The sequence below is a fragment of the Olivibacter ginsenosidimutans genome, assembly GCF_039542865.1.
In the GTDB taxonomy this organism is placed as follows: Bacteria; Bacteroidota; Bacteroidia; order Sphingobacteriales; family Sphingobacteriaceae; genus Olivibacter; species Olivibacter ginsenosidimutans.
Genome location: NZ_BAABIQ010000003.1, coordinates 57672 through 115342, shown reverse-complemented (window position 1 = coordinate 115342; position 57671 = coordinate 57672). Strand labels below are relative to the sequence as shown.

At 41.8% G+C, this 57671-nt stretch carries 35 protein-coding genes and 2 pseudogenes (2 of these 37 cut by a window edge); 18 read left to right on the top strand and 19 right to left on the bottom strand.

From position 1 onward, the window contains the following. The 8 genes from ABD930_RS01870 to ABD930_RS01835 all read left to right on the top strand — a co-directional run. Nucleotides 1-465 carry the end of a glycosyltransferase family 4 protein gene (locus ABD930_RS01870; RefSeq protein WP_345229985.1) on the top strand. It extends 723 nt beyond the left edge of the window, so only the last 465 of its 1188 coding nucleotides appear in the window; its start codon lies off the left edge, out of view; it ends in the stop codon at nt 463-465. Next, on the top strand, nt 446-1660 hold the full coding sequence (locus ABD930_RS01865) for an O-antigen ligase family protein (RefSeq protein ID WP_345229984.1): 1215 nt from the start codon (nt 446-448) through the stop codon (nt 1658-1660). The genes ABD930_RS01870 and ABD930_RS01865 overlap by 20 nt, the downstream gene beginning before the upstream one ends. A gap of 1 nt (nt 1661) precedes the next feature. After that, the gene (locus ABD930_RS01860) at nt 1662-2645 is read left to right on the top strand and encodes a glycosyltransferase family 4 protein (protein WP_345229983.1); all 984 of its coding nucleotides are present in this window, start codon (nt 1662-1664) and stop codon (nt 2643-2645) included. Next, the gene (locus tag ABD930_RS01855; RefSeq protein WP_345229982.1) at nt 2638-4380 is read left to right on the top strand and encodes a right-handed parallel beta-helix repeat-containing protein; all 1743 of its coding nucleotides are present in this window, start codon (nt 2638-2640) and stop codon (nt 4378-4380) included. Before ABD930_RS01860 ends, ABD930_RS01855 begins: the two co-directional genes overlap by 8 nt. Before the next feature lie 92 nt (nt 4381-4472). Beyond that, nucleotides 4473-5393 carry a glycosyltransferase family 2 protein gene (locus ABD930_RS01850; protein ID WP_345229981.1) on the top strand — a complete coding sequence of 307 codons (921 nt, stop codon included), beginning with the start codon at nt 4473-4475 and terminating at the stop codon, nt 5391-5393. A 147-nt stretch (nt 5394-5540) separates the two neighbouring features. Beyond that, nucleotides 5541-6299, top strand: coding sequence for a sugar transferase (locus tag ABD930_RS01845; RefSeq protein ID WP_345229980.1), 759 nt, complete (start codon nt 5541-5543; stop codon nt 6297-6299). Nucleotides 6300-6397: 98 nt separating this feature from the next. Beyond that, nucleotides 6398-8233 carry a glutamine--fructose-6-phosphate transaminase (isomerizing) gene (glmS, locus tag ABD930_RS01840; RefSeq protein ID WP_345229979.1) on the top strand — a complete coding sequence of 612 codons (1836 nt, stop codon included), beginning with the start codon at nt 6398-6400 and terminating at the stop codon, nt 8231-8233. A 350-nt stretch (nt 8234-8583) separates the two neighbouring features. Beyond that, the gene (locus ABD930_RS01835; protein WP_345229978.1) at nt 8584-8838 is read left to right on the top strand and encodes a hypothetical protein; all 255 of its coding nucleotides are present in this window, start codon (nt 8584-8586) and stop codon (nt 8836-8838) included. A gap of 129 nt (nt 8839-8967) precedes the next feature. On the opposite strand, the gene ABD930_RS01830 is transcribed toward ABD930_RS01835, so the two are convergent. Further along, nucleotides 8968-11253, bottom strand: coding sequence for a GH92 family glycosyl hydrolase (locus ABD930_RS01830; RefSeq protein WP_345229977.1), 2286 nt, complete (start codon nt 11251-11253; stop codon nt 8968-8970). A gap of 94 nt (nt 11254-11347) precedes the next feature. Next, complete coding sequence (locus ABD930_RS01825; RefSeq protein WP_345229976.1) at nt 11348-12073, bottom strand: basic secretory protein-like protein; 726 nt, start codon at nt 12071-12073, stop codon at nt 11348-11350. Nucleotides 12074-12316: 243 nt separating this feature from the next. Between ABD930_RS01825 and ABD930_RS01820 the strand changes: the two genes are divergently transcribed. Together ABD930_RS01820 and ABD930_RS01815 are read left to right on the top strand one after the other, a co-directional pair. After that, entirely contained in the window at nt 12317-13753 is a 1437-nt protein-coding gene (locus ABD930_RS01820; protein ID WP_345229975.1) for a sensor histidine kinase, read from the top strand. A gap of 13 nt (nt 13754-13766) precedes the next feature. Further along, the gene (locus tag ABD930_RS01815) at nt 13767-14486 is read left to right on the top strand and encodes a response regulator transcription factor (RefSeq protein ID WP_345229974.1); all 720 of its coding nucleotides are present in this window, start codon (nt 13767-13769) and stop codon (nt 14484-14486) included. An 84-nt stretch (nt 14487-14570) separates the two neighbouring features. On the opposite strand, the gene ABD930_RS01810 is transcribed toward ABD930_RS01815, so the two are convergent. Continuing rightward, on the bottom strand, nt 14571-15689 hold the full coding sequence (locus tag ABD930_RS01810; RefSeq protein ID WP_345229973.1) for a Gfo/Idh/MocA family oxidoreductase: 1119 nt from the start codon (nt 15687-15689) through the stop codon (nt 14571-14573). Nucleotides 15690-15918: 229 nt separating this feature from the next. Here ABD930_RS01810 and ABD930_RS01805 point away from each other — a divergent pair, with 229 nt between their 5' ends. After that, entirely contained in the window at nt 15919-17655 is a 1737-nt protein-coding gene (locus ABD930_RS01805; protein ID WP_345229972.1) for a phospho-sugar mutase, read from the top strand. Nucleotides 17656-17762: 107 nt separating this feature from the next. Beyond that, nucleotides 17763-18005 (top strand): annotated as a pseudogene (locus ABD930_RS21815) (type II toxin-antitoxin system ParD family antitoxin); the annotation flags it as partial. A gap of 64 nt (nt 18006-18069) precedes the next feature. Here ABD930_RS21815 and porM read toward each other — a convergent pair. The 7 genes from porM to ABD930_RS01770 form a co-directional block, all read right to left on the bottom strand. After that, entirely contained in the window at nt 18070-19602 is a 1533-nt protein-coding gene (gene porM / locus ABD930_RS01800) for a type IX secretion system motor protein PorM/GldM (RefSeq protein ID WP_345229971.1), read from the bottom strand. Nucleotides 19603-19637: 35 nt separating this feature from the next. Beyond that, on the bottom strand, nt 19638-20441 hold the full coding sequence (gene porL / locus ABD930_RS01795; protein WP_345229970.1) for a type IX secretion system motor protein PorL/GldL: 804 nt from the start codon (nt 20439-20441) through the stop codon (nt 19638-19640). 18 nt (nt 20442-20459) lie between these two features. Next, nucleotides 20460-21116 carry a hypothetical protein gene (locus ABD930_RS01790; protein ID WP_345229969.1) on the bottom strand — a complete coding sequence of 219 codons (657 nt, stop codon included), beginning with the start codon at nt 21114-21116 and terminating at the stop codon, nt 20460-20462. A gap of 10 nt (nt 21117-21126) precedes the next feature. After that, a complete protein-coding gene (porN, locus tag ABD930_RS01785) occupies nt 21127-22281 on the bottom strand; it encodes a type IX secretion system ring subunit PorN/GldN (RefSeq protein ID WP_345229968.1) in 1155 nt (384 codons plus the stop codon). Nucleotides 22282-22296: 15 nt separating this feature from the next. Beyond that, nucleotides 22297-23649 (bottom strand): T9SS ring complex lipoprotein PorK/GldK, encoded by a 1353-nt coding sequence (gene porK, locus ABD930_RS01780; protein WP_486348634.1) that lies wholly within the window; start codon nt 23647-23649, stop codon nt 22297-22299. 247 nt (nt 23650-23896) lie between these two features. Then, nucleotides 23897-25672 (bottom strand): RagB/SusD family nutrient uptake outer membrane protein, encoded by a 1776-nt coding sequence (locus ABD930_RS01775; protein ID WP_345229966.1) that lies wholly within the window; start codon nt 25670-25672, stop codon nt 23897-23899. A gap of 15 nt (nt 25673-25687) precedes the next feature. After that, on the bottom strand, nt 25688-28987 hold the full coding sequence (locus ABD930_RS01770) for a SusC/RagA family TonB-linked outer membrane protein (RefSeq protein ID WP_345229965.1): 3300 nt from the start codon (nt 28985-28987) through the stop codon (nt 25688-25690). Nucleotides 28988-29797: 810 nt separating this feature from the next. Here ABD930_RS01770 and ABD930_RS01765 point away from each other — a divergent pair. Together ABD930_RS01765 and ABD930_RS01760 are read left to right on the top strand one after the other, a co-directional pair. Further along, a pseudogene (locus ABD930_RS01765) lies at nt 29798-30028 on the top strand (RagB/SusD family nutrient uptake outer membrane protein); the annotation flags it as partial. A gap of 17 nt (nt 30029-30045) precedes the next feature. Next, nucleotides 30046-31041, top strand: a complete 996-nt coding sequence (locus ABD930_RS01760; RefSeq protein WP_345229964.1) for a nucleoside hydrolase — start codon at nt 30046-30048, stop codon at nt 31039-31041. Between the two features lie 64 nt (nt 31042-31105). On the opposite strand, the gene ABD930_RS01755 is transcribed toward ABD930_RS01760, so the two are convergent. Together ABD930_RS01755 and rbsK are read right to left on the bottom strand one after the other, a co-directional pair. Then, a complete protein-coding gene (locus ABD930_RS01755; protein WP_345229963.1) occupies nt 31106-32110 on the bottom strand; it encodes a GRP family sugar transporter in 1005 nt (334 codons plus the stop codon). A 10-nt stretch (nt 32111-32120) separates the two neighbouring features. Further along, nucleotides 32121-33053, bottom strand: a complete 933-nt coding sequence (rbsK, locus tag ABD930_RS01750) for a ribokinase (RefSeq protein ID WP_345229962.1) — start codon at nt 33051-33053, stop codon at nt 32121-32123. A 184-nt stretch (nt 33054-33237) separates the two neighbouring features. On the opposite strand from rbsK, the gene ABD930_RS01745 reads away from it, so the two are divergent. Continuing rightward, nucleotides 33238-34737, top strand: a complete 1500-nt coding sequence (locus tag ABD930_RS01745; RefSeq protein ID WP_345229961.1) for a hypothetical protein — start codon at nt 33238-33240, stop codon at nt 34735-34737. A 47-nt stretch (nt 34738-34784) separates the two neighbouring features. Here ABD930_RS01745 and ABD930_RS01740 read toward each other — a convergent pair whose 3' ends face one another. The 7 genes from ABD930_RS01740 to ABD930_RS01710 form a co-directional block, all read right to left on the bottom strand. Continuing rightward, complete coding sequence (locus ABD930_RS01740; RefSeq protein WP_345229960.1) at nt 34785-36419, bottom strand: sodium:solute symporter family protein; 1635 nt, start codon at nt 36417-36419, stop codon at nt 34785-34787. Between the two features lie 12 nt (nt 36420-36431). Further along, complete coding sequence (locus ABD930_RS01735) at nt 36432-38720, bottom strand: FAD-dependent oxidoreductase (protein WP_345229959.1); 2289 nt, start codon at nt 38718-38720, stop codon at nt 36432-36434. Between the two features lie 121 nt (nt 38721-38841). Then, nucleotides 38842-40920, bottom strand: coding sequence for an SGNH/GDSL hydrolase family protein (locus tag ABD930_RS01730; RefSeq protein ID WP_345229958.1), 2079 nt, complete (start codon nt 40918-40920; stop codon nt 38842-38844). A 9-nt stretch (nt 40921-40929) separates the two neighbouring features. Then, nucleotides 40930-43221: an early set domain-containing protein gene (locus ABD930_RS01725; RefSeq protein WP_345229957.1), complete on the bottom strand. Its 2292-nt coding sequence runs from the start codon at nt 43219-43221 to the stop codon at nt 40930-40932. 52 nt (nt 43222-43273) lie between these two features. Next, a complete protein-coding gene (locus ABD930_RS01720; protein WP_345229956.1) occupies nt 43274-45862 on the bottom strand; it encodes a glycerophosphoryl diester phosphodiesterase in 2589 nt (862 codons plus the stop codon). 11 nt (nt 45863-45873) lie between these two features. After that, nucleotides 45874-47373, bottom strand: coding sequence for a RagB/SusD family nutrient uptake outer membrane protein (locus tag ABD930_RS01715; protein ID WP_345229955.1), 1500 nt, complete (start codon nt 47371-47373; stop codon nt 45874-45876). A 72-nt stretch (nt 47374-47445) separates the two neighbouring features. Further along, nucleotides 47446-50472 (bottom strand): SusC/RagA family TonB-linked outer membrane protein, encoded by a 3027-nt coding sequence (locus ABD930_RS01710; protein ID WP_345229954.1) that lies wholly within the window; start codon nt 50470-50472, stop codon nt 47446-47448. A 195-nt stretch (nt 50473-50667) separates the two neighbouring features. Between ABD930_RS01710 and ABD930_RS01705 the strand changes: the two genes are divergently transcribed. The 3 genes from ABD930_RS01705 to ABD930_RS01695 all read left to right on the top strand — a co-directional run. Continuing rightward, entirely contained in the window at nt 50668-51693 is a 1026-nt protein-coding gene (locus tag ABD930_RS01705) for a GntR family transcriptional regulator (protein WP_345229953.1), read from the top strand. A 413-nt stretch (nt 51694-52106) separates the two neighbouring features. Then, nucleotides 52107-53030 carry an endonuclease/exonuclease/phosphatase family protein gene (locus tag ABD930_RS01700; RefSeq protein ID WP_345229952.1) on the top strand — a complete coding sequence of 308 codons (924 nt, stop codon included), beginning with the start codon at nt 52107-52109 and terminating at the stop codon, nt 53028-53030. A 650-nt stretch (nt 53031-53680) separates the two neighbouring features. Next, nucleotides 53681-57671: the 5' portion of an amino acid adenylation domain-containing protein gene (locus ABD930_RS01695; RefSeq protein ID WP_345229950.1), read on the top strand. It continues 2627 nt past the right edge of the window; the window shows 3991 of its 6618 coding nt (coding positions 1-3991); the start codon lies at nt 53681-53683; the stop codon falls past the right edge of the window.

Here is a 57671-nt window from a genome sequence, read left to right as displayed (position 1 = left end):
ATTGAACAATTTTCACAAGTATCCATTAAGGCCTCATTGCATATTGCCGGTGGAGGGAAAAAATCGTATGAACATTTCTTACGCGGACTGGCTACTGACCAACGCATAACCTTTGTAGGTTATGTCGATCCAAATACATTTTACGACAATATTGATTTATTGGTCGTACCTTCGCTTTGGGAAGAACCCCTAGGTATGGTTGCCATAGAAGCCCTAGCCCATCATGTGCCCGTTATAGCCACCAATAAGGGTGGTTTACCGGAAACCGTTAAGCACGAAATTAACGGGCTAATTTGTGACCCATCTGAGAAAAATTCATTAGCTCATGCCATACAACGGCTTTATGAAGATCTTCCCCTATACCGCACATTGGTTCAGCAAGCCCGAAACTCGGTCAGTGAAATTTTGGATAAACAACGATTATTAAACGCTTATACAACTATTTATGGAAACCTTAAGCGATAAATCCAAGGCATCCACGGTAGAGCGCTTAGCAGAAATTCTCTTCTGCTTAAGCTTATTCAGTGTATTTCTGCCCTGGAAAATATACCCGATCGTATTTTTGTGCAGTGCCATAATTTACCTAACGGTAAGCTATAAGCAATCAGCCGCTACCTTAAAACAAGGGCTCAAAAATCCTTGGTTCCTATCTTTATTGGTCTTTACCTTATATGCCAGTATCAGTTATTTATTAACCTTTGATGGTCGGGCACAGATCACGACGAACTTTATCAAGTTACTGATTAATGTATTGTTTTTTTGTGCGGCCATCTTTTGGCTAAGTGCCCGCGACAACCGGCGCTTGTTAGGCAACATAGATAGGTGCCTTCACCTTATCTTTATTCTTTGCTTGCTACAACTGCTGCTTTACCACCAGCATTTCCATTTTAACCTGCTTTCGGGCGCTAGCTCTTCAGCCAAGGGCAGTATGCTCTATCAAGAAGAATTCTTTTTTTGGGGATTAGCAGATAAAAATATGTTTGGAGCCCGAATTGCCTTGTTGGGTTTTGCCTATATTCTGATCCCCCTCATTCAGAAAAACAGCATTCATTGCTGGCGTATCGTTTTTATCTTCTTACTGGCTTATTTATCCCTATCACGCACCCCGATCGTAGCCTTATTGATCGGTGTATTTTTACTTTTTTGGCTCTTTTCTAATCGAACAGTTAAAATTACATTAATTGGGCTTAGCTGTATCGTACTACCCGTGGTTATCCATAAGCTGATCCGAATCGATCAACTCACCTCTTCTAATGATGGAATGGGCGTAAGGATAACCTATTGGAAAGCTTTCTTTCAACATATTGATGCTATTTCCCCGCTAGGCAACGGCTTTCTTAAAGGTGGTGAATTCCTCCAACACTATGCGGCCTATTATCACGGAGAGCCACATATCCATAATACCTTTCTTTCGTGCTATCTGGAGTTCGGATGGGTGGGTTTTCTTTCCTATAGCCTATTTCTGGGATTCTTTTATCGTTATTGCATGAACAGAAATCAGGTTCATTCTTTTTGGTTGGCAGCATTTTTGCCTCTACTGGCCATTATGATGATTCTTTACTCTGGATACGATAATGATATCATATTGTATTTATTACTCATCTTTATTTTAGGCACAAACAGAAAAATAGCAATAGATACAGTAAAAATAAAAGGCTAAGATGAAGGTACTTATTGATAGCAGATGGCAAGGTAATACGGGTATAGGACGATTATACCAGGAGGTTATGGACCGCAAGCCTCCCGAAGTGCTGGATAAGCATATCGAAAGTAACGTAAGCTTAGGCAGCATCTTTAGTCCGTGGATGCTGGCCAAAAGTATTCGCGCTGCTGATGCGGACGTCTTTTATAGTCCTTCTTTCATGCCTCCCTTATACGCCAATATTCCATTTGTGATTACCATTCACGACCTGATGCATCTCTTTTATTATTCTACCTTTCATCGTCTTTATTACAAGCGGGTTATCGCCCCACTGGCTAAGCGTGCAAAAAAGATCATCACTGTTTCTCATTTTAGCAAACAGCAGTTAATTTCCTTATTAGGTATCGATGAACAACGTATTACCGTCATTTATAATGGCGTTGACGACAGCTTTCGCTTCAATAAAATGGCTTATTCCTTAAATCGGCCTTATGTGCTCTACGTAGGTAATCGAAGGAAAAATAAGAATGTCCCAGCTATGTTAACGGCTTTCGCACAGGCGAAAATACCGCAAGATGTTGTATTTGCCTTAACTGGACAACCAGACGAAGCGTTGGTACAGCAAGCCAAACAACTGGGTATTCAAGAACGAATTAAATTTCTCGGCTTTATTTCAGAAGAGGAGCTACCGAAATTATACAAAGGAGCATTAGCGACACTTTATGTATCTTTAATGGAAGGATTCGGATTGCCTATTCTCGAATCAATGGCTTCTGGAACTCCGGTACTGACCGCTAATACGAGTTCGCTACCAGAAATTGCCGGAACGGCAGCCCTTTGTGTGAATCCCTTAAGTGTACCAGATATTACTCAGGGAATAACGCGTCTGGTACTAGATCCTGAATTGCGACAACAATATATTGCGGCAGGAGAACGACGCGTTTTAGATTTTCAATGGGAACAAACGGCTATACAAACTTGGAAAACCATCATTCATGCGTAAAGAACGATTTTTTTGGCTGATCATATGCTGGTCGACAATACTGCTTTCGACAATAGCTTGTCGAAACACATCCCGCTCGGAAAATGAACGCAATGAACCCCATGTCTCGGCTCCGAAGGCGCGGGTATTGAATGTACAAGCATTCCACGCCGTTGGAAATGGCAAAGCCGATGACACCAAAGCGATACAAACAACGATTAATGCCGCGCAAAATGGCGACACTATTCTTATTCCTCCTGGTATCTACCGAGTAAAAACGTTGGTATTAAAATCAGCTATTCATATTCGAGGGGTAGGATTATTACGCCAAAGCTTAGCGCAGGATACGCAACGCTATACCCGTGTCATTCAGAATTCTTCCACCCCACTTTTTTTTGGACGGAATATCGAACAGGTTAGCTTGAGCTTTTTTGCAGAAACCCGTAATGAAGCCCTTTATATTTCGAACAGTAAACATATTAAAATCAATTTTACCAAAATACAAGGTGACCGTAAAAAGCTGTATTCCTTCCCTGGAATGCTCTTTTATGCCTGCGACAGTATTCAAATTAGTCACTCTTCTATAAGCAACTATGGTGCCCCCCGACAATCGGCATCAAGCTACCAAGCAGGTACGGGTATCCGTTTTTTATCTTGCCAGCAGATCCAAATAAACGACAACGAAATCATTCATAATGGTGAAAACGGAATTTTCATGCATGGTAGTGGTCGTGCGACCATACACCATAACCGTATTTCCGACAACGGTATGAGCGCTATACAGATTGGTTTTGGCAAAACAAAACGGGAACAACATTTTATAATCAGTAACAATTTTTTAGCACGTAACGCAGCCGACGCCATCGATATCAATAACCGCATTACCCCCACTCCTTTTCCGATTTATTGTACCATCCGCCACAACAATAGTTTAGAAAATGGCTTTGTCCAGGGACAATCCACAGTAGATGGCTCCGGACTAGCTACCTTGGTCAATGTTAGTGAAGTCCGTTTGTTTAAAAACCAATCACGAAAATCGAATCGACCAGCACTCTATCTCGAAAAGTGTGGAAAAATCTTAGCAGAAAAGAACGTATCGGATAATAAGGTAGAAATTGTACATTCATTTGATACCATCCTCCTACAGCAAAACAAATTCGATGCCTTAACCCTATTGGCACATACCCAAGGGAAACGATTACAATTAACAGATAATACATGCCGCACCTTGCTTTTTCCCAATGGCGTTGCGATAGATTCGTTGCTATTAATAAGCAACACCTTAGAAAATGCGAGTTTAAACATCAATATGCAAGGAAGCTTGACACTATATAAAAATACGATCCATAGTGAAGCCCCTAATGGGGCATTATTGCTGACCAATATTCAGGGTGCCCAAATTAAAGAAAATAGCATAAAAAGCACTGCTGGATATGCCGTTACCGTCAACCGTAGCGCGCAAGGCATCATCTTGGAAGATAATGAAATTCAATCGGTAGAAGCTTGCGTTTTTGACGGAGGGTCAGAAAACCTCACCTTACTGAATAATGAGTTACGATCCTTAGCAGGAGGCCGATTACAGCGTACCTTTATCAGCCAACATCCCAATAGTTTACGGTTGAAAGGCAATACACATCGTGGAGGCTCTTCGGATAATTCCATCCGACTCGAAGGCACCGGTACGGCCTTTATTAGTGATGAAACGATCAAGAGTGGTTATCCAGATTATGGCAAGGTTACGGTAAAAGAATTTTAGTGATGAAACCGAGACGTAAATAATTATTGACTCACAGGGCAATGATTATTTACGTCGAGCTCTCATCAACCATTTAAAAACAGAATAAACAGATGAAAACGGTTTTATATATTCCTACATTTAATGCTGGTAAACGTTGGTCGGAGGTCATCAAGGCTATCAACGAGCAATTGGTCGCACCTCATCAAAAAGTAATCATCGATTCTGGTTCCAACGATGGTACGCTGACACTTCCAGAACTTTCGACCTTCACCATTATGGCTATTGACCAAGCAGATTTCGATCATGGAGGAACCCGGCAATTAGCCGTAGAACGCTTTCCTGATGCTGATCTCTATATCTTCCTAACCCAAGATGCCATTCTTGCCGACAGGCGTGCACTCGCAAATCTAATAGCTGTTTTCGAAGAGCACCCAACGGTTGGCGTCGCTTATGGCCGACAGCTACCTCACAAAGGAGCAAAAGCGCTGGAGGCACATGCCCGATTATTTAATTATCCAGCGCATGCACAATTCAGAAATCTCAAAAATGCCCAACAGTATGGTATCAAGGCTATTTCTTGCTCCAATTCTTTTGCTGCATACCGACGGGAGGCCTTTGAAGAAGCAGGTGGATTCCCTAGTGGTACCATATTAGGAGAAGATGTCATTACGGCGGGTAAGATTGTTTTAAATGGTTGGCAACTTGCCTATGTAGCAGAAGCTAAAGTATACCACTCCCACTCCTATACCGTGAGCGATGAATTTAAACGTTACTTTGATATCGGCGTTTTTCATGCCATGAATCCATGGATTTTTGAAAACTTTGGACATGCTGAGTCCGAAGGATGGAAATATGTAAAGTCCGAACTTCGCTACGTAATCCGTCATCAACCCACAGCACTGCCAAAAGTCCTATTTTCGTTAGGAGCCAAATGGCTAGGTTATAAACTTGGGCTACATTACAAACGTATTCCCCTATCTTGGCGACGCTCTTTCTCGATGGTTAAAGGATTTTGGGCGAGAAAAGCGTAACCCCCATACCAACTTGTGGAAAAACCTCCCCATTTACCACACCCTAAATAGGGTATTCAAATAACGAAAAGGCCTTCCTTCTTCATTAGAGGCCATTTTCATCTGCTTGGCATATTTCTTGGATTTATGGAAATAAAATGCATTGTTATGTTAAGAGATTCGCAAATACGGGAAATACGACAAGTAACAACGCCTGAACCTACAAGTATTGTTATGCCAAATGTAATGCTCAATACCTCTTTTTCAAGCTTGGTCGAGCAAAACTTCTTGCATTATACTCATTTTCCTATTGTTTTAATTAACAAGGGAGAGGTACTAGACTTTAGCAGTAAAATCTTTAAAAGAAGCTTTGATATTCTCTTTTCATTAGTTGCATTAGTTATAGGGGCCCCTATTTATTTACTATTGGCACTTTTAGTAAAAGCCACCTCTAAGGGACCTGTCTTTTACAAACAAGAACGCGTTGGCCTGCATGAAAAACCTTTCTATATCTACAAGTTTAGAAGTATGTATACCAATGCGGAAAATCAAGGTCCGCAATTAGCATCGGATGATGATCCTCGTATTACACCTGTAGGTCGTTTTCTACGTAAAACAAGATTGGATGAAATTCCACAGTTTTGGAATGTATTGAAAGGCGATATGTCTATCGTCGGCCCTCGACCAGAACGTGCCCATTTTATCAAACAAATTGTAGCAAAAGCGCCTAGTTATAAACAATTATTAACCATTAAGCCGGGTATTACCTCAATTGGGCAGGTAAATTTCGGATACGCACAAACAGTAGATGAAATGTGTGAACGGATGCTTTTGGATTTACAGTATTTGCAAGTAATCAGTTTCTTCACCGATTTAGCTATCATTTTTAAGACCATTCAGGTGATGTTTTTAGGAAAAGGAAAATAAAAAACCAAATAGAACAACTATCCAGAAAACGGCTTACGCAATCGGTTGCGTAAGCCGTTTTTTTGTACTACATTAGCTCCTTTAAAAAATCAACAAATATGTGTGGAATTGTAGGCTATATAGGATATCGAAATGCTTGGGAAGTCATTATCAAAGGTTTAAAACGCTTGGAATATCGTGGTTATGATAGTGCCGGTATTGCCTTAATGAATGAGAAATTACATGTATATAAACGAGCAGGCAAAGTCAGCGATTTAGAAACCTACGCTGGCCAAGTGGCAACAAATAGCAGTTTAGGCATGGGGCATACTCGTTGGGCAACACATGGTGCTCCAAATGATCGGAATGCCCATCCTCATGCGTCCAGTGATCAGAAACTGGCTATTGTTCATAATGGCATTATTGAGAATTATGCATCTATTAAAGCGATGCTCATCCAAAAAGGGCAGTATTTTGTAAGCGACACCGATACGGAGGTATTGATTAAACTCATTGAGCAAATCCAATTAGAAGAAAATAGCAGCCTACAAGAAGCCGTACGATTAGCCTTAACACAAGTTTCTGGAGCTTTTGCACTCGTAATTGCTAGCCAGGACGATTCCGATTTACTTATTGCCGCCCGCAGAGGGAGTCCCATGGTAATCGGCATTGGTGAAGGTGAATATTTCATTGCATCAGATGCCTCGCCAATGATCGAATACACCAAGCACGTGTATTATCCAGAAGATAATGAATTGATTTTTCTCCATAGAAACGAAATAGAAATTAGGAATTTAACCAATGTTGTCTTAAGTCCTTATATACAGGAATTAGAATTGGAATTGGAGGCTCTGGAAAAGGGGGGATACGATCATTTTATGCTCAAAGAAATTTATGAGCAGCCCCATTCTATAGCCAATTGCATGCGGGGAAGGATTGACCACGAACGGAAAAAGATCAATTTAGGTGGCATAAGCGAGTATGCAGCTAAATTGTTAACGGCCAAACGGATTATTATTGTTTCTTGCGGCACCTCATGGCACGCCGGACTAGTGGGCGAATACCTGATTGAGGAATATGCGCGAATACCAGTAGAAGTAGAGTATGCATCCGAATTCAGGTATCGACATCCTATTATCAATCAAGACGATATTGTTATTGCTATTTCCCAATCAGGCGAAACAGCAGACACCATAGCTGCTATTGAACTCGCGAAACGTGCTGGCGCAACTATTCTTGGTATCTGTAATGTTGTTGGATCATCAATTCCTCGATTGTCACATACAGGAATGTATACGCATGCAGGCCCTGAAATTGGTGTTGCCTCTACTAAAGCCTTTACTGCGCAAGTAACGGCTTTATCTTTATTAGCACTTTACCTAGCTCAACAACAAGAGCGATTGCCTCTTTCAAAAATAACTTCGTTATTAACCGCACTCGAAACAGCGCCGGCACTCATTACGACTTGTTTTCAAAGTAATGCCCTAATTCAACATATTGCCGGTGAAATTAAAGATAGCACCAATTGTTTATTTTTAGGCAGAGGGATTAATTTTCCAGTAGCATTAGAAGGAGCGCTCAAACTGAAGGAGATTTCGTATATTCATGCAGAAGGTTATCCAGCAGCTGAGATGAAGCATGGGCCTATTGCATTAATAGATGAGCAAATGCCCGTCATCGTCATCGCAACAAAAGATTCTTCTTATGACAAGATTATCAGTAACATTCAGGAAGTAAAGGCGAGAAAAGGAAAAATAATTGCTATTATCACCGAAGGGGATACTGTAATCCGGGCTATTGCCGACTACATTATTGAGATTCCTCCCTGTGAAGAAGCATTGACACCTATCTTGGCGACTATACCCCTGCAATTATTGGCCTATCATATTGCGGTAATGAGAGGTTGCAACGTCGATCAACCACGGAATCTCGCCAAATCTGTCACGGTAGAATAACCTATTTTATAGGCTACTGTAACGATAAATTCCTTACGCTATGGCGTCCAGCACAAGTACCCGCAGAACCACCAACGGGTACTTTTTTGTGCTTAGACTATTCACACATGAAAAACGTCGATTTATATAAGTTTATATTTTTTGATAAAAATACAATTTATTTTTTATTTCAATACAAATAATTCAATTTATTTTTTCAATCTTTCTTTTATTCGCATCTAAAAGCATCTTTCAACACAATTTTATTATCTATAAAACGCTCTTAAACAGAAATAACACTTTTCCCAAACACCTAAATAGCTTTTTTGTTACACTACAATAGCGTACATTACGCGTAACATATACAAACGATGAACGAATCCATAACATTAGCTTTATTAAAAAAACTTCAAGCCGAAGGTTTTACGACCCTAATCGCAAGTGCACGGGCAGAAAATGATCTTGTTTACGTACCAAGCAAAGAACCCAGTCCAGGTGAATTGATGGATAATGCAGCAGTTACGGCACTTAGTAATCTAGAAATCCTCGGAATTGATGAGGTGATTAAAAATTTTGCATTTTATGCTAATGAAGGAATCGAATTGGAAATCGACGAAGGGGAATAATGGCTTTAAGGGGTAAGGAAAGGTGTAAGGGAGTTTACATTATAAATTTGTAATCACGTAAAGCTTGATTTAAGTTGTGCGTTACGAGTTGCGAGCGTTTCCCTTCTCTCGCAACCCGTAACGCACAACTCATAACTTTCTAGGACTCATATAAAACACCAGCTCTCCACCCTTAATCAAATCTTCATGTTTTAAGCGATTATTTTTTACAAGCTGTCCATTGAGCAAGACCCGTTTCACATATACATTTTTATCCGACTGATTTTCGGCTTTAATGACGAGTTGTTTTCCATTTTCCAAATTTAATACGGCATGGTTTACCGCAGGGCTTCCAAGCCAGTATTCATTAGATGCTGGTGATACGGGATAAAAACCTAGTGAACTAAAGATAAACCAAGCGCTCATCTGACCACAATCATCATTTCCCCCCAAGCCATCTGCACCATTATGGTATTGATTCTTTAAAATCATGCGTACCTTTTCCTGCGTTTTCCATGGTTCTCCTGTACTATTGTAAAGATAAGCAACATGATGTGCAGGTTCATTTCCATGTACATAATTACCAATAATACCGTCCCTGGTTATATCTTCGGTATGGGCAAAAAACTCATCGGGTAAATGCATCGTAAATAACGAGTCCAAATAGCGAGATAAGCGTTTTTTACCGCCCATATTTTCCATCATCCCTTCTGGATCGTGTGGTACATACAAGCTGAAATTCCAAGCATTTCCTTCGATAAAACCTTCGCCGTCTGTTTTAAGCACATCAAATTTCTTTCTAAACGATCCATCGGCCAAACGAGGACGCATAAACCCGATGCTTTTGTCGTACATATTTTTCCAATGGGTAGATCGCTGCAAGAATGTTTCATATACACCCGTTTTTCCTAATTTCTTTGCGAGCTGCGCAATACACCAATCGTCATAGGCGTATTCCAACGTATTGGAAACCGAAGTACCCGAAACCTCGTCTGGAATATATCCTTTATCTATATAAGCCCCTATACCCTCATAATCCCGGGTATTCGCGGTTTGCACACAGGCATTCAAAGCGGCCATCGCATCTCCCTTGTACACACCTTTTAAGATAGCTTCTGCAATTACTGATACGCTATGGTAGCCACTCATACACCAATTATCATTGGCATAATGCGACCAGATGGGTAACATATGCAATACATTTTGGTCATAGTGTTTCATCATAGAAGCCACCATGTCTGCATTTCTAGTTGGATTAATCAGATTTAAATAAGGATGGAACGCTCTAAAAGTATCCCAGAGCGAAAAAGAGGTATAATTGGTAAAGTCGGACGCTTGATGAACTTCCTGGTCTAGCCCTTTATATTCCCCATTAACATCCATATAAACCGTAGGCATTAACGCAGCGTGGTACATCGCTGTATAGAAGTTAATGTAATCTGCTTTACTTGGAAGATCCACGACAATTTTTCGCAGTTCTTTCTCCCACAATGCTTGGCCTTCCTGTTTTGTACGGTCAAAATCCCAATGCGGGATCTCCGCTTGCATATTCTCGAGGGCATTTTTCATACTAACCGGGCTCAGTGCAAATTTTACTTGGACCTGCTCATTTGCTTTGGTATCAAAATCGAAATGCATCCTAATCTTTTTTCCGGCTATATCTGGAAAATGATGGTCTTGGTCAAATTTACGCCAAAAGCCTTTATAAGCTTGTGTCTTATCGTTATGCTGCGTACCGTAGTTTTTAAATGGCTTAGAGAAGGTCATGGCAAAATAAACGGTACGTGTGCGTGCCCAACCATTGGTTTGCCGATAACCTGTCACCAAGGTATCGTTAATTACCTTAACCACTGTCCAAACATTTTTATCATCGTAGTTATAAATCCCGGCCATCAGATCAAAAATGATATGGGCATCGGTAGACGCTGGAAAAGTATACCGATGAAAACCAACACGTGTGCTAGCGGTCAGCTCAGCTAACACTTGGGGTTCATCTAGTTTAACACGGTAATAATTTGCCTCGGCAACTTCATTATCATGACTAAATCTAGAACGGTAGCCATTTTCGGGATGTTGGGCAGTACCCGGATTCATCTGCAATTTACCAACAGTAGGCATGATCAGAAAATCACCTAAGTCCGAATGTCCTGTACCACTAAAATGCGTATGGCTAAAACCAACAATTGTTGAATCAGCATATTGGTAACCCGCACAGTATTTATAAACATCACCATTATATTTACCGCCAACTTCATAGGGAATGGTATCCGTATCCGGACTCAACTGAACGGCACCAAACGGAACAGTGGCTCCGGGAAAAGTGTGTCCCATTTTCGCCGTCCCTATAATCGGTTTAACATAAGTAGTTAAAGAAGCCTCTTGCGCTGTCACACTTAATGGTAGCAGCAGCAATAATCCAAGTTTTTTTATGTTCATCAATTGTTAATCTCGTATCGTTATTGATAAATTATTAATAGATGGCAATTTACACAAACAGCTTATAAAAATCGCCTATTTTTTTACTTCATTATTAGCCAATATTAGGATTACGGGCGTAGGCGCTCCAAAGTTCATCAACGCTTTTCCCTGTATTTTTTTTCCAAAAATCATCCGTATAGGTTTTTGTACGCATGGCATTATCCAATTTTTTCAACAATCCCTTTTTCACATGCAATTCTATCCAGTAAAAAAAACGTGCAGTAACGCGATAGGCATTTTCATACGACTGTTTTTCATCAAAATCCGGCAGTTTCCAATGTGCACCTTCATTATCCACACCCAATGTAAAACGTACATAGTCGGCAATTCCTTCTGTAATCCATCCGGGCCCCGAATCATTCGGATAGGCTTGGACGAGGTGCATGACTTCATGGGTAACGACATCAATATCATTTGGATTCTTTTTAAACCACTCTGGATTAAAACGTATAATCCCGTGAGCAGCAGCAGCCACTCCTTGATAGGCTGGATCGATAACAAATGTCACCTCACGCCTTGTTTTTTTATTATACAGCTTGGCTTCTTTGGGATAATTGATAAAAAAAACATCAATTAGCCTGTTCTTGACACCATCGTCAAAACTGGCTGATTTATTAATGAATACTAATGTATATTTTCCCTTGCTGATGGTATCAACGGCAATGGCTTCCTGCTTATCTCGAGAAACATCACCCCAATGGTCCTGACCGTAACAAATGGTCGTAGAAAAAAATAAAGCACTCGAAAAGAAAATCGTCTGCAATAGTTTATTTGTCATATATAGTCATTTTTATGTTGTACACGTCTTATTATGTATGCACTTTCTTTTATATATCTACCTTAATTTGTTTTAATGCATCGCTTATTTTTTAAAGCATTTTATCTAAGTTTGTTTGTAGGTAACGCCAAGTAGGTATATCCTAAAGGAAAAATTAAAAATAGGCATCTGTTCGCACTTTTTTTGTCAATCAAATCCTAATATAATGTTAATAAAATGTAAATAAGCCAACGATCAACTTACATGAAAAAAATCCGCCTAACACCATTACTCCTTCATAAAGTTATCAGTCTCATTAGCCTTGCTATCTTAGTTTCCGTACAAGCTAACTTAATCTATAACACTTATGAACTTAAGAACAAGCAATATCGTTTAGATGAAAAAAGTCTAATCGATCATGCTTATCAGGCAGCTATACGCAATGAAAAGCTATATCCTGGCGGAAGGAAAATAATTGATAGCCTGGTACAACAGAACATGGGAATTTTTGAAGAGCTCTATTTCACTAACCCGAAACAATTTGAACGCTTTCAACATCAAATTTGTAGAGAGCTTTTTATAAAACTACGCAAATCCAGTACGATGGATACGTTGTTTAATTCCATTAAGCAACAAAACAATTTGCCGGATGACCTGACTTACCTCCTAACACTAAATGCATTATCCATAACCTTTGATGGGGTATCCTACATTTCACTCTATCAGCAAGAACAGGCTTATCATTTTCTTCCTACTGAAATAACGGAAATCAAAGAAGGAATCGTTATCGACGGTAAATTAAGCACTATTAATAAAGAAAATTTAACAACCAGCTTAAGCATCTCTACTCCCACCCCTAAAAGTTACCAAATTACATTTTCCTTATTTGTTGATCATAAATACAGGCAGGGACAAGTACTCAGACAAATGATCCCAACCCTATCCCTCTCGTTATCCTCGATCATTTTTGTTTTACTGATTTACTATTTCACGTATCGCAATTGGCTAAAGCAAAAGAAATTAGCGGAAATGAAATCAGATTTCCTCAATAGCATCACCCACGAATTTAACACCCCCTTGACGGCCATCTTGGTAGCGAATAAAAGCCTACAAAACAAAGAAATTGTAGCAAATGGCAAGAATATCCTTTCGCTAACCGCAGTTATTCAACGGCAAACCGATCGATTGCAAGCACTTATCAATCAAGCGCTGGACATTACCACCATGAGTATAGAAACGATAGAAAAGTCGGAATACGAACTAAACAAGCTATTAGAGGAAATCATAAACGACTATAAGCTTAAAACTACCGAAAAAGTTTATATCGAATTTCTGCACGCTCCACTTCCTTCCCCTGTTCCACTCAATCGTTTTTTGTTGACAACAATGTTATATAACATTTTCGATAATGCGATTAAATATAATGAAGCCGAAATAAAACGTATTAAAGTCATCACCGCATCTAATGACACTCATGTAACCATTACCGTTAAAGATAATGGCGTAGGGATGTCTAAAAAGATGACCACCGCTATTTTTGAAAAATTTTATCGGGGTAAAAATAATCAACGAACAGGCGGTTTAGGATTAGGTCTGTTTTACGTTAAACAATCGCTTGAAATACATGGGTGGTCCCTAAATGTATGGAGTAAAGAAGGAGAAGGCAGTGAATTTTGTATATTTATCCCCGTATCAACGTAATCAATTTAGCACTATGCCGTATAAATTACTCTTTGTAGAAGATGAAAAGGATCTAGGAAATGTAGTGAAGCAATATTTAGAGTTTATGGGATTTTCAGTTATCTGGCATACCCACGCAAAAAATGCGTATGATGATTACATTGCAGATCCCAATTTCCATTTATTACTCATCGACATTCAACTCCCGGATTACGATGGCTTTGAGCTGGCGGAAAAGATTTCCAAGGTTAATAACCAACAGGCTTTTCTGTTTCTTACAGCAAGAAATGAAAAAAAAGATCGCATCTATGGATTAAAAATTGGAGCAGATGATTATATCAACAAACCATTTGATATTGATGAGTTGGTTTTGCGCATAAAAAACATCATCCGGCGAAACAATGGCGTCAACAATTCGCTTGAACATCCCGCTGAAACAACACCTGTGCAAGTTATGGGCGACCTGTTGTTTTATAAAGAATTACTCAAGCTATCCTTTCCAAATCAAAAAGCGGTTTCACTAACACTTCGTGAAGCACAGTTATTGATGTACCTTTACGAAAACAGGAATCGTATATTAAAAAGAGAAGAGATCTTACTGCACCTATGGGGAGAAAATGATTATTTCTTGGGCAGAAGCTTGGATGTTTTTATTTCTCGGTTACGTAAGACCCTTCACTATTCGGCCGAAGTTCGCATCGAAAATGTTTATGGGGTCGGCTTTATTTTCCATGTCGCTCCAGTAGATAATTAAAAAATCAAAAGTAAAAAGAAGGGAAAAGGGAATAAGGCAATAGGCTGTATGCTGTAAGACAGAACCTTGTCTCACAATCAACAACTAACCCAATCGCACCACCTTACCTGTTTTCACCGATTCATCACAAGCCAAGGCAATTCTTAAACTGTTTACAGCGTCTAGGTTAGCCTTGGTTAAATTGATATTTTCCCGTATGGCCTGTAAAAAAAACTGCTGCTCCCGATCACATAAAGTTTGATGATCCGGTTCATCCGCCAAATTTATCCAACGATCTTTTTCTATAAACTGATACTGTTCATTTAACCGAGCGTCATGCACACGTAACGATTCCGTTTGGGTATGTGCTGCTACAGTGTCTGACTTTCCAGATTGGGTAGCTCCCGCTGCAACAATAGAAACAGCACCTTTAGGCCCAATAATATCTTTAACAAAAAAAGCAGTTTCGCTGACCATTGGCCCCCACGCCGCTTCATACCATCCCACTGATCCATCTTCAAATCGAATCTGCAGGTGACCATAATTATAATTATCCGCTGGAATAGCATCAGTTAACCGGGCCCCAATAGCGCTTACCTGTAACGGTTTTGCATCGGTAAGCTGGCACATGACATCGATATAATGAACACCGCAATCTACAATCGGACTCAAACTCTCCATCAGATGCTGATGCACCCGCCACATATGGCCATGGCTTTGTTGATTTAAATTCATACGCATTACTAATGGTGTGCCTAGCGTACGGCCAATTTCCACAAATTGTTTCCAAGAAGGGTGGAAACGCAAAATGTAACCGACAACCAGTTTCTTTGCTGCCTTTTCTGCAGCGGCTATTACGCGCTGTGCTCCCGCTACAGTAGTAGCCAATGGTTTTTCGATGAATACATGGCAACCAGCTTCAAAAGCTTTTATAGCAAAATCCTCATGGGTATCTGGATAGGTTGCGATACAAACCGCGTCCGGCTTTGTTTCATGCAATGCTTGTTCATAGGTATCAAATAAGGGGTATGTTGCTCCAAGCTCTTCATTGAGTGCAACCTTACTAGCTCCTCTAGAAACCAAACCGCAAATTTCAAAGTCGGCCATGCCATGATACGCCTTAGCATGTGAAACACCCATATTGCCACAACCAACAACCAATATGCGGATACGTTGCATTGTTTGTATATTCTGATTATCCATTTGTATATTCTGATTATCCATTGGACTTGTTTTTTACTGAGTGCACAACGAATTTCCGTTTCAATGTTTCTCGCAATGAAGCGTTTTTTTTCTAAAATGCTGTTTTGTCGTGCATCTATTTTTTACTGGCCTGCAAGTTAAGCTTTTCTTCTGTGTTCAAGGCATTGAAATTTCTAACAATTTTTGCCTATTTCGCTATTTTATAGTAGGTTTACTCTTCATTATATAATATACGTTTAATTGATTTAATATGGCAATAAACAATCAAGATTCTTCCTTCATGCAGCGCGTGAATCAATGGCTCACAGGCAATTATGATGAGCAGACAAAAAGCACTATCCAGAAATTAATCGATCAGCAAGCAACAGATGAACTTCAGGATGCTTTTTACAAGGATCTTGCCTTTGGCACTGGGGGCTTACGTGGTATTATGGGAGTGGGCACTAATCGGATGAACAAATATACCGTAGGAAAGGCAACTCAAGGTTTAGCAAATTATTTAAAAAAAAACTATCCAGGAGAAACCATAAAAGCAGCCGTTAGCTTTGATAGTAGAAATTCGTCGCAGGCGTTCGCGCAAACCGTTGCTGATGTTTTTTCGGCCAATGACATTCAGGTTTACCTCTTTGAGGAATTGAGACCCACACCAGAACTTTCGTTTGCGATACGTGAACTCGGTTGCCAAAGTGGTGTTATGCTAACGGCATCACACAATCCAAAAGAATATAATGGCTATAAGGCCTATTGGAATGACGGCGGACAACTCGTTGCACCTCACGACACCAATGTTATTGACGAGGTAAATGCACTTGACATCAGTCAAGTCAAATTCACACCTAAGGCAGCATTGATCAAAAAAATAAGCAACGAAATAGATGAAGCTTATTTTACCAAACTAGTCTCTCTTTCCCTACGACCAGAAGTGGTAAAAAAGCAAAAAGATCTTAAAATTGTCTATTCTCCCATCCATGGTACCGGTATCACAACGGTTCCACCCGTTTTAAAACAATGGGGCTTTGAACAGGTTCATGTCGTATTAGCACAAGCTACTCCTGACGGAAACTTCCCAACGGTCGTCTATCCAAACCCAGAGGAAGAAGAAGCAATGTCTATGGGTTTAAAAGAGGCAGAAAAGCTACAGGCAGATTTACTGCTAGCGACTGATCCCGATGCCGATCGCGTCGGTGTGGCTACTCGAAATCTTGACGGAAAATATCAGCTTTTAAATGGTAATCAAATCGGTTCTCTATTAGTAGATTATGTTCTGAGTACGAAGAAAGCTAAACAAGAATTAGCTCATCAAGATTTTACCTGTAAAACCATCGTTACTACTAACCTCATTAGTGAAATAGCTAAAGCTTACCACGTTCCTTGTTATGAAGTCTTAACCGGCTTTAAATACATTGGTGAATTGATGACGAAGCTGGAAGGCAAAGAGAAATTTTTGGTCGGTGGCGAAGAAAGTTATGGATTTCTTGTAGGCGATTTGGTTCGAGACAAGGACGCCGTAGTCTCTTGCGCGTTTATTGCTGAAATGACCGCCTATTATAAAGATCAGGGGAAAACATTATTCGAAGCTTTAACCGAAATATATTTGAAGTATGGCTTTTTTAAAGAAAAATTGATCTCGCTAACGAAAAAAGGCCAAAGTGGGGCCGCCGAGATAAAAGCCATGATGCAACGCTTACGAACAGCTACGCCAAAAACCTTAGGCGGAGTGAAAGTTACCCTGCTTAGGGATTACGAAAACGGCATTGCCATTGATCAAATCACTGGTGCACAGACTCCTTTAGATTTACCAAAATCCGATGTATTGCAATTTATTACGGAAGATGGGAGCATCGTTTCGGCCAGACCTTCCGGAACGGAACCCAAAATCAAATTCTATTGCAGCGCCAAGTTACCGCTAACTGCTTTAAGTGATTACCATCAGGTTGAAAAAGCTTTGGAAGAAAAAATCGAGCACATGATGCAGGATATTGTTTGACACTTGCAATCTGCACAGGTTACCAATAATTGGTAAATTACTCAAAATTAAAAACATATTCTTATGGGACGAAACACATCCGTGTCACTTGAAACTACTTTGAAGGTTTTGTTGAAGACAGAATTTCTGAGGGGCGCTATAAAAATGCGAGTGAAGTAATCCAGGCAGGACTTCGACTTCTTGAAGAAGAAGAAAGCAAAAGTCTAGCCAATACCCCGTCAATAGGGAAAAAATACGAAGACGTCTCCCAAAATATTTTAGGTGGTGTTGGTAAACACATAATCTTTTATAAAGAACTAAAATCCGAAGAAATCGAAATTGTTAGCATTCTTCCTGAAAGAATGGATTAAAAAATAGGCTTAAGGTATAGGGAGAGCTTCTTAATCAGCTCTCCCCTTTTTGTTTGCAAAGGCGTTAATTTGCCGACAAAGCCACTGCATTCAATTGTCTTGGCGATCCATCGGGGCCAACAGCAATAATATTATCAAAAATTACGCGAGTACCTGGGGTAATGCGACTTAAAGCCGCTTGCATCGCGCTACTAAGGGTATTTCCGCTGGTAGACAACACAATCGCATCGGCCCTCGGTTTAGCAATAATCATCGTAAATTTGGTCACTTTAAACTTGGCATCGAAATCAAAATTATCTAACGTAGCAAACACTGCTTTCTGTGCTTTTAATGCTACAGAAGGCATGGTGCCTCCGGTCTTCCCACCAAATTTAGCTACAGGATCTGGAATACGCTTCACCCGGAAATCGGTCGTGCTAAGCGTTTGTACCTTCCCTGGCGCCACCTCGGCCGCTACAGAAATTTTAGCCGTCCCAGGAGAGGAAACCCGGGCTACATATTTACCATTGCTGCCCTTAAGTGACCCACCGGTCATGCTGACTTTCATTTTATCTGCTGGTGTTCCTGGAGCCGATACCGATAGTGGGTTATCGACACCAATATAGAGCACATTCATTTTATCGGGCGAAACGACAGCGGAAGGCCGCGAAACCTGATAATGTTGCTCGGGTGTGCGGTATTCCTTTACCGTACCATCTGTTTGTTTCACTTTAATAACACCCGTCCAGGTAAAAGAACCTTCACTGCTGGTATTGATACTGTACACGCCCTTTCCATCGCTCACTTTGAGTGGTGTACCATTGACGGTAATAGTGGGATCCGACTTTGAATCATAAGCTGTTAAGAATACTTCAGCAGTATAGGGTTGTCCTTGCACTACGTAGGATGTTGGCGCAACGGCAACAGCAGAAAATTGATCTAAATTTACCACCGCCTGATCCATTTTACCCAAAATTCTTTTGACTACATCAGATTCTGCATTTTGAGCATCTGCCTGAATTTTTGTAAGAATGGTCATAGCAGCCGTTAATGGTGTACCATCACCAAAGTTAATGTTTTCCCAGTTCTTTTTACCATTAACCCTTTTCTCTGGATCTTTCGCTTCTAAAGAGAAGGTAACAGCCTGCCTATCTTTTTCATCCAACAAAGCCAGCAATTTCTCGCGGGTACTATTAATTTTCTCCTTTAATTCCTTTCCTTTTTTTCCATTAACCATCACGCCAGGAGCGATATCGACATTGTCTCGTTGAGCTAAATCGCCTGTATCTTCATCATAGCCGCCCCCCTTTTTCTCAAATTCCTTTTTCAATTGATCAATATATCCATTAAGATCGGCTACTATAGCTCTCGCTTGTTTGGCCTTCTCATAAATAGGTCGTGCACGTTCAGGTTCCTCTTTTAACTTCGTATTTTCAAAAGCGGTGAATAGTTGCTCAACGGAGTTATTCACATTATTACGCGAAGTTTCAAGGCTATTGTTTATATTCCGGAAGGCATCTAAAACGGTATCCGACACATTTAAGGCCAACATCGCAAGCAATACCAAATACATGATATTGATCATCCGCTGCCTTGGGGTTTCTCTTCCTAAAGCCATTTATACTACTGTTAAGGTTATCAATGTGTTGAATTCTAAATTCTAGGCTGATTCATTGCGCTCAGCATATTGCCATAAACAGCATTTAAGGCTGCTAAATTCTTGGCTAATTTACCCACCTCATCTTTAAATTGCTTCGAATCATCGAGTGACTCGTTGAAATTCTGCATGGTCGCACTTAAGTGGGTATAGAATGCATTCATTGATTGTAAATGAGCTTGCGAATCCCGTAATTCACGTTCATACATCGCATTTAAGGAACTTAGATTCTGGGTCAGTTGAGCCACTTGGGTGTGATAACCACGTGTATCCGAATCGGCAGACGACATAGCCACTAAATTAGCCGTTGCTTTTTCAAAGGCAGTACTCATCTGATCAAACTTGCCGGTTACCGTGCGTAGTTTATCGGTAAACTCACTAGCTGCAAAGGAGGCATCCGACATGTTGTTGATCGCTGTCACCTTGTCGTTTAATGAGCGAAGACCTCTGCCCAGATTTGCCAGGGTTTCAGGGCCAACCTGCGCATCGGCAAAAACTTTATCTAAAGCTGCAGTGGTGGAATTTGCAGGCGTCTGTACCATCCGTGAAGAAGAGGTAGGTAACTCGCCCGTATAATTTTCATCCAGCTCTGGATAAACTCGTTCCCATGCCGGTTCTTTAGGTGGAGGATTTAGCCCCATTAAAAAAAACAATATGGCTTCAACACCAAGGCCGGCGCCAATCATGTAATTAGCCATGGCACCACCTATATGTAAAATTTTAAAAAGTGCTCCTAAAATCACCACACTTGCTCCCCAAGATATGGCAACATGCAACCAATTTGAATCTTTCTTCTTCATTTTTTATGGTATTGAGGTCTATTTATGATAACTGTTCTTAAAAAAGATGTAGGATATTCCAACTTGCACGTTCAAGCTCTGTGCAATACTATATTTTAATGACTCGATTTTATTTTCCAAATCGGCCACTTCGGCTGATCCCATGTCGTAAGTTTTCAATTTATATGAAGACGTTGGAATATAATATCCAAGATTTACCGACAGGTTAAGTTGTCTGGAAATGGCTATTCCATTTAATCCGGTTCCTACATAAGGCCTGAATTTACTCCACTCCAACTCATAATCCTTTGGTTCGTTACTTACCTGTGTCTCGGGTTTATAACGAGTCAGTTTATTTTCAAAAAAATACCCTGCCCCAGCACTTACGATCCATTTTCGTGCGATCCAACTGTCTCTTCCATACAAGGGCTGCCAATCGCCAAATAAGGAGATATCAGAGCGGTTAAGTTTAAATTTCTGTTGTCGATATTTCATTTTCATGGATGGGAAAATGCTCCCTCCTAATCTTAGGTTAAACTGCTCATTTAACGGATAACTTCCTTCGATACCTATCCCCCTTGTTCCTAGTTGAACACCAACAGAGCGATAGAAACTGGAATATTCTTTCCAAATCTGTGCCTTTGCCGTCAAACTAAACAGGCCCGTTATAAAGAACAGTATGATTATTTTTTTCATGTTAACTCCTCTAATTTCCGTTATTTTCTGGTGTTTCGTTTTCTACAGGTGCCTCTTCTTGTATTGGCGCTGTTTCTTGTGCTGGCGCAACCTCTTGCTCTGGTGTTGTTTCCTGCTCTGGTGTGGTCGTTTCCTCTTTAATGTCTTGTTTGGCTGGTGCCGTTTTAGTTACGGAATCTTTTTTTGCCTTTTCTTCAGGGTTTGCTAAATCTTCAGCCTTAATCCCTTTTGGGTTTCTCCATAAGCGTTTTTTATAGGCATCAATCTTATCCGCAATTTCCTTTTCATTTGCTTGTTCCTGTTCTGCTCCTTCGGCTAACTGTGCAGATTGCCCAGGAGATGATTCGCGGATGATTTTACTAGCAAACTTTCGCTGTACAAATAAGTCGTCCATCGTCATATCGTAGAGTTCCCGGTCTGGGTCAGATACATCCACCTGCACCAAGGTATAGCGTAATTGTGGAAAATAAAGCCAAAAAGCGGGTGTTTCTCCAACTGTTTCTGCCAATTCGGAAGAAGTAGTCACTTTCATTAAAGGTGCAACGCCAATAATCCGCGTTTCCAGCTTTCCGCGTTGTTTATCAAAAAACATATCTTCCTTAATCCTGAATTTCGTCACTTTTGCCGGATCAAACTCATTGAGGGTCATCTTAGAGTCGATCTGATTTCCTTCGTCATCAAAAATCGGAACCAACACACTGTCTGTAAACCGTGCCTCTCCTTCTCTTGCCGTTAATTTGGTTTTAAAACCATCGTCTTCGGGGTTATAGGGTGTTAATTTTCCCTCCTGGATACCTTTCATAATGGCTTCCATTAAAGAAGCACCAGGTGTAGCAAAAATATAATTTTCTTTATCAGCCAGATCTATATCCCGCCATATTCTCTTATAAAAGCGGATATTCTTTGGATTTACTTTAGGATAGGCAAAAGGGATGGCATCCTTCAAGTCGTTCACCTGATAATAGCCATCAGTTTGGGGTATAGTGTCTGAAAGAATTTCTCCACGGGGTACGGTGTCTTCAAGGGCAGTATCCATCATAACTGGATCTTGCGTTTGTTGTAAGGTATCAACAGTAGTATCCGGCAACACTTGTGCATTAAGTTGGCCGATCGCACAGCAATACACAAAACCGGCAATTGCTATCATTCGCATGCGCTTCATCATGATCTATTTCGTTTTTTATTTATACCGACGTGTTTTAACTTGGGGCGTTGTCATTTCAAAGGCTGACATCACACATCGAAACCCAACATAAGAGTGTGGTTCATCCTGCTCTTCGTAACTCCGAGTATCACTATTAAGCATCGGACCATTATCTTTCCACGAACCCCCTCTTACCACTTTTCGTTTGAGCATGTAATTTGCATTATCGTCTGCATCATACAATAACACTGGGTTTAAATCATTTACAAACGCTATTGCCGATGGACTAAATGCATCCAAGGTCCATTCCGAAACATTACCTGCCATATTATACACACCAAAAGCATTAGGAGTATACGACTTAACCGGAACGGTAAATGTTGCTCCATCCCGTGAATAGGTACCCTCTCCTTGCTTAAAGTTAACCGCTAATTTCTTTTTATGCGACTTACGATCATTAATCGTAAGTCTTGTTTTCTGAATCGTATCGGCTGGGTCTAATTTTCCTTCTGCAGCATATTGCCATTGGGCTTCCGTTGGCAAGCTAAAGGTTAATTGATAACCTTTAAGATAACCATTTTTTTGCATCTGTGCCATCAGTTCTTTCCCTCGCCAATCGGCATAAGCTCTAGCTTGTTTCCATGTTACGCCCACAACAGGGTTGTAATCGAACGATTCGTGTTCAAAATAATTGGCATCCATAGAAGACATTTGCGCATTGGGAAAATCTTTCGACCAAATTCCCTCATCGGGTATCACCGCTACCGTATCGGTAACGTACTGGTCATTATTTTTTCCATCCATTTTGATATGAGAGAAATGATATTTGATAACCTCCCGATTGAGCGACCGACGGCCGCTTTCCATACTAATCATCGGTGCTAACTTTTCCCGGATAGCAGGGTCATCGCTCTTCCAAAGTGGAGAATTTGCTTTTACCCGCTTCCAATCGATTTGTCGCGTCTCCGTGGCAACTGCAGAATCGGCAGGGGAAGAACCCGTACGGCCAGTTCCTTGTTGGTTAAGGAAATACTGATCGTCTTGCAGATAATCGGTAACAGCAATAGAATCGGCAACCCAATTGACGAATTCACGGTATTGCTTATTCGACACTTCCGTTTCATCAATAAAAAAAGCACTCACACTCACATTTCTTCCTTCAGCGGCACTGTCTTGTGAAGCCGTATAATAGATAGTCCCTGAAGGGATATAAACCATGCCCGGAGGCGCTGGCAATCCATTTCCCCTAAAAGAACTAACCCGGGGAGCCTTATACATTTTATTTGAACTGCACGATGCAAATCCGATTGCGCCAATGATAAAAGCACAAAAAAAAGTACGTCTACAGCTGCTGCTTCGTAAACTTAAAATCCTAAATGTATGTTTCATTTCTTCTCGTAGGTGTTGTTCACTTATCTCTATTTCCCAAATCAAAAAATATTCACCCCTTTTTCGAGCAATAATGCTGCCATTTTTATTAAAAGCCGATCATTTTTTAATAAAGTCGGCTTTTTATCCCTTTACAGCGCAATATAGCTTAGCTTTAGTAGCTAGGCATAAAAAAAAGCACAGTCTGTTCAATTGATTTAGGTCAATCGAGCAAACTGTGCTTTTTTAAATACGGTAAATACCCTCTTTACCAACCTGGGTTCTGCTGCAGGTTTTTATTTTTGACAATAGCATTGGCCGGTATTGGATAATAATATTGCCGACCATCAGCATACCAGGTTCTGGGTTGTGATTTATACCATTCCAAGTGTTTATCGGCTGTCATCGTTTGATAATTAGTCTCTTTACCTCCAATAGGTACTTTTGCACATCCTGTTGGAACAGTAATGGACGGACCATCTTTACTTCCATCATAGAATACAACATCAGCGGTACCGTTATGGTCCAAATCCATTAGCTTATCTAATGCGGGTACATATATACCCGACCATTCCAAGTCGGCCATCAATTCTCCTCGTTTCCAGCGTTTCAGGTCGTTAAAACGAAAACCTTCCAACGCTAGTTCTACTTGACGCTCCCGGCGAACTTCCAAAATAATCGGATCGTTAATATCCGGGAAAAAGGTATTTTTCAAATAGGTATCCACTTGGGTAGGCAATGTTGATAGGCCACCCGTAACACCTGCTCTAGCGCGTAGTGCACCAACGGTATTTTGCCAATCGGTAGCGGTCATTTGCCCCAATTCAGCTCTAGCTTCGGCATAATTCAACAGAATTTCGGCGTAACGCATTAAAGGTAGTGCATTGGTATTTGTTGCCGCATTGTCGTAATACGGATCATCAAGGGTATATTTAATAGCCTGATATCCGGTATAAGAGAAACCGCTAAAATTGGGGGGAGAGGCCGCTCCATTCCGTTCGTAACCCGGTGTACGGATTAGCTGTGCTAAGCGGTAATCCCGGTTTTGGCATTCTTCATAGAACTCTTGTGTATTATAATTTGGTTTATCCGTATACGGTGTACCATCCAAGTTCAGTATAGTATTAATGAAAGGACGTACCAAGCTATAGCGCGGACCGTAAGTAGCGGAAGTCCACCACCAATTGGCATCCCCCATTACGGCTTGATCCTTACTTAAGGCTACGGCCAACATCACTTCTTGTGTAACAGGGGTCTCACTAATAAACAATTCCCGTTGCGATTTTTCTATACCTTGCCCCGTATATAAACTATAAGCTCCTGATTCCATCAGCGCCTTCCCCGCATCAACCACATATTGGTAAAAGGTATTGGCAGTATTCATTAAATTCAATTCCGTATGGTATTTGCGGAAAGAGGCTTCAAATAAAGCCGCGCGAGTCTTAAGGCCAAGGGCAGTCCACTTCGTAATAAGTGTGCCATCAGTTTCTGTTTCGGTTATATTATTATAAGCGAAATCCAAATCTTCCATCACATGATCCATTACTACCGTGCGCGAATCCCGCTCAGCGTAGAGAATATCATCTTCCTTATAGTCCAGCGCATGATCTACCCAAGGCACATCACCAAACCTGATCACCTTGTTCAAGTAAAAATAAGCCCGGAAAAAGCGGGCGATCCCGATATAATTATTCCGCACTGTTTCGCTTACCTCCGGATTCGTACAGTTATCAATAAAATGATTGATGTTTCGAAGGGCTTGCCAGTCCGCCATATCCCAACCTGAGCTAGTTTCTGGAGAGTAAGCCCCTTCTCGAATAAAATTATCGATATTGTTTACCGCACCATAATCCGCCATAGCGTCCAGCTTATACGCATCTGTTCCAGAAGGTAACATATTGTAAAAAGAGTAACTATAAGTTTTTAGACCGTTTTCGCTACCGAAAATATCATCGGCGGTAGCCGTTGCTTTTGGTGTTTCATCCAATTTGCAGGAAGACACTACGGCAAGTATCAACACTATAAAATATATATTTCTTTTCATCTTCATCTCGCGCATTTAAAAATTAACCAATAAATTTAAACTCACACTACGCATAGTGGGATAATTAAACCCATCACCAGAATTGCTATCGCTGATATCCGGATCCGATTTACCGATATTGGCTACATCGATGTCTTTGGTCCGTTTATACAAAGGCGACCAGGTAAATAAATTTTCTGCGGACACACCTACTTGCACCTGTTGCAATCGCCACTTAGAAACCAAACTTTTAGGCAAATTATAACCCAATTGCAAATTTTTCAATCGGAGGTAGGCTACATTTTGCAAGTAGCGGGTTTGCGGATTTACTTTAATCGACTCATTATAGCCAGCGTAACGCGGAAAATAACCATCCGGATTGTCTTCCGTCCAATAATTGTTCAAGTGCCAGGTAGGTAGGTTATTGTATGGCCGGTTGTACTGTCCCCAGAAAATGGATTCATTACTCGGATACCAATCTTGCTTACCCACTCCCTGGAAAAAGGCACCTAAAGAAAAATTGCTCCAGTTCAAATTCAGGTTAAAACTATACATATAACGGGGCTCCTTATTTCCGATAATGGTTTTATCGCCATGATCTCCAATAGTATTTGTTCCATAATCAATGACACCGTTACCATCCAGATCGGCAAAGCGTACATCCCCAGGATATACTTTTCCAGAATTGGAAGATTTAATCAAGGTTTGTTTTGGTGCGCTATCAATTTCTGCCTGCGATTGGAATAAACCTTGTGTTACATAACCCCATATTTCACCTACGCTTTGTCCAACGTAATAGTCGGTCAACACACCCGTGGTATTGTTATAGCGATCAATAGTGGATTTATAGTCAGCTAAGGTGGCTTTTACACCTAAGCGCAAGGGTTTATTGGCCAGCTCAAATTGATCGTTGTAGCTTACCGAAATTTCGTAGCCTTTAGTGGTCATATCTGCATAATTCCCTTTAGGTGGAGTAGCTCCAAAGATATCAGGCAAAGTAGGTCCTACCGTATACATATTGAGGGTTTTACGTGTATAGAGATCCCCAGTAAAGGTCAGTTTATTCTTGATGGCCGTAATGTCTAATCCAAAATTTGCTGTCCGCGCCGTTTCCCACGTTAGATTATCCGGGCGGGCATCAGGCACACTGGTGTAGGGATTCTTCTTACCATTCAGGATTCTTCCGCCGGTAGTGATCATATATTGATCCAAAAAATTATAGGGATCAATATTCCCATTTCCCAAAGAACCATAAGATGCTCTGAACTTCACATCCGAGATCACATCTGGATTAACATTCCAGAACGATTCCTGTGATATGCGCCATCCAAGAGAAGCGGAAGGGAAAAAAGCCCATTGTTCATCGGTTGGAAATTTGGAAGAACCATCGTATCGACCGTTAAACTCCAATAGATACCGTTCTTTATACACATAGTTCGCCCGGAAAAACACACCCGCAATGCGGTAACGGTTATATCCTCCAGTAGCGGTAACCGCATCCCCAAGTGCCAAATTAATATTCTCAGTATCTTCGGTAAGTAAACCATTCTTGGTTACATAAACGGCATCATAATTCCGTTGTTCATAGTTGTAACCAATCAAACCCTTGACGTAATGGTCACCAATCGTCTTTTCATAATCCGCGTACAAGTTTGTAAACAAGTAGCGGTATTTCTGATCATAGCGATAAATATTGTCGTTCAAAGAACTTGTCAAGGAAAGTACTTCACCTTCTTTGACACTGTATGGTATCGGTACACGTACCCTGGTGGATGAAAAATCCCGGTTTCTGAAAGTCAAATCACCTCTGATATGAAAAGCATTGTTAAAGAAATTGGTTTCAAAGGCTGTCGTGTTCCTTAAATTAGTATAATCGGTGTTGACGCCATTTTTGCCGTAAATAAAATCGCCTATTGTATAAGCTGCCGAGTACGAGAAGGTGCCATCTGGATTATAAATTGGAGAGGAAGGGTGCCCTTCATCGGCGATATTCCGACCGATATTACCTCCTTCACCGGCCGTAATCGGATCATGGTATTTGATCGATGAGTATTCTAAATTATTAGTAACCCGCAACCAATTCGTCACCTGTGTACCGCCTTTGGCGCGCATATTGTAACTTTTATAGTTGTCGGTATTATAACGATATATACCGTTATAACCGTAGTATCGACCAGAAATGTAAAAATCTGTTTTTTGGGTACTTCCCGTCACGGCCAAATTATGATCGGTAGCAAACGTGCGATCTTTCATCAGCGCCCCCCAATAATCCTCATTAGCATAGTAAACATAATTACCATTTTCATCTACAGTAGTTGTTTCTGTGATACCTTGATCTTTGCGTTTTTTAAATTCATCCAACCAATCCAATGAAAAGATCTGCGTTTTATTTAATTTACTCGGTACCGAAGAATAATTGTTCCAGGCGTTATACGCTTCAAAGAAATGGCTAGCATACTCATAGCCATCGGTTACAAAATCTGGTTGAGTTGCCTGTTCTTGCATGGAAACATTTCCCGAATAGGTAAATGACGTTTTACCTTCTTTTGCCCGTTTTGTGGTAATAAGCACGACACCAAAAGTACCTCTGGAACCATAGATCGCAGCCGAAGAAGCGTCTTTTAATACGGATACGGATTCGATATCATTCGGATTCAACGTTGCAGGGTCACCTTCTACACCATCAATCAAGATCAACGCACTCCCGCCTTGTCCAATTGACGTGGTTCCCCGAACATTGAAGCTTGGATTACGTGTAGGTTTTCCATCGGCCAGGTTAATATTTAAGTTTGGTACAGCACCTTGAAGCATTTGGGTTGCATTTGCTGCAATACGGCCTTCAAAGACCTCACTTCCCACTTGATCAACCGCTCCGGTTAAATTCACTTTCTTCTGTGTACCGTATCCTACTACGACCACATCTTCGAGTTGGTTGCTCGCCGATATTAAGGTAAAATCCAACGTTGTTGGTTTGTCGCTATTAATCTGAATAGCCGTTTTACGTTGTGACTCATAAGCAATATAGCTTACTTCTACCGTATAAGTCCCTGGAGCCAAACGGATGGTATAACGACCGTTAGCATCGGTTGTTGCTCCTTGATTGCGCCCTTCTATTTTCACACTAGCGCCTGGCAGTGGTTGCCCCTGATTATCGACCACCCGCCCCGTAAGCGTACCTGTCTGTTGCATCACGTGCTTAACAATGGCTTGCTGCACTTTTACCTCCATTGGACGTGCTGTTGTGGTCAGCCCCAATAGCAGCAATAGCACAATTGATCCAGCACACTTCTTAAGCCAATAAAGGTTCCTAAAAAAATGTAGTACATTCTCTCTCATTACATATTGTTTTAATTTTACCATGGAATACTTAAAATTGTTAAGCCCTTTTCGACACGCAACCAAAAAGCTCATGATCGTTTCGGCGATTATCAAAAGCCAAATCCGCTACCCGCATTTATTCATTTTTGGACTCAAAAATTGGGTTGATGATATACGGCAAAGTTATAATGGCCAATATTAAGCTCTTGTTAACAAATGATTATCGATTAATAGCATTGGTTTATAGCATTTTTCTTTTGCAAATGGTTTATTTGTTTATTTCTCTAAAACTGTCTTTTGAGTTGGTTAGTATGTTAGCCTGTTTTTCGTAAGCAAACAATTAGCTTCGTTTTTTTGTTTTACAAGCTTTCTACAAATTTCGAATCTTTTCCTTTGGATTCATTTTTTTCCTTAAAAATATTTACTTAATCGTTTTCGTACGCCTTGTCACGATCTAAACCATGGGGTAACTGTTTTCATTAAAAAGCAAAAAGAATTCACAAAGAACGATTTCAGCAGCTAGACATTACCTCTGAAACACGGCCTTTACCTCCATCAAGTAACCTTTCGTTTCATATAAAAACCATTCTCTATAAAATATAAATAACTATATATAAATACATTACATAAATACAATTAGCCAATTAAATCTTATCAATTCATAAAATCAATAAAAAGTGGTAAAGTATATTCATTTTCACCACTTATCTTTGATTAGAATGAAGATCGCCATAGCTAATAGATTATGTAACAAAACCATAAGAAACCATATGCAGTCAGAAATTTCAGTGTCTACAACTATCGGAGTAGAAAAATGCCCGAGCAGCCTTACGCTATGAAAGGCGATTGGAGTTTGCCTTAGAAGGCACGCGCTTTTTCGATCTAGTACGATGGGGTATAGCCGCAGAGACCATGAACAGTTATTTTACGGTAGAAAAAACACGCGTTCCCCACTTAGGTGCAGCAAAATTCACCAAAAATAGAGATGAGTGTCTACCCATTCCAGAACAACAGATCCAATACAGTAAAGGAGTATATAAGCGAAACAACGGTTGGTAAATAAAAAACAAATAATTATGAAAACATCATTTTTTAGTATAGGTATGTGCATCGCCTTATCGATCCTGGCAATTTCTACTCACGCGCAACCTTTCAAAGCCCATAAGCCTAAAATCATTTTTGACACAGATATGGGGCCAGATTATGACGATATTGGTGCCATCTCTATCTTGCATGCTTTGGCGGCGAAAGGCGAATGCGAGATATTGGCCACGGTAGCTAGCGATGCACACCCTAGTATTGCTCCCACTATCGCCACTTTTAATCAATACTTCAAACATCCAGAAATTCCGGTAGGTGTTGCCTCAGCAAATGCTCCGTCCTTCACGGCAGACAATCATTGGACCGACTCGCTCGTTAAGCGGTTTGCTCCTGCATTAGCCCAACAAAAGTTCCCACCTGCCGTCACCATTTATCGACAAGTACTCGCCGCACAGCCTGATCAAAGCGTTACCATCGTTACGGTTGGCTTTACATCTAACCTGCGCGAACTGCTACAGTCGGCGGCCGATCAATATTCACCATTAGCTGGAGCAGCGCTCATTAAAAAAAAAGTGAAAAACTGGGTCGCCATGGCCGGTGGCTTTCCACAAGGAAAAGAATTTAATGTGGTCAAAGATTCCTCCGCATCGTATGAAGTATTTTCCAAATGGCCTACACCTATTCTATTCAGCGGTTTTGAGATTGGCCTACCTATCGTAACAGGAAGTCAGGTAGCTGCACAAAACGGAAAGGATAATCCCGTGGCTTGGGGTTATGCCTATAACCTACGCACTTACACTGCAAATGGTGAGCAGAACCGTCCATCTTGGGATCATACTGCCGTATTATGTGCGGTTCGAGATCCTGAGCAATATTTTTATGTGATTGGTCCTGGTACTTTCGAAGTAAAACCCGATGGCAGCAATCAATGGAATCCATCAGGTTCGGCGAAACATTATTTTCTAGTTCATAAATACCCCTATAACCACATTGCGCAAGAACTAGAAACCTTAATGCAAGATCAACCTTAGCTCTCACGCCTATAATCAAAACTGGAACCTTGCACGATATACTGGATGCGAGGTTCCGCTATTGCTAGGTTCCCGCTTTAATAATCAAAAAGATGCCGAGTATAAAGCATACAAACATCCCTGTCAATAAATAGTTGGTTTGCCTATTGGCGTCCTTAAACTCCTTCCAAACCCATACTCCCCAAAGTGCGGCTACCAGTGTCGCTCCTTGTCCTAATCCGTACGATATGGCAGGACCGGCTTTACCTGCCGCCAGGAGGTTCAATAAATTTCCCACCGCCCAGATCGCACCACCCAATACCCCTACGGCATGCCAGCGCAGCTTTCCACCAAAATACGTCTTATAACTTAAGGCAGGGCCATCTAAAGGTCTCTTCATTAAAATCGAGTTAAACAAGATATTACTTGTCAATACACCGGCAGCAAAGAGCACAAAAGCGGTATAAGGGGTCATTTTTCCATCCGCCGGATGTACAAAATTCTCCAGATCCATGCCCGCTGCTACAAAGGGATAGAAGCAGGACATCAATATGCCAGCGATCACAGCTATTACAATCCATTTAGCAATCCCCATACGTTGCTGCACCTGTGCTTTCTGTCGATATGCTTGCGCATTTAACAGAATAGCCACTGTAACCAATGTTACACCTGCAAATAATAAGGTTGGATTACCTTTACTCAATAACACATAGTTAAGCACCACCCCAATAACCAAGGCCAGACCGATGCCTATCGGAAAAGCGACAGCCATTCCTGCACCCGCAATAGCGGCCGTCAATAAGATGTTAGCTAAATTAAATACTACGCCTCCTGCAAAGGCCGAACCTAGCGATTGCGGAGAGGCCTGTACCAAATCGGCCATAAAGGGACGTCCCTCCGAGCCCGAGCTTCCCAAGGTAAACGCTGCCAGTAAACTGAGGATCACTAAGCCCCATACATAGTCCCAGTAAAACAGCTCAAACCGCCATTTTTTGGCGGCCAACTTTTGCGTGTTGGCCCACGACCCCCAGCAGAGCATCGTAATGAAGCAGAAAAAAACAGCCAATGCATAATGTTGTACAATAAACATAATCGTCGGTTTAATAATGATTTATTTTAGGAATATGCTGCAATAATACCTCGTTGCGATAGGGAATAGATGACTGTGCTCCCAATCGTGTAACCGCTATTGCTGCGGCGCTGCAAGCGAACCTGATCGCATCACGCAAAGATCTGTCTTCCGATAAGTATACCGCTAATGCACCATTAAAAACATCACCTGCTGCCGTCGTATCTACCGTTTTTACCGCTGGTGCAGGAATATGTGCGGTACCTTCCCGATCGGCCATCACAGCTCCCAGTTTTCCCAAGGTAACAATCACCTGCTTAACCCCTTTTTGGTGAATAACAAGCGCTGCTGCCTTTGCCGTTTCCACATCATGTATAGTCAAGCCTGAGAGCATTTCGGCCTCTTTGATGTTCGGCGTAAGCACATCAATCCATGAAAAAACTGCTGCAATACCCGGATTGACCGGCGCTGGATTGACCATCACCAACACATCCCGTTCACGCGCATAAGTAATTGCTGCTTTAACCGTATCTAACGGAATTTCCAACTGTAACAACATAATTTTACTCGCTGGATAGGCTTTTAATTGATCTACCACATCATGAGGCTTCAGCTGAGCATTTGCTCCGGGAGCAACAACGATGCTATTTTCACCCGCTTCGTCAACCGTAATCAACGCTATACCAGACGGATAATCGGTATCAGACAAAATACCTGTTCCATTGATTTCCTCCTCGTCAAACAGTTGTGCCGATTGCCTACCGAAAATATCATTTCCGATTTTGGCTATAAACGCAACATCTCCTCCCAAGCGCGCCGCTGCTACCGCTTGATTCGCACCTTTTCCTCCCGGATTCATTAAAAAAGTTCCACCCAATACCGTTTCCCCCGGTGCAGGTATGTGGGTTGTCTTAACCACCATATCCATATTGGTACTGCCCACTACGATAATTTTACTCGACATAAATGAAATAAGGTAACCTGTTTATAATCATCCAAATATAATAAGGGTATACAGCAGATATTTTACCTATTTTTTTTGCTTTTATGATTCTAATGTACTATATTTAGTACCCATTATCATCTTATTTTTTTGATTACCTGATAGTTAAATTTAAAATAATTAACCAATTTATTGAAATCTTCTTATGCTTAAAGCAGACTTACTCAAACTGGTCAAAGCCACTTCTGCTGTCGAACAGAAATATTTCCGTATACAATTCGCTGCTGCTTCCAAGGAACCTGAATTTTTAAAACTGTTTAACCTGATTACGAAATATGCTCCCAGTAACACCCAAGAATTAGACACCCTTTATCAGGCACATTTCCCCAAGGCTACCTCCATCGACAACCACGCACAATACCTTTTTAAATTACTAACCGATAGTTTAGTGAAGCTTCGAATCGATCAAGACAAAGGCTTCTATCGATATTTTGGCTTATTACGGGCGCGGCTTTTTGCCGAGCGATCCATGCCGCTTCGGGGCTTGCAAGAGCTCAAAAAAGTAGCTAAACAGTGTGTTAGTTTAGAGGACCCATTAACCGATTTTATTTATATACGAGAAGAACTTTCTTTATTGAACCGATTAGGTTATCCTCAAATGACCGAGAAAGAATTGATTGATCTTCAAATGAAAGCAAAAAATAAGCTCCGCGTAATCCGCCAGCTGCATGAACATTACAGCTTATACGAAATGCTTCATTTTAGATTAGGAAATGCCCCTATTTCTTCCTTGGTACCATCAGACTTAGCAGACCTACTATTGAACGAACTGAGTGTGATCAGCCGAGGGCATACCAACACATTTGAACAGCAGAAACTCCATTTATTGTTTCAATCGTTTTATTTCATGCAATCCAATGAATACAAATTGGCATTAAACGTGTTTAAACAGTTAAACCAGTTGTTCGAAGCAAATGAAAACCATTGGGATTTCCCCCCTTATGATTACCTCATGGCTCTAGAAGGTATTTTAGACAATCTCTATACCATCAATTATGGACTAGAGCTAGCGCAATTTTTAGAAAAAATACACCACTTAATGTCATCAGATTACCCCGAACATTTTAAATTAAAAGCGCAACAGATCCACCTTATTTATAGCATTAAACAATATCTTATTAGCAAAAATTTTGATCAGGCAAAAAAGCGGATTCAGCATATACAAAAGGATAAACAACTGACTTACCTAATGGTAGATGGAGAAAAACATGCTGAATTTAATTTTTTGGCCAGTATCGTTTATTTTCAAGAGAAGAACTTTCGTCAAGCTAAACATTACATCAGGCAAGCCCAATTTTTAACAGCAAGTCGCAGCTTGCACATGCTCCACCGTGCTATTCAGCTTTTTCAATTTTTAATCAGTTACGAATTAGATGATATGGACTATTTAACCTATGAAATACGAAATTATAAGCGGTCTTTCAAGCATGGAATCAATATGCTCCGCTCTGAGAAACTATTATGTTACGTTTTAACCCTAAATCCAAAGCGCCTAAGCAAAGCCCGCAAAAAAATAGCCTTGTCCAAATGCCAAAAAAATATGCGTCATATCACACAGGAAAAAGATGAGATGAAGCTGTTAAAACACTATGATTTCTGCTCGTGGATAGCGCAATCTCTAGATGCTTTCCATATCGACAACTAAAGCCTCTTCGACTACGGACGTTACTCAGTATCTTTTCCAATTATTCTCTAAGCGGCTTTGAGACCGGCCCTCCAGATAGCCAACCCGCATAAACTGATGATCGCACCAACGGCAATCGCTACCCCTCCCTTAGTGGCTACCAAGCCTAAAATCAAGATCCCTAAACCGACTAAAGCGATGGACAAGCCGATCACCTTTATACCAAAGACATTCTGTCGGTCTGCTTCCTGTTCCTTCTCTTGATTATTTTCATCCAACTGTTCAAATGCAGGGTAAACCCGATCCTGATTTATAAGTTCAACTATCGCTAGAACGATTAAGGGTAAACCTACCCCTAAAGCCGTTTCCCAGAAGCGATCCAATTTGATATCGAACAAAAACGGAGCGCCAATTTTCATAAACAAACTCACTACTAAGCTCAATAAGGATGCAGTTACAATTGATCGCGCGGTTTGCCGTTTTGAAAACAAAGACCATATTAAGGGAGCAAACAAAGAACCTCCAGCAATGGCTGCGGTACTTAATACCATTTCTACAATACCGCCAACATAAGGGATCAAAATCGCGATTACCATGGTCAATATGCCAAAAAAAACGGTAAATATACGAGCAACCCAAACCAATGTCTTTTCTGAGGCTTTGGGGAAAAAGATTTTCTTATAAACATCATTAGCAAAGACTACTGCCGCAAGGTTAAGTGTGGTATTAGCTTTACTAGCGGTTGCTGATACCATACCCGACAACACCAATCCGATTAAACCCGCTGGTAATACGCGTTGTGCCATCATCATATAAGCCCCTTCAGATGCAACGCCCTCCAGATTCGGATTAATTACCCGATAAATCATGGGGGGCAACATCCAGATAAAGGGACAGATGAGGTATAAACCCGCAAACAAGTAGGCTACTTTCCGAGCATTCCGTTCACTCGACACGCTGGTATACCGTTGTACATAGGACCAATTTCCGCCAATATAAACCGTTTGATAGAGCAAAAAAGCAAGAAAAAACCCAAAACTGTATTCGCTATTGAAAAAATCAAAAAACTTATCGGGAGCTTGTTTCGCAAAATTCCCCAATCCACCTACATCTTCCAAGGCTAATGGAATAACAATCATAACCGCCGCCGATAAGACAACAAATTGCACCACATCGGTTACCAGCACCGCCCATAGCCCCCCTGCAGCGGTATACAACACGATAATTCCCCCAATAATCAACACACTCCACTCAATCGACAGACCAGAGGCGACATTGATCATTTTACCCACTGGATATAAAACGGCTGCTACGGAAAACAAGCTGTATAACAAGGTAAGTGTTGTATAGAATTGTTGTGTTTTGACGCCAAAGCGTACACCGATGTATTCTGCGGCAGTCAACGCGCCTGTTCGTTTCCACCGGTGGGCAATAAAAATAGCGATAATCAAACCGCCTAAGGTCATGGTCAATTGAATACCATTAGCCACGAAACCCGATTGGTAAGCAATAGAGCCCCACACCACGAAAGTACCTGCCGAAAAATAACTGATAAATAAAGAAAGTCCATTGATCCACCAAGGAGTTTTACCTCCAGCTTCAAAATAAGCAGATGTATTTTTACTACCACCCGTAAAAAGTAGACCGATGCATAAGATCATCAGTGCAAAAATAGCCATGACGGCATAATCGATATTGCTCATATGGAGTATATATTAGGCATAGCAACGTACTGCAAAAAGTGCAGCAGGCACCTGCGCAGATGGATGGCTTAATTGAATGGTTAATGAATTGGTATAAATAGGATTATCAAACTGGATATGATCCCTGCTGCGATAATTTTCTTTTTGTTCATAGAGCAAATGCTGATTTTCGTCTAAAACACGGTATTGCCGAACACAAAAAGGCATCACACATTCGGGATGGGTCATTAATACCGACTCCATAGGATGATCAAAATCGGTATCAAAAAAGAGATCAATGGATGAAATCTTACGTTTGTCTGGCCAGCTCAACGTGATCGTCGGACAATCATCCTGAGGGTCGGCTACCCAAGCATTGCTCGCAATTGTCGGTCGGTCGATACCATTTTTCAGAAAATCGGTTTTAAAAATAGGAATTGGCTCATTTAGGGTAAAACAAAGATTTTGCCCTTCTGGTCGACGTTCGGGGCACCAAAATTCAAATTCGTCTACTCCCTGCTGAGGCGGCGGCACCTGCTTACCAAAATTGGAAACAGCCTTATTTTCTCCATTATGAACGGCAACAATACCACTTACACGTTGTTCAGTATATGGGATTTGCACCGCTTCATTGCTGCTGAACAGCAGAAAAACATAAGTTCCTTGTGGCAATTGAACATCGAAATGTAGTTCCAGTACCTGCTCACCTACTGCTAAGGCAACTTGTTTACTGGCCAGTAATACCTCCGGTGTGAAATTCCCTGCTTTTTCAGACGTTTTGAGTTCAACCGTTAAGGTGGTATTTTTTGAAGCACGTACCGCAATCTTAAAGGAAGGGCATTTCCCTGCCGGTAGCGGCAATAGTTGTGCGGCAGATACCGTTAAGGATTTCCATTGCACCTCAATAGGGTCGAAGCCTTTAAAAGCCCAAGTCGAGGAGCTTTGTAAGCGAGCTTGCTGCACGAGATCTGTCTCATCTTTTAATGAAACACCGGGTATATAGTGTCCAATTTTCAGTAATTCTTTTTGCAGATGTTGCATCCGTTCCGGTGGCAACAATCCACTAGGAAGCAAGCCCAAATTTGTACATAATACAGCGGCCATACCTACGACCTCTCCTGTATACGCACTGGTAGCCATGACGCGGGTTGCACCAAAGGCCACATGGCTAACGCTGATAATGCGACCAGCAAAAAAGAGATTATGGATGTTTTGGCTATATAAACAACGGTAAGGAATCTGGAATACACCTTTACTATGCCATTGGTCGCAACCGCTTTTTTCGCCAAACACCCCATCCGCTGGATGGAGATCGATTGACCATCCGCCATAAGCAACGGCATCGGCATGCTGCTTTTGCTCTACCAAATCTTGCTGTGTAAGCATGTAATCTCCTTCAAAACGTCTACTTTCGCGTTTTCCGGGAATTGTACCGACCCATTCCAAGGTCATGGTTTCGGCTTCGGGAAAATTTCCAGAATTTTTAATATAGTCCCATACCCCATAAACCACTCGCCATAAATCCCATTTGATGATCTCGCTATCATAAACCGTATCCAAACGGCCGCCGTGCTCTACCCACCACAGTTTGCACCCAAATTCTTTAGCGTTGAAGTTTCTAAAACGGGGAATCGCTTTCGTTACATCCAGCGCAAATGCCGGAGGCGTGAATTTGACCGGTTTCCCCACATCTTTACTATAAAAATAAAGACTATGTCCTAACAGCTCGCCATATTCACGCTCTGGAGCCATCAACTCTCCGAATTCTTCTTTAGATTCAGCTCCCATGCGGAAAGCCGCACCGGCTAAAAATCCCACAATACCATCGCCGGAAGCATCACAAAACAATGGTGCCTTTAGATAGTACTCTGTAGCATTTTGACTACAAAAAGCCTTGACAGCCTTAATATTATCTATATCCCTTTTTTCGACTTCATACACAACCGTATTGAGCAATAGGGTAATATTGGATTCCCGATGTACTTTCTCCAACAGGATCATATCCAGTATTAGTGGATTACCTTCGGGGTTACGGTAGGTATTTTCTACTAAGATTTCGTCAATCAAACCACCTTCCCTGCTCCAACGATTATTGTTTCCCATATGTGAGGTAGCCCCTAAAATCCAAAGACGTACTTCACTGGATGCGTTCCCTCCCAGCACTGGCCGATCTTGCACCAGCACAACCTTCAATCCTTGTCGCGCTGCGGTTACCGCAGCGCATAAGCCAGACAGGCCACCGCCTACGACCACTAAGTCTACCGTATGATTTACTCGTTTTAATTGTCTCCCTGCTTGCTTAAAATCTTCTTTTATTTTCATTTGATTACTTTTCTTTTTTCGGTGATGAAGCGTGCACATGTTACATGCTTATGCATATTTTTTGCCTGATTGCTGATATTAGTCCTGCCGAATTGCGCAGCCGCCTTTTTTATCCGCTTAATTATCTTATTTTTCCCTTCACTAAAATTTTACCGATATAGATTTTTGTATGGGCGTACTTCGCTAGATGGCGATTAATATCATCCTGTTGCTGTTCTCCTAAGATTTTTCTTTTATCGGGAATTTGCTTGTCGATCCTAAAAGTAAGTTCATGTTTACCCTTTGGAACTTGTAGTATAAAAAATTGTCCGCGGTATCGATTATTGCAATAAGCATTGAAGCGATTTATAATTGGTGATCCACCTTCAGCGATCCGGTAGCGCACTCCCCCGTCAGGGACGACGGAGATCTCTTTTCCATCTAAGCTTAATCGCAATTGGCCTACTTCCGGTCCGCCAATATCAAACAAACCCACGGCATCGCCTTCAAAACGAATAGTACCCGAAGCACCAACTTGTTCAGCAGCCATCGCCTGTGAAAACCAAGGGGCAAATTGTTTTAGGCTGTCTTGCATGGGTACCGGTGCCCACGCCTCGGAAAACCGAACGTTCCCCTCCGGATTCACCCAAGAAGCATCTTCCCAATTATCTGCATACTGAGCCGGCGGTAAACTGGACAAACTGTGCATAGAATGATGCGCTTCCGCTACGACTACTTGCTTTAATAATCGAGCGATTGCCGCAGCATATAAATTTCCTCCCTGCTTTAAGGGATGTACCCCATCGGCCGTGAAAACGACTTTATCTGCTTTGGTTTTTTCGCTACCCTTAGCTGTCAGTTTTTGTTGAGCAAGCATCCATCCTGGATACAAAGCGAGGTGTACCGAAGGGATCTGATAATGATCGGCTAAGACCTCTAGCTGCTGAATGTGCGGCAGTAATTTTCCTTGAACGTAACTATTCAACTGATCTGCCGTTGCAGCATATAGCAGGCAAATATCCGTTTGGTTATTAGCTTGTTTTACTTGCCGAATAATACCCTCCACGCCCTGTGGAAAGCCGCCATTTACCGCAAATTCAATAAATACCAAATCGGGGTGATGAATGAGCACTTGCTCTTTTACCCTACACGCACCTAAATCAGCATCTGTTCCCGGTATACCAGCAGCGATTTCAACTAGCCTTGCCTTCGGAAACTGCTGGCGAATTAAATTGGTTGCCTGCCGCCGATACCGTTCGTCAAGTTGCGTGATGCTTCCACCAATATAAGCAACCCGAACCGTATCTCCGTTAAGGCTTTTTCTACAAAAATGAGGCAGCCCCCCACGCACTTGAAATTCTGTTATACCATTTATACGGAATGAGGGTTCGACTTTTGTTTGTTGTGGAAGATGTAACGTCCGAACAAGGTTAACCGCAACGGCTTCGCCCAATTCATTTAAGGCTTGCTGGTTATAATGGATAGCATCCACCATCAACTGCCGTTCTGGAAAGGTATTGGTCTTTTCAAAGGCAATATAAACCTGATCTAACGACTGAGCTACCTTTGTTTGAGCCGCTCTGACCAGATCAAAGCCTGTTTTCGAATGTTGACTATAATATCCTGTTTTTACGAGGAAGAAAGGTGTATTTGCTTGCAAAGCCGACCGAAAACGTTCGATCAAGCCTCGTAAACTGTTTTCATATGCTGCGGGACTTAATTCGCCACTATTGATGGCATTGGCATCACGCTCACCCTGTACCCAAACGACTGCACTAAGTGGTAAGCCTGTTTTTTTCATCGCGGCCTTTACCTTCTTTACTGCATCTTCAAATAGCGGCATTTTACCCCCTGTCGCCCATGTCCCCATCCCTTCCAGTTCTGCCTTTTCATGGTTGGAGCTGCCTCCTCTAGCAGCTGCTACAATAATTATCGTATCACCGGTAAGCCGATTTATGGTTTGAGCAAAAGCCGGCCAGGCACTACCTGTTTCTGCCTGCTGAAAATGCAGCTCATCAACGCCCACCGGATCCAGTAATGGCTTTAGACGATCGCCTATATAAGTGTACTCAAACGCTATCCCAGGCATGACCCCTATAGATAAGGAGGCATCGCCTTTGCCCACGCAATTACTTTGTCCGGCGACTAATATCAGGCGTTTATCCGCTTTTACAGGCATCACGTAAAAAAATCCAATAATTCCCAGAAGAAGTAGCTTCATTTCAATTCATTATCTAATGGTTACCGTAGCCTTTCGAGCAAATGCACCGAGACCGTAAGCAAAAGTTAGAACATCTCCCTTTTTAAGATCCGTCAGTTGATCAAGCTTAACCAAACTGTTAAAATACAATCCGTCTGTACCCTCCTCTTCCATATCCACTGTACCGATAGCATTTCCATTCTTTGCTACAGCAACGGTTGCTTTTTCTTTTGTCGAAGCATCCAAGTTTAAAGGTGCCGCAAGCCGCAGTCCGATACTTGCCGATGGCTTTACCTGTTTAATTGGCTGTTGAAATTGTTCGTCCATGACATCCAGATGCGTTAAATCATAGTTCCGATAAGCGATTCCCTCTATCCATGCTGTATTAAAGGTAACCCAACCTTCGGTATGCCCCGGATCACCACCATAAGGTTTATAGGGATACATCTCTTCCTTGGGTGATCCGTCAAGTACACCACGCACCGTTTGCAACATCCCTGCACCACCTTCCAGCTCCTGAAACCAAGGCAAGTCGGCGCCCTCAAAATCACTTAGTGCATCGTAACTGTGGTGCCTGTTTGCCGGATTTCTACCAAAAACATTATCGATCTGACCGACAGCCAGTATTTCCAATTGGTGTTGCAGTTGTTTATCCGGAATCAACTCCTTTGCCATAAGGGCTGCAGCAGGAAAACCGGCAATATTACCCGGTTCATTAAAACTACCATTCGGATTAAATGTCGGATCCGAAGAAGGTTTAATATCCGGTATCACCCATTTACTGGAGCTGTATTTCCGAAAATCCCACAGGTTATTTCCGCGGGGAATGATGACTTTTGCCCAATCGGCTATCTTGTTAGCCAAGCCTTTAGGGCATACCGTTGGATATTGCTGAAGGAAATAACCAAGATTTTGCAGGGTAACATACTCATTCATGCGCTGTCCTTTCGTTGTCGCCGGATCCTGCCAATCCAGATGTGCTATGATCCATTCCGTCTGTTTATAGGCTGCATCCCAATATTTTTTGGCGTCGTCCCGACCTTCCCGCTTGGCCACCTCATATAGCATGAGGTTAGGTGCGATGGAATGTCCCGGCGGGAATTGTCCTTTGCCTGTTCCGATTAAGGTATACGTCTGCAATAGATTGGCATTATGATCAATATCGTGCCAACGCCACCGGTTGTTGGTCGTATCCCCCCAGATCGCAAATAGATAATCGCGTGCCTCCTGATAGACATTTTCAGGGATATATTGCTTGAGCATAGGATAAGCATACAGGAAATAGGCCAGCTGCTCTTTGAGCAAGGTATGATTCACTTTTCCGCGCAGGTAAATATCAACGGCATAATAGATCAAGCGAACAATTTCAGGTGTTTCATCGGGTAATTTTTCCCGCAGACCTTCATAATGTCCTTCTACAGGCATTCGGGCAATCGAAAATGCATCCGGATTAGAAAAATAGAGATTAATTAAGGCCTGCAGCTCAAAAGAAAACTGATGGCTGTCCCGCCAAGCTACCCCCAGAAACGGGCAACCTGCATTTTCCGTTGTTGGTTTATACAAGCTTGTATTACCGTACCAACATCGGTCGTCGATCATAAATTGTAATGCCGGCATATAGGAAACGCGTTCGATCAAATAAGGAGCAATAAAAAAAGGAAACGATTTCCCAACGGTTTGCCCGTTGACCATAATTTGGTATTCTGCTGTTCCGGGTGGATTAAAATCTGTAAAGTCGCCCACCTGTCCATGTATCGTTCCCTGATACAAGCTTTCTTGTTGTCCGGCTTTTACCACTTGAAAAGGCGTCCCGTCGGTAGCTAAGGGTGCCGTAAAGCGCTTTACCGCTTGGGTATTGTAACCACTTTGATTCACCATGACCGGCTGAGGTTCATAAGCATAAACTTCCAGCTCACCCATTGCCGTATTATGCTTAGGGGTGTACGTAACGATCAACTTACGCATTTTTTGTGGCTCAAAACTGATGAGTTTTTGAGCAGGCAATACCCCTTGAAAGGCAAGATTTGCCTTACCTTCCTGATTGACGGCATATAGCTGCAAGGAATCATCACCTCGAAACCCTCTTAAAAGTACACGATCCACGGCATATTCTCCCTGTAAATCCACTTCCATCCGTGTTTCTAAGGAAGTTGGATAGGTATAGAATACCGTTTCGTCGTCACCGTCTACCAAGTAGCTGGGTTTGTTTTCCGGTATAACGGGATTCACCACTACCGGCTTTCCTTTAGCCAGGTTAATGGTTTGGCATTCAGATCGACTATAAACACCAACAATCAACAGGAGCAACCACCATTTTTTCATGTCTCTTTATATTATATTAACCGTTTCAGGTAGAAAATTTTTGACCATTAGGTTAGTTATTCAATTGGATTACCCGTAAACCACCAGCAGGAATCCTTATCGTTTGGTTTGCCGTTCTATTGTTTATGTTCTCGAGTTGCTTACCGGTTTCGTTTAAGATCATTCCTGTTTTCGGAGCCTTTTCCCCAGGCAATAATGCTGAAAAATCCATGGTTACCAAAGCCTTTTGCTCATCTACGCTGTTGTTTAGCAAGATTAAGAAGAAAGACTTTTTATCGTTACTACGCGCGCATAGGTAATCTATCCGTTCGTTTCCTACGGTTAATCCATGTTCTGGAAGCATCATGACAGCTGGTATATGAAAAATTTCACCCGCTTTAAACCCGTAGGGTTGATGTGGACCTACCTTTGGCGTTACAAATCCCCTAGGAAAATGAATGAGCTTATTGCTTCGAACGGAAGCTTCCGATTGCAAGTAATCGGTAATCCAACCGATTTGCCACCAAGCATGGTGGGGGTAAGGCCCAGCCCCTTTATTCATCGCATTCCAGTAATAGGATGCCACATGCGTTGCCTGATCTACAAACGCGTCTCTACCCCAAGCTGCTGCCCGAGCCATATCTAAAAAGAGCGAATCCTGTGTCAAACCATACATCCGCACAAACATCCCCGCATGGCTAGCCAACAAGATAGGACCTCCTCCATTGGCCGAGCCTAACAGTCCGCCATGTTCAAAACTTAATCCCGCCTGACTGATTTGCCAATCGGCTCGTTTTTCTCCTTTTACGAACTTCTCGGCTTCGCTTGGTATGGGGTGGGTATACACGGAAGCAGTATAAAGACGTGCCGCCTCCTTCGCTGCCTCCAGATACTGTTGATCGTTGGTAAGCTCATAGAGATCGAGGAAAGCTTGGGCGCTTTGCGCCGTTGCAAAATCAGGAGCAAAACGCGCATCACCACAAACCCCTAAGAAGAAGCCCTTATTTGCCGCCTCGGCTACTAACCAATTGGCACCTCGTTTAGCACCAGCTAAGTATTTTTGATCGCCCAATATACGGTAAGCAACCAATAAGCCATAAAAGGTGGGACGCCGGTCTTTAATATCCGTAAACATTGCTTGCTCAGTCGCCCGGTCATAAGCCACTTCCCAGCTGCCATCTGCCTTTTGCCATTCCAACAATTTATCGCCTCCTGCACGCAAGCGATTGCGCAATTCTTTGTCATCCGATTGATAGAGCAAAATATTCCCAATGTCTAACATGGTGTAATAGGTTAATGCAATCGGTTCTACATAATCGCCCCATTCTTCTGTAAAACGTTGGCGATTCCATAAGTAATACTGGCCAATTGCAGCCCCTTTAAAAAACCCATCGCTCGTTTGTTGCTGCACCAATTTAAAATTCCGGGCATAGGGTAAGCGATGCTTATTCAATGTAGCATCACCTGTTAGTTTTGCCAGCATCCACATCGCACCGTAATCAGAATTCTTCATGGCATCCTTATTGGAGCCCACAACACCACCTAAATATGCTTGAGCACCGATTTGCAGTCCCTGATAGGGAAATACCTTCCATAAAGAAGTCGAATCATCCCGTACATAATCTAACATCCCATAAATACGATGCGTTAAGGACTCTTTTGTATCCTTTAATTTCAGAAAATGTTTAAAGTGGTAAACATCGTAAATTGCGTGCTTATATTGGTCAAACCAATCGCCTTTACTTAAGGCATAGCGAAAAGTAAGTACCCGTTCTTCTCCCACTTGTAAATACGAATCCTGTTGCCCTAGCACCGGATGATATAAGGTTGGACTCAGTTTTCCTTCCCGGTTCATGAGCGAAAGCCCCAGCTTCCAATCGCTATGGGTTATATGGTCTTTGGCCCAAGGATCCCTTGCCATTCTCGGTTCAGCAATTACGCTAAGATTTACGTTTGTTTTATCTTGTATAAGTGGGGCCAAAGTACTAGCCACTCTTTCCCGGACAATGACCGGTTTATCCGGAATGCCTTCTCCATATCCGTACGATAGCGCCAAATTGGGTTCCAACGTTTTTCCCTGGAAATATCCGGGTAGTATAGCCCAATTTAATGCATCTTCCCGAATAGTATACAAGGTCGGACTAGCGAGGCTGTAATATCCTGGTTTCTTTGCTTTGATGCGGATTGCTACCAGTACGTCTTGTTTCATGTTTGGATCCAGTTTCCAGTCCGCATCCAACACAAACCGTTCCGTCTCCTGCCTAAAGTGTATACCATCTCCCTCTTGTTTGGCTTCTGCGGGATAAAACGTTATCGCTTCTCCCGCGGTATTCATGGCCACTGGCTGAAATGCTTTTTTCCAGTGGTCGATCTGATAGGTATAAGCCTTATACCTATCCAACCAATCGGGAGATGGAAAATGCGGTACACTATCCGGTTTTTCCTTACTGTATAAGATGGTATATTGGCCTATCGGATTTGAAATATGGATATCTCCCTGCGCTCCATGAAGCAAGAGGTCAGACAGGGCATACCCCTGTCCATCATTGCGCCACTGAATTTTTAATTGGGCATTTTCCAGCTGCGGATGGTCTTGCGCATAAGCCGTTGTAGCAAACAAACCGAGCAGTAACACTCCCAATCCTTTGACACCTTTTTTCATTACTTTTTACCTTAATCCCAATCGGGGTTTTGAACCAATTCACTATTTGCATTAATTTCATCCTGCGGTATAGGAAAATAACGGTATTTTGCTTGAACGTTACGCGTAGGATATACCGTATTAGTAGCCTTTTTTACGACGTCTACAAATGTTCCGGTACGGGTTAAATCGTACCAACGATCCCCTTCAGCAAAAAACTCCCAAGCCCGCTCTTGTATCACCGCAGTTAGGAAGGCTTCTTGGCTTAATCCAGTAGATAAGTCTGCTAATCCTGCGCGGTGCCTAATCATATTCACATAGTCATAAGCTTTACTTGTAGGTCCATTTACATGGGCCTCTGCTTCTGCCGCGATGAGATACACATCCGCCAAACGCAGAATCGGAATATTACAGATCGTGCCGGTAGTCGATACCGGATCTTGATACTTTTTAATCAAGACGCCATCCTTGGTAATGGGCGTTATCTGTGCTTGTGGCACTACATCCCCGCTTTTATTGATATAGCTGGTAGCCAACAACTCTCGCCGGCCATCCTTGGGGTCAAAAGAATTGTAGAAATCCATATAAGCAAACATGGAACCATAAGAGGTAACGGCATATTCCGGAGCTGCACTACCCGTCGGGCCACATAAGCCAACCAATTGATGTCCATTACCTGGAGAAATCGGATCGGCTTCGTAAGCCCAAATCATCTCTTTACGGTTTTCATCTTCTTTAGCATAATTAAAAAGTTCCAGCTCGGTTGAAACCAGTGAATAAACGCCCGAAGAGATCACCGACTCTGCCTTTTCTAATGCAGTAGCCCAATCTTCATTATATAGAGCAGCCTTCGCATACAAGGCATTTACCGCCTCACGTGAAGGTCGCCCCTTGTCTACAAGAGGGTAAGAAGGTAATCCTGCATCATAGGCCGTATCTAAGTCGCTATATATTTGCTGATAAACCTCTTTAACGGCACTTTTTGGTGTATAAGCATCTGCCTGCGTTACACTAGGTGTAATTTTGACAGGAACTTCTCCGAAATTCTTGGTGAGCATCCAATGGTAAAAAGCACGGAGAAAATGTGCCTCTCCCAAAATTTGCTTTTTCCGCGTTTCGTCCATGTTCACCTCAGGTACTTTTGTGAGTACCCAATTGGCCTGTTCGATGCCACTGTAGCACGACACCCAGATTTGCTGTGGCGACTCATTTGTTCGGCTTTGGCTGATCTGCGCAGTATACGTCGGTTCCAAAGTAAAAAGGGTTAAAGAATTTCGTCCGACCACCGCTCTTGGATAGACTTGATCGGCGCTAAAATCAGGGACTAAGGTAGCTGCTGGACCACCATATAGCCCTCCCAGAACACTATATACCGATACTAATGCTTTCTCGGCATCAGATGCCGTTTTATAAAAGGTTTCGGTAATAATAGACGAATATAAATCTTCCTCCATAGAGCAGGAAGTATATCCTGTGCACAGCGTAATGGCCAAACACAGCTTTAAGTAGTTTTTATAGCGAAAAGTTTTCATCAGCATATGATTTATTTTTAATGTTTATGTTAAACCTATCGGGTTTATGATTCCATTCCATTTAATTAGGTTTTAGAAATTCACCTGTAAGCCCAAAATAAACGACCGGGCTTGTGGATATACCAGGTTATCGATACCAATTTGTGTATTTGAACCTGCATAACTATTCACTTCAGGATCGTAGCCGGTGTAATCCGTTATGGTGAACAAATTATTAGCGCTCATATAAACTCTTATGTCTTGTAAAATCCGTTTAAAATCTTTAAAGCGATAACCTAACGTAATATTACGCATCCGCAAATAAGAACCATTTTCCATTGGGTAATCACTAATCGGTTGCCGGCCTCCTGCAAAAGCGCTTACATATTGGTTGTTATGGTTCTCCGGTGTCCAACGGTTCACCATTCCCTTAAAGAGATTTCGTTGACCTAGCGGGTTTTCAAAAGAGAATCGACTAATATTGAACACATCATTGCCATAAGTACCCGACAGGAAGAAACTCAGATCGAAATTTTTATAGCTTAGATTAGAGGAGAAACCATAAATAAATTTCGGATTCGGATTTCCGGTGATAACCTGATCAGCCGAACTAATCGTGCCATCTTGATTCATATCTTTCACTTTATGTCCGCCAACACGACCATCATAGCCAGGTAAAATCTCATCAGCACTTTGATTAATTCCATCAAACACATAAGTTTTAAATACCCCAATCGGCTCACCTACTTTAAGCAAAGAATAGGTATTAATAAATCGTTCCTGCGTAATACCATTGTCTAAATCCAGTATTTTATTTTGATTAAAGGTGATATTCGTTCCTAAAGACCACTTGAGTTCGCCGGTTAGCACCTCCGCATTTAAGGCAAATTCAAGGCCTTTATTCTGTAAGGCCGCAAAGTTCCCCGTCATGTTGGCATAGCCTGACGAAAGTGGAAGCGCTAGTACATATAAGAGGTCATCTGTCTTCTTCTTATAGTAATCGGCAACGACCGATAAGCGATTGTTAAACAAACTCAAATCCAAGCCAATATCCAGCTGTTTTGATTTTTCCCAACGCAAATTGGGGTTTGCTATACGTGTAGGACCGATGGATGTTACCCAACCATTATTGAGATTTACGCCGCCATTCGACTCTACAGTAGCTAATGACTGATACGGATTAATCCCTCCAGCATTACCCGTTATACCATAACTTGCACGGATTTTCAGATCATTAATCGCGTCTATCTGCTTTAGGAAATCTTCTTCACCCAAACGGTATGCCGCAGCCACAGCGGGAAAAAAGCCATATTTATGGTTGGCGCCAAATTTACTAGATCCATCAATACGCGCAGTAAGATCAACAAAAAGTTTATCCTTAAATCCATAATTGACCCGGCCCATGTAAGAATCTAACCGTTGTTTGGTACGTTCACTCTTCACTTCCCGGTTAAGTGCCAATTGCAAGGCTTCATTTTGGGTAATATCATTGGGAAAACCAGTCGCATCAATCCGATTCTGTTTATAGGTCTGCACCTGCGTTGCAAATAAGCCCGTAAATTTCAAGGAATGGTCTTCTGCAATTTTGGTGGTATACGTTAATAAACTTTCATGCAATAAGTTCAAGTTATCCTGATTATCTTTAGAAGCAGTGCCTGATGTTGAATTGATATCAGACTTGGCGATCAAGGCAAGAGGCGAGTAATTATCGTACAGACGATTATCGTTATCGGCATTAAAGGAGGCGCGGTAAACCAAACCTGGCAGGATGGTATACTCACCGTATAAATTAATCAAGGTTCTTTTAATATTATTTCGCTGCAATATTTCTATGAAATTTAACGGATTAACCACCTCCCTATAGCGGCCATTTCCCTGTTCAGCAAAAGGATAGATCGTACCATCTTCCCGATAGGCTTGTAACAGCGGCGGCGCACCAATGGCTGCGCCAAGCACACTTCCCTTAACGACACCCGCATTATCCAATCCCGTCTCTCCAGCACTGATACCGTTACTCGTGGTATAACTACCCAAAATACTGGTACCTATTTTAAAACGGTCATTGATGCTATGGTTTACATTCAATCGGTAAGAATAACGGTTAAAGTCAGAATTCCGGATTACCCCGTCCTGATCAAAATAATTAAGGGATAAGGATAGCTGGGTTTTAGCATTCCCACCACTAATCGACAGTTGTTGATTATTCATCCCTGCCTGCCGGAATATTTGGTCCTGCCAATCAATACCTTCTCCCAAAGACGCTGGATCTTTGTAATAATTATCATTGAACACCTCATTTTCCAACTGTGCAAACTCGCTGGCATTCAATACATCTAATTTCTTCGTTACTTGCTGTAAACCAAAATAACTTTCCAAAGCTACCCGGGTCGCCCCTTCTTTTCCGCGCTTCGTGGTAATCAATACCACACCATTTGCAGCCCTTGACCCGTAGATCGCTGATGCCGATGCATCTTTTAACACTTCTACCGATTCGATATCATTGGGGTTGATGGTAGAAAGCGGACTGACATCATTAATGCCGCCACTATTCGCAATTTGAATTCCGTCAACAATGTACAATGGCTCTGACGTTCCATTAATCGAATTTGTTCCCCGAATCCGTACGCTCACATTCCCGCCTGGCGAACCCGAATTTTGGTTAATCTGAATACCCGAGACACGTGATTGCAGGCCTTGGGCCACATTAGCGACAGGCATCTGGGTAAGCTCATCTGCTTTTACCGAAGCGATAGAGCCTGTTGTTTCAATTTTTCTTCGTGTACCATACCCAACCACCACAACTTCATCCAGCACTTCATCCTTGGTTTGTAAGGAGACGTTTACAACCGTTTGATTGCCTTGCACAGTCACCTGTTGAGCTTCATAGCCTACTAGGGAGAATAAAAGTTCGTGCCGCTGATCGTCCAATTGTAGCCGAAACGTTCCGTCTGCTTGTGTTTTAGCCAAGGCTTGTTTCTTTTGGTCCGTAATGGTAACACCAGGAAGCGGTTGTTTGGATTGCGCATCAACAACCGTCCCAGAAACAGCTCTTCTTTTTTGTGCTAATACAGTTCCGAAACTGATTAATACACAGAGAAATGTTAAAAATAGTTTTTGCATGGTTAGCCTTATTAGTTTTAAAAATTGGTATGGTCTGGTCTGGTAAACAAAACCATTGCGCAATTATAATAAGTATGTTATCAAAAACCAAAAAAAATTTATAAATTCGTATTTATTACCTTTGCGTACAGAAAAAACTTAAATAAAAACTGGTTTGGTTTGGTAAAACAAATTCAGTGTTTTTAGATTAGCACTATGCGTACACAGACATCCTCGGAAGAGATCCATGATACCTCCTCTCAACGTATGAAATACCTTCAACTGGTAGACCATATCTTAAAGCTCATCGAAACCGACCAATTGCATTTGAATGATCGACTCCCTTCTTTAAAGCAATTGGAGCAACAGTTTCATATGAGTAAAGAGACGGTGCTTAAAGGCTTAAACTATCTTTTGGAAAAGGGCATTATTGAATCTGTATACCGAAAGGGCTATTATGTACGAAAGAAATCTGTCGAACACAATTTCCGGATTTTTCTATTACTCGACAAGATGAATCCCATGCGGGATAAGTTTTACCATACCCTATTTGATGCCATGAAGGATAAAGCAGATATTGATGTTTATTTTCATCATCATAACGCCAAAGTGTTTGAAAAGCTTATTATAGAGAATCTCCATAGCTATACACATTTCGTTGTGGCTGCCTATTTAAAAGAAGAGGTATCGGCGATACTCAACCAGATCCCTGCTTCCAAACGCATCTTAATAGACTTTGATCAACCGCATTTACTTGGTAGTTATTCATCTATTTATCAAGATTTTAAATCAGATATTTTCGATGCGCTCACCAAAGTAAAGCAGAAACTGAAGAAATATAAACAGCTCATCCTAATCGTTCCAGCCGAAGCATTTCACGCAAATTCAGTCATCGAAGGGTTTTTACAATTCTGCCAACAAAATCATTATCCCTACACGATACAGCATGAAATAGCAACCAATAACTTTCATAAAGGAAATGTATACATTACTTTTAATAAGTATGATACGGATGATGTAACCCTGATTAAATTAGTCCGCAAGAAGAAATATCACTTAGGTGAAGATATCGGATTGATTTCCTATAATGACACCGATGTTAAAGAAGTTCTGGAAGGGGGCATCACCGTCATTTCCTCTGATTTTGAAGCAATGGCCCGAACAGTAGCCGAAACCATCGAACAAAAACAGCGCATCAGGCAACGGAATCCTACTAAAATCATTTTACGTAATTCTTTGTAAAGGTGCTTCAGCAATGCTGTACTTCTTGTTTCATTCCATCCATATGTTATACTACCGTACCCCACACCATCTACGTACTAAGGAAAAAGCAGAAAACACGAAGGGAAGGAAAGGAATAGGAGAAGGATAGGTGGATATGACGTGGATAAAAGGTGGACTTGACGTGGATTTCACGCGGATTTGAATAGCGATTTATGTGGGAAATTATTTAGGAAAACTTAGGCGTTTATTGGTAAATACCAACGCGAATAAAGGTACCAAAAAAAATCGTCTTCCTCAAAAAACATACAACAAAAATCCAAAAAAATAAAAACTGCCATTTTTTACCGTACCTCGGATACTTGCGAAACAAAACCATTTTGCCTAAGTTTGTTTTTAGATACTAAAACTTTTTAGCACAAATCATGACAACCATGACAAAAAGAACCCTCGCTTTTTTATTGTTTTTATGCTGCTTGGTCGGCTTTACCCAAGCGCAACAACTTACGGTTGGAACCTTCAATATGCGTAATGACAACAATAAAGAGGATGCCGCACGGGGCGATGGCTGGCAACAACGTTATCCCATTATCGCAGATATGATCCATTTTCATGGTTTTGATGTTTTTGGTACCCAAGAATGCCTGCACCATCAATTGGAAGATATTAAGCAAGCTTTACCGCATTTCGATTATACCGGAAAGGGCCGCGATGACGGTAAACAGGCAGGTGAATATTCCGCTATTTTTTATAATACTGACAAGTTCAAATTACTCGATCATGGCGACTTCTGGTTATCCGAAAATACGACCGAACCCAACAAGGGATGGGATGCCGTACTTCCCCGTATTTGTAGCTGGGCAAAATTAGAGCTCAAAGAAAATGGAAAAACACTTTATTTTTTTAATGTTCACTTTGACCATGTCGGCACAGTAGCTCGCAGTGAAAGCGCTAAACTTATTTTGCAAAAGGTAAAGGAATTAGCGGCTAATCATACCGCCATTTTAACAGGCGACTTTAATGTAGACCAACATAGTCCAAGTTATGCGGTATTGGAACATTCGAATATTCTACAGGATGCCTATGAACTTGCCGATTTTAAATATGCCACCAATGGCACCTTTAATAATTTTAATCCCAACAGTAAAACCGATAGTCGTATTGATCACATCTTCCTAACCAAGGATTTTAAGGTTCAAAAATATGGTGTGCTAACAGACACCTACCGTTCACCACTTAAAGACAAAGAAGAAGCATATAAATCTGGGAATTTCCCTCGGGAGGTTTCGCTAAAAGACTTCCGAGCACGTACTCCATCAGATCATTTTCCCGTAATGGTGGTGCTTACCTTACCATAGGATTGGCGGCGAATAGCTGTGTATAATTTTCATCTATTTATTTTTCTTAGGTTGGTGAGTGCTCGATGGAAATAATTATTCCTCCCTATGGCGATATTATTTCGATTTCAGTTATAACTATCTAGAAGTTTACTAAACAGTAAAACGACCACTCGTTATATCGAATAGCGCTCTTTAGTATTTGTCATATTACGGTGATCGATGACAACGCTATCAACTTTCAGACGCTCCAATAACATCGACGTGGCTTTATACGTGGTTTCTACTGGGATTAAATTCCTATTATCTCCCCTATATCTTCTACTTAAACATCGAATTCGTTTAGTTTATATGAAGGGGTAATAAGGGTTTGATAAAGATATACCTTTACTAACCCTTTACTAACCCTTTATTAACCCCTCATTAACCCTTTACATATATAGAATTTGCCCTAAAGTTAATGCAGTTTTAATCGGAGGTAGAAACATATAGATTGCACCGTGTTCAAACCATCTGTGCAGTTGATCTGTTAATCATTTTTAACATTAGGTTTTAAATTTAATTTTTTTACGCTAACTTAAGACAGTTAAATTATTATCTTTGGAGAGCTATTCATTTGTTCAGAAATATCGATTTATTCCTTAGATAATCGGCTTACACACCCTTAAGACATGGAGGAGGTTTATATACATCAGCTTTTTGCAGCTTCTGCTAAGCAGTATGCCACACTTGATGCCATTGTTCATCAGCATCAGGCGATCAGTTACGAAGAGCTGGATAAGCAATCCAGTACTTTAGCCGATAAAATTAGGACGATTGCCCCAACAGCACCTTTCGTAGGAATAAGTACTACGCGTGGCATTCCGATGATTATTGGTATCCTGGCGATATTAAAAGCTGGCAAAGCCTATATCCCACTGGATAAGGATTATCCAGAAACCCGCTTAAATCAAATCATTGGAGATGCCTTATTGGCTTATTGCTTAGCCCCAGCTGAAGAAGCAAGCTTTTTCCAACAACTATCCTTGTCCGTTATTGATGGTAGTGCCACTAAGCAACCTTTGCCAATGGCACCAACGCAAGAGGCTAAGCTTTCTGCCCATGCTTATGTACTTTACACTTCTGGTTCGACAGGTTTACCAAAGGGAGTACTCATGGGGCATCAGCCATTGGTTAACCTGCTGCAATGGCAAAATAAACATACTGTTGCAATAAGTGGTACGAGGACTTTACAATTTTCACCACTTACCTTTGATGTATCTTTTCAAGAGATCTTCGCTACGTTAACCACTGGAGGGACCTTAGTCCTTATTGAAGACGATATCCGTCTTAATTCAGTAGAACTGCTTCAATTCATTGAGGCGAAAAACATCAACAGGATCTTCCTACCTTTTGTTGCCTTGCAAATGTTAGCCGATACCGCAGGTTATCATCAGCTTTATCCCTCCGATTTACAGGAGGTGATTACGGCAGGCGAGCAATTAAAAGTTACGACGCAATTGGTTAACTTTTTTGCTAAGCTTCCAAAGGCTACGCTGTCTAACCAATACGGCCCAACCGAGTGCCATGTTGTTTCTGCATTGACACTAGCCGGACCTGCTTCTGCTTGGCCTGAATTGCCATCCATCGGAGCACCTATTGATCATGTACAATTATGGGTATTAAATGATGATTTCCAAGAGGTGGAACAAGGAACGATTGGCGAATTGTATATTGGTGGAAAGTGTTTAGCTGAAGGGTATCTCCATAAGGAAGAGCTTACCAAAGAAAAGTTCATTCAATGGACGCACCAAGGAAAAGAGCAGCGTATTTACCGTACGGGTGATCTTGCGCGGCAACTTCCCGATGGCACCTTTGAATTTTTGGGCCGAAAGGATCTTCAAGTAAAAGTAAGAGGGTATCGTATCGAGTTGGGTGAAATTGAAGTCCAACTCAACCGTCTACCGCAAGTAAAAGATGCCGTAGTCCAAGCTTTTGGCCAAGATACGTCCGATAAGAAACTGGTAGCCTTTTTAGTTCCATCGTCCGATAATCGGAATTTAGAAGAAATTAAAACCCACTTGAAGCAACAAATGCCGGCGTATATGGTACCAAGTGCTTTTGTATGGGTCGATGCCTTCCCGAAGACTGCCAGTGGAAAGGTCGACCGTAAAGCATTAAGCTTACCTATTCTGAAGCGGCCTGAAGGTAATGTTCCCTATAAAAGTCCGACCACAGCTTTAGAGAAACAGCTCTGTTTGTTATGGGCAACGCTTTTACAGCTCGATCGCGTAGGTATTGATGATAACTTTTTCGATTTGGGCGGTAATTCGTTGCTCGCGCAAAAAACGGTTAACCATTTAACCCAACAACATGCTTATCGTTTGCCTATTACGAAATTATATCAATTTCCCACCATTGCCGGTATCGCCTCTTATCTATCGGGAAAACATCAAGCCAAACGTCGCTTGCCCATTAAGCCCTCGCAAAACCTTAGTCCCATTGCGATCATCGGCATAGAACTTCGTTTTCCGGGTGCAGCAACCGTAGATGAATTTCTGACGATGCTTCGGCAAGGTAAAGAAGGCATTTCCTTTTTTAAGCCTGAAGAACTAGACCAAACGATTCCTGAGGCACTTAAACAGGATACCGATTATGTAGCTGCCCGAGGTATTTTGCATGATATTGAGTCCTTTGATGCTGCCTTTTTCGGTATCTCGCCTGCCCTGGCAGAAGTAATGGATCCGCAGCACCGCATCTTTTTGGAGCTTTCCCGGGATCTGCTGGAAAAAACGGGTAATTTATCCTGCAAGAAGGATCAGGACATTGGTGTCTTCGCTGGTTGCGGAAGTAACACGTATTTTTTAAACCATGTACTTCACCATCCGGAAAAAATCAGTCGATTGGGGAACTTGCCCCTAAGCTATGTAAGCGAAAAGGATTATATCAGCAGTAGAACGGCTTATCACCTCGATTTGAAGGGACCCGCTGTCAGCGTTTTATCCGCCTGTTCCACCTCGGCCTTGGCTGTAGCACAGGCTGTGGAAAATTTACGGGAAGGAAAATGTACGCTGGCCATCGCCGGTGGCGCTACTATCCATGTGCCCACCAATAGCGGGCATCTATATCAAGAGGGTTCTATGTTTAGTAAAGATGGTCATTGCCGACCATTTGATGCCGATGCTACTGGCACTGTTTTTAGTGATGGTGTGGGGCTTATTCTGCTTAAACCGTTGGAGCAGGCCTTGCAGGATCACGACACCATTTATGCAGTTATCAAAGGCATTGGCATCAATAACGATGGTGCAAACAAAGGTAGTTTTACGGCCCCTAATGCTGAAGGACAAAGTGCGGCTATACAAATGGCTATTGCCGAAGCCCAGGTAGATCCTAGCCACATCACCTATATCGAAACACATGGTACAGCGACTCCGATTGGCGATCCGATAGAGATCGACGGCCTTTCCCTGGCTTTTGGCGAAACGGGACAAAAACAATATTGTGCCATTGGCTCGGTCAAAAGCAATTTAGGTCACTTAACGCATGCCTCGGGCATTGCTGGTATTATCAAAACCAGTTTATCCATCTATCATCAACAATTATTTCCTACGCTGCATTACCGAAAGCCCAATCCGGCGATTAACTTTAAGGAAAGTCCTTTCTTTGTTAATGATACCTTACGGTCGTGGGAAGATCAAAAACGAATCGCGGGCGTAAGCTCCTTTGGCGTTGGCGGGACAAATGTACATCTCCTGCTGGAAGCCGCTCCGGAAACGGCCCAGCCTGAAACGGACACGACAACCATTCGTTCAGGCGAGGAAGTTATTTGCTGGTCTGCCCATTCGGCAACAAGCGTATTGGCTTATGGTCAAAAGCTGAAGAACTATTTGCACCACTATCCAGACACCCGCTTACAGGATCTGGCGTATACCCTTAACCGTACTCGGCAGGACTATACCTACAGGCTATCTTTTGCTGTTTCCAGTGTCGCTGCACTTCAAGAACAACTTCAGCAAGAGGCATCGCTTCAAGCCTTTATTCGTCCATTAAACCAACAACCGGAATCGCTAGCTTTTCTGTTTCCAGGGCAGGGATCCCAGTTTATTCATATGGGGAAAACCTTGTATGAGCAAGAAGCCGTTTTTAAAGCGGCAGTTGACCATTGTGCTACTATATTATTACCCATTATACAGGAAGACTTACGACAGGTTATTTACCCGGAGACGCCTGATACGGCCGCACAAGAAAAGCTGAAAAACACGTATTATACACAACCTGCTATATTTGTTATTTCGTATGCGCTTGCCCAGTTATGGATGAGCTGGGGACTAAAACCCAACGCCTTTATAGGTCATAGCGTCGGCGAATTTGTCGCGGCACATTTAAGTGGTGTCTTTCGTTTAGAAGACGCATTAAGGCTGGTAGCCTACCGCGCAAAAATCATCCAAGCCTTACCGGGTGGCAGTATGCTATCGGTACGTCTTCCAGAGCAGGAATTACGGGAGTTATTACCGGAACAATTGTCCATTGCGGCTATTAATGCACCCCAGCTTTGCGTGGTATCTGGAGAAACCGATCAGATACAAGCTTTTTCCGATATCCTTCAAACAAAGCAAGTTGCTAATCGCGTACTGCAAACCAGTCATGCCTTTCACTCTGCGATGATGGAACCGGTATTGAACG

Coding starts and splice junctions, on each gene's coding strand:
- ABD930_RS01845 (WP_345229980.1), top strand. CDS start 5,541: ATGTTAAGAGATTCGCAAATACGGGAAATACGACAAGTAACAACGCCT.
- ABD930_RS01755 (WP_345229963.1), bottom strand. CDS start 32,110: ATGTTTATTGTACAACATTATGCATTGGCTGTTTTTTTCTGCTTCATT.
- ABD930_RS01830 (WP_345229977.1), bottom strand. CDS start 11,253: ATGAACATAAAAAAACTTGGATTATTGCTGCTGCTACCATTAAGTGTG.
- porK (WP_486348634.1), bottom strand. CDS start 23,649: ATGAAACATACATTTAGGATTTTAAGTTTACGAAGCAGCAGCTGTAGA.
- ABD930_RS01775 (WP_345229966.1), bottom strand. CDS start 25,672: ATGAAAAGAAATATATATTTTATAGTGTTGATACTTGCCGTAGTGTCT.
- ABD930_RS01810 (WP_345229973.1), bottom strand. CDS start 15,689: ATGGATAATCAGAATATACAAATGGATAATCAGAATATACAAACAATG.
- ABD930_RS01770 (WP_345229965.1), bottom strand. CDS start 28,987: ATGAGAGAGAATGTACTACATTTTTTTAGGAACCTTTATTGGCTTAAG.
- ABD930_RS01815 (WP_345229974.1), top strand. CDS start 13,767: ATGCCGTATAAATTACTCTTTGTAGAAGATGAAAAGGATCTAGGAAAT.
- ABD930_RS01725 (WP_345229957.1), bottom strand. CDS start 43,221: ATGAAAAAATGGTGGTTGCTCCTGTTGATTGTTGGTGTTTATAGTCGA.
- glmS (WP_345229979.1), top strand. CDS start 6,398: ATGTGTGGAATTGTAGGCTATATAGGATATCGAAATGCTTGGGAAGTC.
- ABD930_RS01860 (WP_345229983.1), top strand. CDS start 1,662: ATGAAGGTACTTATTGATAGCAGATGGCAAGGTAATACGGGTATAGGA.
- rbsK (WP_345229962.1), bottom strand. CDS start 33,053: ATGTCGAGTAAAATTATCGTAGTGGGCAGTACCAATATGGATATGGTG.
- ABD930_RS01805 (WP_345229972.1), top strand. CDS start 15,919: ATGGCAATAAACAATCAAGATTCTTCCTTCATGCAGCGCGTGAATCAA.
- ABD930_RS01855 (WP_345229982.1), top strand. CDS start 2,638: ATGCGTAAAGAACGATTTTTTTGGCTGATCATATGCTGGTCGACAATA.
- ABD930_RS01825 (WP_345229976.1), bottom strand. CDS start 12,073: ATGACAAATAAACTATTGCAGACGATTTTCTTTTCGAGTGCTTTATTT.
- porN (WP_345229968.1), bottom strand. CDS start 22,281: ATGATGAAGCGCATGCGAATGATAGCAATTGCCGGTTTTGTGTATTGC.
- ABD930_RS01700 (WP_345229952.1), top strand. CDS start 52,107: ATGACAAAAAGAACCCTCGCTTTTTTATTGTTTTTATGCTGCTTGGTC.
- ABD930_RS01710 (WP_345229954.1), bottom strand. CDS start 50,472: ATGCAAAAACTATTTTTAACATTTCTCTGTGTATTAATCAGTTTCGGA.
- ABD930_RS01745 (WP_345229961.1), top strand. CDS start 33,238: ATGCTTAAAGCAGACTTACTCAAACTGGTCAAAGCCACTTCTGCTGTC.
- porL (WP_345229970.1), bottom strand. CDS start 20,441: ATGAAGAAGAAAGATTCAAATTGGTTGCATGTTGCCATATCTTGGGGA.
- ABD930_RS01735 (WP_345229959.1), bottom strand. CDS start 38,720: ATGAAAATAAAAGAAGATTTTAAGCAAGCAGGGAGACAATTAAAACGA.
- porM (WP_345229971.1), bottom strand. CDS start 19,602: ATGGCTTTAGGAAGAGAAACCCCAAGGCAGCGGATGATCAATATCATG.
- ABD930_RS01790 (WP_345229969.1), bottom strand. CDS start 21,116: ATGAAAAAAATAATCATACTGTTCTTTATAACGGGCCTGTTTAGTTTG.
- ABD930_RS01715 (WP_345229955.1), bottom strand. CDS start 47,373: ATGAAAACTTTTCGCTATAAAAACTACTTAAAGCTGTGTTTGGCCATT.
- ABD930_RS01820 (WP_345229975.1), top strand. CDS start 12,317: ATGAAAAAAATCCGCCTAACACCATTACTCCTTCATAAAGTTATCAGT.
- ABD930_RS01705 (WP_345229953.1), top strand. CDS start 50,668: ATGCGTACACAGACATCCTCGGAAGAGATCCATGATACCTCCTCTCAA.
- ABD930_RS01760 (WP_345229964.1), top strand. CDS start 30,046: ATGAAAACATCATTTTTTAGTATAGGTATGTGCATCGCCTTATCGATC.
- ABD930_RS01835 (WP_345229978.1), top strand. CDS start 8,584: ATGAACGAATCCATAACATTAGCTTTATTAAAAAAACTTCAAGCCGAA.
- ABD930_RS01730 (WP_345229958.1), bottom strand. CDS start 40,920: ATGAAGCTACTTCTTCTGGGAATTATTGGATTTTTTTACGTGATGCCT.
- ABD930_RS01865 (WP_345229984.1), top strand. CDS start 446: ATGGAAACCTTAAGCGATAAATCCAAGGCATCCACGGTAGAGCGCTTA.
- ABD930_RS01740 (WP_345229960.1), bottom strand. CDS start 36,419: ATGAGCAATATCGATTATGCCGTCATGGCTATTTTTGCACTGATGATC.
- ABD930_RS01720 (WP_345229956.1), bottom strand. CDS start 45,862: ATGAAAAAAGGTGTCAAAGGATTGGGAGTGTTACTGCTCGGTTTGTTT.
- ABD930_RS01850 (WP_345229981.1), top strand. CDS start 4,473: ATGAAAACGGTTTTATATATTCCTACATTTAATGCTGGTAAACGTTGG.